Origin of the sequence: uncultured Spongiibacter sp., from assembly GCF_964011655.1 — a bacterium.
Taxonomy (GTDB): domain Bacteria; phylum Pseudomonadota; class Gammaproteobacteria; order Pseudomonadales; family Spongiibacteraceae; genus Spongiibacter; species Spongiibacter marinus.
The window spans coordinates 1-57,323 of the sequence record NZ_CAXGPO010000014.1; the positions used below are offsets into that span (position 1 = coordinate 1).

Here is a 57,323-nt window from a genome sequence, read left to right on the forward strand (position 1 = left end):
CCGTCTCCGTAAGCGAGGTGGCGCATTATAGAGACCCAAACCCCAGAGTCAACACGCCACAACAAACTAATTACAAAAAAATGACAATCGATCAAAACTACAGCAATTAACGCTCAAAACAGCAGCAGGTTGATCAGCTCTTGAGCAGATTAGCGCGCGAGCTGGAAGCGCCGTAGACGCGGCAGGGCCAATACTGCGATAAGCAGGCCATAAATCAGGACCTCTAGATAGCTAGAGCGAACCTGCCAAACAACATGCAGCCACGCCAAGCCCATTACCGGATACATAAGCTGGTGAAGTTGACGCCAACGGCGCCCAAGGCGACGAACCGAATAGTTGTTAGAGGTGACTACCATTGGCAGCATTAGTAGCCAAGCTGCGAAGCCGGCGATGATGTGGGGGCGTTCGCTAAGCTCTTCCAAAACAATGGTCCAGTCCCATGCGAACAGGTAGGTGGCAACAACCAGTATGTGAAGACTGGCATAGAAGCCGGCAAATAAGCCCAACATACGTCGAAACCGGAGCAACCGCGACCACCCCAACCAACTGCGTAGCGCGGAAACTGAAAAAACCACAAGCAGGGCACGGATCGCCCAGTCACCGGTCATCACTATTAACGCTTTAACCGGATCGGGCCCCAAGTCACCAAGGACGGCACCATAAACCACCGCAGCGAGCGGCAGCAGGCATAGCACGAACACCAGGGGCTTACCCCACCCCGTCCCAAGCGGTTGCCGGGCCTTTTCTGTCACATCAGCCATCAAGCCAACCTTCAGTAGTAGCGCCGCAGGTTCATACCTTTGTATAAACTGGCGACCTGCTCTTCGTAGCCATTGAACATCTGCGTGCGAATGCGATTGGGAGACAACAAGCTGCTGGGCAGGCGTCGTTCATAGCGCTGACTCCAACGCGGATGATCCACCTTGGGGTTCACATTGGCATAGAAGCCGTACTCGCGCGGCGCAATGCCCTGCCAGCTGGTTTTGGGCTGACGCTCGGTAAAACGAATTTTTACGATCGACTTGATACTCTTGAACCCGTACTTCCACGGCACAACCAAGCGAATTGGCGCGCCGTTTTGATTTGGCAACTCTCTGCCATACATTCCCACACTCATTAATGTGAGGGGGTGCATGGCCTCATCCATCCGCAAGCCCTCAATATACGGCCAATCGATGGTTGAGAACGCAGAGCGCTGTCCGCGCATTTCAGATGGGCGATACAGGGTTTCAAACTGGATATATTTGGCTTTACTTGTTGGCTGCCACTGTTTGATTAAGTCACTGAGGGGAAAACCAAGCCAGGGAATGACCATTGACCACGCTTCTACACAGCGCAAGCGGTATACCCGCTCCTCTATGTCGACACTCTTTAAAATGTCTTCCAGTGCATACTTGCCCGGTTTATCAACCTCGCCCTCAACGTCGATTGACCACGGGTCGACTGTCAGTGCGCTGGCGTATTTCGCAGGATCAGATTTATCGGTGCCGAACTCATAGAAATTGTTGTACCGGCTGGCATCTGAGAACGGCGTCTGTGCTTCACCTGTATAAAAAGGATTGTCCGCCCGCGCGTCCACCGGCGTGTGCGACAGCGGCGAAGGCGCAGAAAACGCCATCGGCGCCACGGCCATTGCCGCCATGGCTGCAGCCCCCTGCATAAACTCTCTGCGGCGGAGGTAGACCGCCTCCGGGGTAATTTCGCTGCTTGCAATATCATCGGACTTTTTTATCAGCATCGTCGCACTCCTCAACCATAACTAGTGATACGACGCAGCCACAGCGCCAGCGTTACACTTTTGGCGCTTTTACTCGTCGATAAATCGCTTGTACGGGCCCGGACAAGGCATAGAGCAAGACAACCCCCAGCAGTATCCGCGCGGGGTCGACCGAAACCAGGCCGAAGGCCAGCACAACCAATATCATCACTACAAAGGGAACGCGTCCGCGGAAATCGATGCCTTTGAAGCTGTTATAGCGGACGTTCATAATCATCAACATGCCAACGACGGCCATTAACACACCGACAACCGCCGCTAACTCAATGGGCAGCGCCACGCCGATCCAGCCCTCCTCGGCAGAAACCCAGACCACCCCCGCCATAACGGCCGCTGCAGCCGGACTTGCCAGGCCAGTGAAGTAGTTTTTGTCGGCGGTATCAATTTGGGTATTAAAACGCGCTAGCCGCAGCGCCGCACAAGATACATAGACGAAGGCGACTGCCCAGCCGAACTTGCCGAGTTCCGATACGCCCCAGCTAAAAACAACCAGCGCCGGGGCAACACCGAAAGACACCATATCGGCAAGACTGTCGTATTCCGCGCCAAACTTGCTCTGCGCATTCATCAAGCGCGCCACCCGGCCGTCGAGGCCATCGAAAACCATGGCCACGAATATTGCCATCGCAGCCGCTTCAAAGCGGCCATTCATTGCCGAAACAATGGCGAAGAAACCCGAAAACAGCGCCGCGGTGGTAAACAAATTCGGCAGCAAATAAATGCCACGCTTACGCACCGTTTTGCCGTCGACGGAGACTTCCTCCTCATGGTCGTCAATCAGCAGTAGCGCCTCTTTATCAAAGGCCGGCATCGACTTCTTTCCGGTTTGTTCGTCAGCCATAGTGTCCTTATCCGTTCAAACAGCAATTAAGCGTGCATGATAAATTAAATAGTGCTGCGGTACGATGACTGCGCACAGTCCCAAAATGCTTTTACCAGCGGGTCGGCCAGACGCTGTTGCCGCACCACCACGCCGATGTCCATACTCGGCAGCTCAGGCAATATTGTCACCACGCGCACCTTGTCGCGCAAAAAGGACGTATCGAGCACCAAGTCGGGCACGACACCGATTCCCAACCCCAGGCCCACCGTACTGACAATCGCCTCGTGACCACTCACTTGCGCGTAGACATTCGGCCGCAGGCGCTGGCGGCGAAACCACTGCTCGATCAGGCTTCGTGCGACGCCCCGCTCAGGAAGAATAAAAGGTAGTGTATTGAGCAGGGACGCGCTGAACTCCCCACCGTGTCCAGCAATTTGCTCACTGAGGGCGCAGGGAATATTCGGCACCAGCAACTGCAGTGAAGAGCGGCTCAGCGGTAAGTAGTCGAGCCGACTAGGTAATTGCGGCGGGCGAACAGTAATTCCGAGGTCTTCGCCGCCATCAGCGATCCGGTCAACGGCATCAGCTTGATCGCCGGTATGCAGTTTCAGGTCAATGCCGGGGTAGCGCTGACGAAACGTCTCCAAAATCGTACTGAGCACGCTGTAGGCCGCGGTCACCGAACAGAACAGACTGACCTCCCCCTGCAGAGATTCTCCTTGTTGCCGCAGACGCTGAGAAAGCGAGCGCCAACTCAACACCGCCTGCTCAGCGTAGCGCAAGAACTCTCTGCCGGCCGGTGTTAATCTGACACTGCGCCGATCCCGCTCAAACAAAACCACGCCGGCTTCGTCCTCCAAGCGCTGTATCGCCCGGCTGACGGCTGAAACGCTGAGATGCATTGCCTCACTCGTTTTGCCAAAGTGCAGCGACTGGCTCAGGTGAATATAGATCTCCAGTTCTTTGGTTTTCACGACGGCTTCAGTCTCGAAAAATGCAACACAGTTTCCACTATATATCAATTTACGCAATAATAAAGACTTGCTAGAGTGCCTCCCACTAAAAATCCCCTTTACTACACGAGCACATATCAGGAGCCTCACCATGGGTCAGAACTACTTCAACAGCTTGCCGCTGCGCCTGCAGCTCGAAGAGCTGGGTAAATGCCGTTTTATGGATCGCAGCGAGTTTGCAGATGGCTGCAACTACCTGAAAGGTAAGAAAATCGTGATTGTTGGCTGCGGCGCCCAGGGCTTGAACCAGGGCCTGAACCTGCGCGACTCTGGCCTGGACGTTGCTTACGCCCTGCGCGCAAGCGCGATCGAGGAAAAACGCCAAAGTTGGAAAAATGCAACCGAGAACGGTTTTACCGTCGGCACTTACGAAGAGTTGATCCCCACCGCTGACGTGGTGATGAACCTGACCCCAGATAAGCAGCACACCCCTGTGGTCAACGCGGTAATGCCGCTGATGAAAGAAGGCGCTTGCCTCGACTACGCGCACGGCTTCAACCTCGTTGAAGAAGGTATGCAGATCCGCAAAGACATCACCGTTGTTATGTGCTGCCCGAAATGCCCAGGCACCGAGGTTCGCGAAGAGTACAAGCGCGGCTTTGGTGTACCGACGCTCATCGCTGTTCACCGCGAAAACGACCCCAAAGGCGAAGGCATGGCCATTGCCAAAGCGCTGGCATCCGGCACTGGCGGCGACCGCGCTGGCGTATTGGAGTCCTCGCCAATTGCCGAAGTTAAGTCTGACCTGATGGGCGAGCAAACCATCTTGTGCGGCATGCTGCAAACCGGCGCGATCCTGTGCTTCGACAAAATGGTTGCAGAAGGCATTGAGCCCGGCTACGCCTCAAAGCTGATTCAGTACGGCTGGGAAACCGTTACCGAAGGCCTGAAACACGGCGGCATCACCAATATGATGGATCGCCTCAGCAATCCCGCCAAAATCAAAGCGTTCGATTTGGCCGATGAGCTGAAAGACATCATGCGCCCACTGTACGAGAAGCACCAAGACGACATCATCAGCGGTCACTTCTCGAAAACCATGATGGAAGACTGGGCTAACGACGACAAAAACCTGCTGAACTGGCGCGCCGCTACCGCTGAAACCGCGTTTGAAAAGACGCCCTCTGGCGATATGGAAATCAGTGAGCAAGAGTTCTACGACAACGGCATCCTGCTTGTCGCGATGGTTAAAGCCGGTGTTGAGCTGGCCTTCGAGTGCATGGTTGCCGCCGGCATGAAGCCCGAGTCAGCCTACTACGAGTCGCTGCATGAAACGCCGCTGATCGCTAACACTATCGCGCGTCGCAAACTTTATGAGATGAACGTGGTTATTTCTGATACCGCAGAATACGGCTGCTACCTGTTCGACCACGCTTGCCGCCCATTGCTGCAAGACTTTATGAGCAAGGTCTCTACCGATGTTATCGGCAAAGGCCTTAACGTCAAAGACGGCGGTGTTGATAACGCTGAGCTGATCGCGGTTAACGCAGAAATTCGCAACCACCCCGTTGAGGTCGTTGGTCAGAAATTGCGTAGCTACATGACGGCGATGAAGAAAATTGTCTAAACACTTTTAAGGCTTAGACAAAAGGGCGCCTACAGGCGCCCTTTTTTGTTGCATGCTTTGGTAATCGCGTTGATGTCAGCGCGGCGTATTCATCGCCGCTCTCTGATCGCTGGTGCCAACCGCGCTCCCCAAATCGAAATCGCCAACCATATTATTGAGCTCTTCCGCTTGAGCGGCCAACTCCTCGGCAGCACTGGAAGATTCCTCAGAGTCCGCAGCGGCTGATTGCACAACCTTATCCATTGCCGCCATTGCCTTGGTGATTTCATCAATTCCCTTCGCCTGAATCTCACTGGAGCTGAATATTTCATTCACCAGCTCGGTCACCTGCCCAATGGCCGAAATAATGTCTGAAAAACCGCTATTGACCTCACTCGACAGCGCGCCGCCGTCCTCCGCAGATTCGGCGCTTTGCGCAATCAATGACTGCGTTTTATCTGCAGCGGTCTTCGCGCGAAGCGCCAGGTTCCTCACTTCTTCCGCAACCACCGCAAAACTGCGGCCTGCCTCTCCCGCTCGGGCAGCTTCAACCGCCGCATTTAGAGCCAGCAAGTTGGTTTGGAAAGCAATCTCGTTGATATCGCTGATAATATCCTGGGTATCTTGTGTCGCACTTTTAATTCGCGTCATCGCCGCCAGCATTTTCTCCATCGTCTCGCTGCCTCGCTCAGCAAGCCCCTGGGTCTGCGCCGCCCGGTCTTTGGCCAATCGCGTGCTATCCACATTCTTGCGCGTTTCCTCACTGAGACTCTCTAAGGAGCGCCCGGTTTCCTCAAGGGAGGCCGCCTGCTGCGACGCGCCAATGGCCACCGAGTGACTACTCGACGCAATCAAACCTGCGGCAGACGACACCTGTTCCGACGCCACCGACACGTGGCTGAGCGAGCTTCGCAGCTGGGAAACCGCCGAATTCACATAGCCCTTCAGTTCACCAAAGCGCCCCTTAAAGTCGCTCTTCACCCTGCGCGTAAGCTGATTGCTCGCCACGGCTTGCATCACATCTGCCACCTCATTGATCGGCAGCGTAATGGCATCGAGCATAAAGTTAATACTCGACAGCAACTCTAAGTTATCACCCTGAAAGCCATCTAACGTCGCTCGGTCATCAAGATAACCTTGACGGGCGGCGTCGATCAGCCGTGCAACCTCTGACATTGCCTGTTTGCGCTCGGTGATATCCGTCGCATATTTCACAACCTTGAAAACGCGCCCCCGCAGGTCTTTTATCGGCGTATACGAGGCTTGTATCCATATCTCACGGCCGCCCTTCGCCAAGCGCTTGAATTCACCAACACGGGCTTGACCCTGCGCCAGAGAACGCCAGAACTGCGCGTAATCTGCCGATTTGGCGTACTCGCCATCAACAAAAAGCCGATGATGCCGGCCTTTTACTTCCTCCAGCGAATACCCCATCGCCTGAAGAAAATTGTCATTTGCCGACAAGATCGTGCCATCAACTTCAAATTCAATAACTGCCTGACTCGCAGAAATACCCTCGATTTGCCCCTGATAATCGGCATTCACCCGCTTTTGTTGAGTGATGTCACTGGCATATTTCACTATTTTGAATACCTTGCCATCGACATCGCGAATCGGTGTATAGGACGCCTGAATCCAAACATCGTCACCGCGTTTATTGAGCCTGCAAAACTCGCCAAGTTTCGCCTGCCCCTCAGCCAAGTCGAGCCAGAATTGCCGGTACTCCTGACCGGCTCGGAAAGCCGGGTCAACAAATATGCCGTGGTGCTTGCCAACCACCTCGTCAAGGCGATAGCCCATCACCGAAAGAAAGTTGTCATTGGCATCAATTATCGTTCCATCGATATCAAAATGGATAACTGCCTGCACCGAATTAATTGCATCGATCTGACCTTTAAAATCGGCATGCAACATTTTTTGCTCAGTGATATCAGTGGCGTATTTCACCACCTTCACCACATCACCTTGAACATCTCTGATTGGCGTATAGGAGGCTTGAATCCACACGACTCGGCCACCCTTGGCAATGCGTCGATATTCACCTACCTGCGCGTCGCCGCGAGCCAAGGACTGCCAAAACAGTGCATAGTCGCTAGAATTCCGCGTTTCAGGCGAAACGAACATCGAGTGATGCTGGCCTTGTATCTCTTCAAGCTGGTAGCCCATCGTTTGCAGAAACAAGGAGTTGGCATCAAGGATGGTGCCACTGGGGTCAAACTGAATGACTGCCTGGCTGGCATTGATCGCCGTAATCTGCCCCAAATAGTCGAGGTCGAGCGCCTTCTGCCGGGTAATATCGCTCGCGACTTTAATAATGCGCGTAACGTGCCCCTCGTCATTAACCACCGGGTTATACGAGGCCTGAATCCAAAATACTGAACCATGCTTGTCATAGCGGCAAAACTCGCCGCTCTGCGACTGGCCGTCGCGAAGTGACTGCCAGAATGCACGGTATTCCTGCGAGGCAGCATAGTCGGCGCGGACAAATACCCGATGGTGCGAGCCCTTCAGCTCGTCGCTACTGTAACCGGTGACGTCCAAGAAATTCTGATTGGCTCTTAGAATATTGCCGTCGGGGTCAAACTCTATGACGGCCTGAGACTCTTCTATCGCCGCAAGGGTCTGCAGCAACTGATCTCGGCTGGGTGCTGAGGGGGCCATGACAATGCGTCCTGATTATTTATATTGGTGTTTCAGGGAAAGCAGTAGCAATACTTTCTTGACGAGTGTGGTTAAAAATCAAGCGACTGACTATACGTAAAGTCCGCGCGCAAGCCGCCAGCGGATAATTCGAAAATGGCCCCCAATCATCGCCGATATCTGCGATAATTCAGCGTTTTCAACGGCCTCTCAGCAATTATGCAAAACGCGCAAAATTACGATGTTATCGTCCTTGGCGGTGGCGCCTCGGGCCTGCTTTGCGCTTTCACAGCCGCCCAGCGCGGACGCCGTGTATTGGTGCTTGAACGCGCAAACAAGGTCGGCAAAAAAATCCTAATGTCCGGCGGCGGCCGCTGCAATTTCACCAATTACTTCGTCGATGCAAACAACTTCATTTCAGAGAATCGGCACTTCTGTAAGTCGGCCCTAAAGCGCTACGGCGCCTGGGACTTTATCGGCATGGTCGAGCGGTACGGCATCGCCTATGAGGAGCGCAAGCACAGCCAGCTTTTTTGCCTGAACTCTGCCAAAGATATCCTGAGCATGCTTCTTGAGGAATGTTCGCAAGCGGGTGTTGAGATTCGCTGTAAGATCGAGCTGGAGGGCGTTCAAGCGCTAGAGGCGCGCGCGGGCTACCAATTGCACATCCGCCAGGATACCAGCGCTCTTTCTCTGCACTGCCAGTCACTTGTTGTGGCAACGGGCGGGCTTTCCATACCGACCCTAGGTGGCAGTAGCGTCGGTTATCAACTCGCCGAGCAATTTGGCCTTGGCGTGACGCCGCGCAGAGCGGGCCTGGTGCCCTTTATGTTTAGCGACCAGAGCAAAGGTCTGTGCGAACGCTTGGCAGGCCTGGCTGTTGATGTCTCAGCAACGTGTAATGGCCAGACCTTTCGCGAAAATTTGCTTTTCACTCACCGCGGCCTAAGCGGACCGGTGATGCTACAAATCTCCAACTATTGGCACCCCGGTGGCGCCCTTCACATCGACCTGCTGCCTGATATCAACGCCGAGCAATGGCTCATTGAAGCGAAGTCACAGCAGCCTAAATCGCTATTGCGCAGTGTCCTGGGGCAACGCTTGGCGAAAGGCTTGGTGCAGGAATTCCAGACCCTTTGGTGGCCAGAGCACGCCGATACCCCTATGGCTGAGCTCAGTGAGAAATTGCTACGCCGCATCGCCGCACAGCTGAATAACTGGGTCGTCAAACCCTCGGCAACCGAGGGCTACCGGACAGCAGAAGTCACCCTGGGTGGCGTGGATACCGATGGCATCAGTTCCCAAACCATGGAGGCGACGTCACAGCCTGGGTTGTACTTTGTCGGCGAAGTTCTCGATGTCACCGGCTGGCTGGGTGGTTTTAACTTTCAATGGGCCTGGTCTTCGGGTTACGTCGCAGGATTACACGTATAGGGTGTTCGAAGCACGGCGCAATACAGGATAGAATATCGCCCTCTTTACCCAACGCTTGAGGCCCAGCATGGCATCGCTGCAAGAACAGCTACTTAAGGCAGGCATCGCCGACGAAAAGAAAGCCAAAAAAATTAAGCAGGAGCAGCGCAAGGCCAAAAAAGCCAACAAGGGTAAGCCTCAGGTCGATGAGGGCAAGCTCGCCGCGCAACGTGCACTGGCAGAAAAGGCCGAGCGCGACCGCGAGATAAATCGCCAGCGCCAAGCCGAAGTGGAGAAAAAGGCGATTTATGCGCAGATTTTGCAGTTAGTCGACATCAATAAGGTCGATCGCAAACAGGGTGATATCGCCTACCAATTTACCGATGGTAAGAAGATCAAGCGCATTTACGTCACCAATGCTCTACAGGAGCAACTGGTAAAAGGGCTGCTTGCCATCGTCAAGGTCCGAGACAGCTTTGAGCTCGTGCCTGCCGCCATCGCCGATAAAATCAAACAACGCGATGCCAGCGTGATCGTTCTGCACAATGAAAAACCTGCGGACCAGCCCGAGGAAGACGATCCCTACGCCGATTACCAAATCCCTGACGACCTGATGTGGTAATGACAGACGCCACTCTAAGCACTCAGGACAATGCTCGACAGGTATTGCAATCGGTATTCGGTTATTCGGACTTTCGCAACCACCAAGCAGAGATTGTCGAGCAACTGATCGACGGCGGTGATGCGCTGGTGTTAATGCCCACAGGCGGCGGTAAGTCACTGTGCTTTCAAATCCCGGCATTGATCCGCAACGGCACCGCTATCGTCATCTCGCCATTAATTGCGCTCATGCAGGACCAAGTTGATGCCCTGCAGCAAAATGGCATTCGCGCCGCCTGCCTGAACTCTGCACTAGACGGTATGGCCGTACGCGAAGTCGAGCAGCAGTTAACACACGGCGAGCTCGACCTACTTTACATCGCGCCAGAGCGGTTGATGATGCCGCGAATGCAGCGTTTGCTTTCGCAAGTGCACATCGCCTTATTCGCCATCGATGAAGCCCACTGTGTATCCCAATGGGGGCACGACTTCCGCCCCGAGTACATCCAGCTTTCAATCCTTCATCAGTATTTCCCCGACGTGCCGCGCATCGCCTTAACTGCAACGGCCGACGAGCGCACCCAACAGGAAATTATTCAGCGTCTCGGCTTAGAGCAGGCACGCGTCTTCAATAACGGTTTTGACCGCCCGAATATCCGCTACCGCATCGCTGAAAATAACGGCAATGCCCGAGAACAATTGTTGCGCTTTATACGCAATGAACACGACGGCGAGGCCGGCATTGTCTACTGCTTATCACGAAAACGTGTCGACGACACCGCAAAGTGGCTCAGCGAGAAGGGGCTTAGGGCGCTGCCCTATCATGCGGGTCTCTCCAACGAGACTCGCCAACAAAACCAAAGCCGATTTTTACGCGAAGACGGCATAATTATCGTGGCCACCATCGCGTTTGGCATGGGTATCGACAAACCCGACGTGAGGTTTGTTGCCCACCTTAACCTGCCAAAAAGCATCGAGGCCTATTACCAGGAAACCGGCCGCGCCGGGCGCGATGGCTTACCCTCTGACGCCTGGATGCTCTATGGCCTGCAGGATGTCATCACGCTGCGTCAAATGCAGGAAAGCTCCGACGCCGATGACAGCTACAAACGCATAGAGCGGCACAAATTAGATGCCATGCTTGGGCTTTGCGAACAGGAAAGCTGTCGGCGGCAGGCCCTGCTGCACTATTTTGGCGACAGGCTGGACAAGCCCTGCGGCAATTGCGACAACTGTCTATCGCCACCGGAAACATGGGATGCCACCGTCGCTGCGCAGAAGGCACTATCTTGCGCCTACCGAACCGGCCAGCGCTTTGGTGTCAATTATCTGGTAGACGTTTTGCAAGGTAAGGCCAATAGCCGCATTCAGCAATTCGGGCACGACAAACTCACGGTTTTCGGTATTGGCAAGGAACTGAATACTAGCCAATGGCGGGGCCTGTTTCGCCAGCTTATCGCCAGGCGCCTGCTGAGCGTAGACCTGGATGGCCATGGCAGCGTGCAGCTCAGCCAAAGTGCCAGACCGATTCTGCGCGGCGAGCAAACCTTAACCTTGCGCAAGCTGGCGAAGGTGAGCGCCGGTAAAACACGCTCCAGCAATTTCGCCAATACCGCCCACAGCCAACTGTGGGAAGCTCTGCGCGCTCACCGCAAACAACTGGCCGACGAGCAAGGCGTTCCCGCCTACGTGATCTTTCACGATGCGACACTGGCTGAAATGGCGGAGAGGCAGCCGCAAAACCGCGAGCAACTCGCACTTATTTCCGGGATTGGCGAACGCAAGCTCGACGCCTACGGAGACAGTTTTCTCGAGGTTATTCACGAGAATATTGGCAGCCAACCTCAATCCGGTGACAGCAATGCAGAGACTGTGTTGCTGCTCTGTCAGGGTATGACCCCGCTGGAAATTGCCCACCGCAGAGAGCTTACCGTCGCGACCGTATACCGCCACCTGGCAAAGGCAATCCGCGAGGGCGAATTGGAGCTCGCTGACGTGGTCGCCCTCGACGAGGCCGAGCTGCAGGAAATTCGCTTTGCCTTCGAACACAGCGAAGACAAGCGCCTTAAGCCGATCTACGAGGCTCTTGGCGGCGAATACGACTACGGTATTTTGGAGTGTGTACGCGCCGCCAGTTAAGCCAACTGCCAACAAGATCCAGCATTGCCTATACTGCGTATTACACAGTTTTGCAATTTGTATCACAGAGAGGATCTGACCTTGGTTTCCTGGCTTAGCCAACACACCCTTCCCCGCCGGCTCCTCTCCATTTTGCTTATTACGACGTTCGCCGCGCTGATGCTCGCCACCGCCGTTATTTGGGTGCCGCTCTTTTGGCTACTTGGATGGGGCTTTCCCGCAAGCCGGTCGGGCCTGCGTTGCCTTACATTTATCAGCCTGTTCCTCTTCTGCGAGGTCGCGGGCATTCTCGCCAGCACTTGGCTGTGGTTGCGCTACGCCATAACCGCTAACACCCAGTCCGAGGGCTACTTACGCGCCAACAGCGCGCTGCAATACTGGTGGGCAGACACCTTGCGACGCGGCGCAGAACGCCTGTTTCGCCTGCGTTTTGAAATCACCGGCCAAGAGGCCCTGGAAGGTAACGCCGCGATACTGCTGCCACGGCACACAAGTATTGGCGACACGGTATTGCCCATGTCTTTTTATGCCATACCGAAGGCTTTTCGCGTGCGCTATGTTTTAAAACGCGAGCTGCTCATGGATCCCTGCCTGGATATCGTGGGTAACCGCCTACCCAACGTGTTCCTAAACCGCGTAGCCGAGGACATGGGGCCAGAACTCAGCGCTCTGAGCACCCTGGCCGCCACCGCCTCCGAGCAAGAGACGCTGATTATTTATATGGAAGGAACGCGGTTTTCGACGGCCAAGCGCCAGCGGCTGCTTGAGTCCTTTCAAAAAAAGAACGATCAGAAAGCCCTGCGAAATGCCGAGCAGTGGACCCATCTCTTGCCTATTCGGCCTGCCGGCGCACTGGCACTGATGGCCGGCGCCCCGGACAAAGACCTCGTGTTTTTTGCACATAGCGGCTTCGAGAAGTCATCCAGCTTCGCCAGTTTGTTCAACGGCGGCTGGATGGATACCACCGTTAAACTCAAGTTTTGGCGCATACCCGCAAGTAGCATTCCTGCCGACGACGCTGGCCGACGCGAGCTACTGATAAACCAATGGCATAGAATGCAAGATGAAGTCGATGCTATGCATCGCGGTGTGGGCTAGTCTGCTCGGCAGCAATATTTTCGATAAGCCCCATCACTAAACGCACCGCAGCGCGCACCACGGTCCCTTTTGCAATGGCATAGTCGCTGCGCAACCAGTGGGTTGCCGCCTGCCGCATGGCGCCAACCAGCGACATACCCAGCATCAGCGCTTCCTCATCGTCGAGCTGCCACTGAGGGTAGACGTAACGTGCCAGCTCCAGAATCAAGTCTGAAAAAGACATTATGTAACCGTGGTACAACTGCTCAACTTCAGGGCTGATTCCCTCTAACTCCACCATACATACGCGCGCGACGCGGGGATCTTCCAGCGCGGTGAAGTAGGCGTCCAGCATTCGCTCAACAAGCTGCCTTACCGACATGCCAGGCGGCGCATCCATCACACTGTCGTAAATGCGCTGGCGTATCTGCCCCATATGAAGCTCGTACACTTCGGTTAATAGCGTCTGTAAATTGTCAAAACTTTCGTAAAAGTAGCGATCGGTTAATTTTGCTTGGCGGCATAATTTGCGCACCGTCGCAGCGCGAAAACCCTCTGTGCCAAAGATTTCTAATCCTGCCTCAAGGAATTGCTGCCGCCGAGCAGCCCGCCTCTCCTCCGCCTTTACACCGCCGTATACCCGGCCACTGGTCGCATTTTCAGCGACGGTTTTCACACTGTCATTTGCCATGACAGCAATTTGACATCACGCGTCGTCAAAAGTAAAGTGAAGACACTTGTCATCAGATATAGCCAAATGGGCTGCTCACAGATAGGAAAAACAACGATGAGTGAACAACAGCAGGCAAGCCGCCATCAGGTTGTGATTATTGGCAGTGGCTTCGGGGGGCAGTGCGCGGCAATAAACCTGAAGAAAAATGGTATCGATGACTACGTCATCCTCGAACGACGCGACTTTATGGGCGGTACCTGGTGCCAGAATACCTACCCCGGCGCCGCGGTAGATGTGCAATCAGCGCTCTACTCCATCGCATCAGAGCCCTATGACTGGTCACAAATGTTTGCCGACGGTGACGAGCTACAACGCTATACCAATCACGTCATCGACAAACACCGTCTCAGAGAGAAAACACGCACTGGCTGCAATGTCAGCAGTATTCGCTGGCAGGAAGCGTCGCAACAGTGGCAGGTGAGTTGTGAGGACGGCCGCCGCTTTCTCGCGCAATTTATCATTAATGCCTCTGGCCCGCTAAGCACCCCGGTTATTCCGGCTTTCAAAGGTCGCGAGCGCTTCGAGGGGCACAGCTTCCACACTAATAATTGGGATCACAATTACGACTACCGCGGTAAAAAGGTGGCGATTATTGGCAGTGGCGCCAGTGCAGCACAAGTGATTCCCGCTATCGCAGAAGACGTTGCGCAATTGCATGTCTTTCAACGCAGTCCCCACTGGGTGATTCCACGCCCAGACTATCGATTCAAACCTTGGCAACGCGCGATTCTGCGGCGCCGCTGGGCGTACAAGCTACTTCGCCAAGCCGTTTATTGGGCACTGGAGAGCCGCGTTATTGGCTTTAAATACTCCGAAGCCATGCTGAATATTCTCGCCAAACGCCGCGCCCTCAAGCACATTAACAAACAGATTGCCGACCCTGAGCTGCGCGCTAAAGTAACGCCGGACTACACCATCGGCTGCAAACGTATCATCTTGTCAGATACCCTCTACCCCGCCTACTGCCGCGATAACGTCACGCTTCACAGCAGCGAAGACGGCATTGCCGAGATCACCGAGCGCGGCATTCGCACGCAGCAGGGCCAAGACCTGGATCTGGACTTGATCGTCTACTCCACCGGCTACGATGCCACTGACGGTGTTATCTCATACTCCGTTGAAGGCCGCGGCGGCCAAACCTTGCAATCGGCATGGGCGGAGTTCCCACGGGCGTACCTGGGCACCAGTATGCCCGGCTTCCCGAATTTATTTGTGGTGACAGGGCCGAATACCGGCATCGGCCACACCTCGGCCATCGTGATCATCGAGGCGCAGATGGACTACATCATGAACAGCATTCGCGCGGTTCAACGCAGCAATAGTAAGACTATTGAGGTCAATCGCGACGCAGAGAAACGCTACACCGAGCACATCCACAGCGAAATGGAGCGCACCGTGTGGAAGTCCGGCGGCTGCAACAGCTGGTATCAGAGCAAAAGTGGCCATGTCATCGCCATGTTCCCGGGCTTCAGTTTCACCTATCGACGCTGGACACGGAATTTCCGCCCCAACGACCACCAACTTTCCTAGGCAAAATAATGAAAAACCTGATTAACAAAGTTGTTGTAATCACGGGGGCCGGCTCGGGTATGGGTCGCGCCTACGCCCATACCTTCTCCGCTCAAGGTTGCAAACTCGCGCTGTGTGACCTCGGCAGCGACGGCCTGACCGAGACCGTGGCGCAGCTAGACACCAACTCGGCAGATGTCTTTCATCAGAGCGTAGACGTCAGCGACCCTGCCGCCATGACGGATTTTGCCGACGCGGTGAAACGTCAATTGGGGCCGGCACATATTGTTATCAATAACGCCGGCATCGAAGGCAGCGCCAAACCAACCTGGGCAACAGATCTTAGTGACTATCGCCGCGTAATGGATGTGAACTACTTCGGCGTTATCCACGGCTGCCAGGCCTTTCTCCCCCACCTACGGGCCAATAATGAGGGTGCCATTGTCAATATTTCCAGCATCTTCGGTTTGGTGGGCACCCCGAATCACAGCGACTACTGCGGCAGTAAATTTGCGGTGCGCGGCTATACCGAAGCACTGATGGCCGAACTGCATACCAGTCCCATTCAAGTCCATCTCGTGCACCCGGGCGGCATCGACACAAATATTGCGCGCCAGGATCGCAGCCGCGCTTTCTCCGACCACTTCCTCAGTACCAAACCGGAGGCAATTGCTGCCAAACTCATCACCTGTATTCGCCGCAATCAGCCGCGCCTGGTGTACGGCAACGGGTCGGGCAAAACCTGGTTGGGTGCGCGCTTCGTCCCACTTAAGTGGCTAAGCAGTATCATATGGCGCGAAATGCGCCCGGTCATCGACCTAAGCGAATACCCCAAACAACCTTAACCCGCCATAATAATTCCAACACAATAAAGGAACGCGCTCGTGAAAAAGTTTCTGCTGATTGCATTTGTCACCCTGATTACCGGTGGACTGTGGAGTTATCACAGCTACCCCGCTTTAGGACACCTCCTGTACACCGCCAGCATGGCAGGCGAGGCATCGATCTATGGCTTCAAAGAGCGCCGTGTCGATATCGGCGAATTGGAGATGAGCTTGTATCAAGGCGGCAACCCAGAGCAGCCCACATTGCTGATGCTGCATGGCTACAGCGCCGACAAAAATGTCTGGCTACGCTTTGCCAAACACTTCGTCGACGACTACCACATTATTATCCCGGATATGGCCGGTCACGGTGACACCGCATTTGTCAGTGGCGGCGACTACAGTATCACCGCGCAATCCCGGCGCCTCCAAGGCCTGTTGGATGCGCTGAACATCGACCAGGTGCATATCATCGGCAACTCCATGGGTGGTTTCATCAGCGCCGACTTTTCACTCAGCTACCCAGAGCGGGTATTAACGACCGGGCTCGTAGACCCAGCGGGAGTGAATTCGCCTGAGCCCAGCACAATGCAAAAATTACTCGCCGAAGGGCGCAACCCCTTCCTCGTTGAAAAACGCGATCAGTTCCGTGAGTTCTACGCGATGACGATGGCCAAGCCGCCGTGGATGCCCGGCGTCGTGCTGGATGCAATGGCTGAAGACTACCAGCAGCGTCGCACTGAACTCGCTGAAATCTTCAACGACTTTCACAGTACCGCTTTGCTAGAACCACGATTGGCCAATCTGCGCTCGCCTGCTTTATTACTGTGGGGCAGTGAAGACCAACTTATCCATGTGAGTAGTGTCGACACCTGGCGCGCGGCGATTCCTACGCTGGAAATCACCGTGTGGGAAGGCATCGGCCATATGCCCATGCTGGAAATTCCCGCAGAGAGTGCCGCGCGCTACCAACAGTTTTTGACCAAATACTCGGAGTCAGCCCAATGAAAAACCTAGCCGGCAAGGTTGTCGCGCTTACAGGTGCTGGCTCGGGAATAGGCCGGGCCCTCGCCCTGCAACTGGCGGAAAAGAGATGCCACTTGGCGCTGGCCGATATCGATGAAACCGGGCTTGAGGAAACGGTCCGCCTTATTCCCGCCAGCGACCTAAAAGTCACTCAGCAGGTGCTGGATGTCAGCGATAAAGCAGCGGTATTCAACTGGGCCGACACGGTGCAGCGCGATCACGGTCAAGTGAATATCGTCATCAACAATGCGGGCGTTGCATTGTCGGGCACCGTAGCGGGCTTAAGCCTGGAAGAATACGAGTGGATTATGGATATTAATTTCTGGGGAACGGTCTACGGCAGCAAGGCCTTCCTCCCCCTGCTGGAGCAGTCCGGAAGCGGGCATATCGTTAATATATCAAGCGTGTTTGGCTTAACCGCACAACCACTAATGAGCGGCTATAACGCCAGTAAGTACGCGGTGCGGGGCTTTACCGAGTCACTGCGGCAGGACCTGGAGCTGACGGATTCCAGCGTTAGCGCCACCTGCGTCCACCCCGGTGGGATTAAAACCAACATCGCAAAGCGCTCAAAGGTGAACGCCAGCGTGGCCGCGGCCACCGGCAACAGCGCCAATGACGCCGTAAATCAGTTTGAAAAGCTATTCTTCAATACGCCAGAGAGTGCCGCAAAGGTGATTATCAAAGGCGTGGAGAAAAATCGCCGCCGCGTACTGATCGGCCCGGACGCCCGGGTTTTTGACTTTTTAGCGCGCGCCTTCCCGGCGGGCTATCAACGCCTGTTCACCTTTGCGGTGAAATCACGCCGCCAAGCTCATTGATGACGGCGCGGAGGTTGGCAGTGCCCCTGCCAGCCTCCAAACAGCGCGCTGCCTCAGTTACCGAAGAGTTTATTAAAAGCCTTATCTAACGCCTTATCGACAACGTTATCAGTTTGTTTGTCGACTTCCTCTTCCGTTCTATCCTTTGCTCGTTCTTGCTGGCGTTCAGCCTTTTGTTGAAAGATGCTGCCAAAACTAAAGCCGGCACTGCCCTGCGCGTTCTGCTCATCACTTTCCACTTCAGCACCTGCTGAAATCGCTGCACCAAAGTTGCCTAAGTTAGGCATCTGCATCGGCTCAGCAGGCAACGCAAAACGCCGCTTATCGATTTTCTTGCCCGACAAAGCGACAACTTTCATGTCATTGCCGACACGAAGATACCCGTAGCCGCGCTTTCGCAACTGCTCGAACATCTCATCGGCTTGATCAGAATTTGATCCACTGGCTTTAATCATGCTGCGCATGAAGCCCATCATGGCATCGCGCATTTCCCTGGCGGCGGCATCCTTTGATAGCACCATTTCCACCTGATGCCGGCCCTCTTCATCAGTGTAATCGGCGATCCACACCTCACCTTTCACACCTGCCACCGTTTCTTTTCGGCCCGTATTTCGCAAGCTGTGAACGCCCGTCGCGCTCGGGCCTACATCGGGCATCATTCCCCCGAACATTTTCATCGCCGCGGAGGCGTCAATAACGGTCTCCTCACCCTCGGCACCACTGACAACATAGAGCGTGCCGTTTCTGTGTAACATGTAGCCGTCGCGGTCTGTCTGCATACGCAGGTACTCTTCACCGCGAAACTCCAGAGTGTTTCGCTCCCCATCTGATTCGATAGTTGCCGTACCGGCGGTCACATTCGCGCCCACCACAACGAATGACATAGCGAGACAATAGCGGAGGGTTTTATTGATTGGTGTGTTCATTGTTATCGTCCTTGAGAGTGCGTTCCATATCCTATGGCAGCGCAGGAAGACAGCGCTGGCTCACGATGTAGAATGTATCAGGAGAAGGAGCGATTCACTAGCGCCAACCTCCCCCTGCTGTGAACCTTAGTCAGACAGGTAGTATTCTACCGTCGACACAACCCGCAAACGCTTTATATGCGGATTGTTGCGATCGCGGTCGCTGATCGAGAACTGGCCTTGGCTCGCGCGTTTGATTTTGCCCAGAACGCTCTGTGAGTCTGCAGCAAACTTTAGTGCAACCTCTCTGGCTTTCGTCGTGGCTTCCTCGATCATCACCGGTTTGACTTCATTCAAGCGCGTAAACAGATACTCGGTCTGCGACTGGTAATCACCGCCCGTTAACACAATCCCCTGCTTACCTAGCTGCGAAACCTGGCCCATCAGCTGGCGAACGGCGTCCACCTTCGTGGAATATACCGTTACCGACTGGCTCGCGGTGTAGCGAAACTCCGCGCGTCCGCCGCCACCGTATTGTTGTGCCGATTTATCGATAATGACGGGTGCCGCTCGCGTGATCTCCTGCGCGGTAATGCCATTTTCAAGCAGAAAGCTGCTAACCGCTGCCGCATTCGCTTCAAGCTGATCATAGAGCGCGCCGAGCTGATTGCTGGCCAAGGTATATTGAATGGGCCAGATGACAATATCAGCTTTATACTCACGTTCAGACAAGCCTTTCACACGCACGCTGCGCTCATACTGTTTAAAGTCATGAACGGCACCGGCAAGCAACACCCCCAGCGAGGCCAGACCGACTATCAGGCTGACGCCCAGTATGGCGGCACTGCTTCGGGAAAAGAGATTCATCGTATTGTCCTCGTTAGGGGCGGCATAGTGATAGCTAACAGACCCTCATCGCGGGAATAAATTCCAGTCGTACTAGCGATGAAGCTCGCCTGCCCGCTCGGGCTGATAAATCACTTCTTCTATTCGCACCTGCAATACACCACCAGAGGGCTTTGGCCACTCGATAGTATCGCCCTGAGAAAGCCCCAGCAGAGCGCTTCCTACCGGCGCCAAAATCGAGATTTTATCACCCTGACGATCAGCATCCCTTGGGTATACTAAGGTCATACAGAACTCGCGGTCAGTCGAAACTTCTTTAAAGCGCACCGTCGAGTTCATACTCACTACGGAGGGCGGCATGTCGCTTGGCGAGACAATTTCTGCGCGCCCCAGCTCGACCTCCAACTCCTCGCAGCCCGGCGCATTGGCCGCCGCCGGCGAGTCCAGCAAAGCCTCAAGACGCTCCGCGTCCAAGGATGAAATAGTAATATTTGGCCTGATATCCATGATGTCTCTCTTTGTTACGTCCAGCCTTTCCACCTATGCGACATAGCGAACACCCTCGCGCGGTGAGCGTGTCTGTGGAGGAAATTGAAATGAGGTTAAAACAGCCAGCCGAGGGGATCCGGGTATGGCTCGCGTGCGTCCAGAGCTTTGAGCCCTTTGATACAGCGCACTACCAGCCATATTAGACAAAAAAATAAAATAAGCCAGCCCACCAGTACCAAGGACAATACGGTGCCCAGCGTGACGTAAAGCGCGCCAATCCAAAATGTGCGTATTTGAAATTGATAGTGACTTCGCAACCAGGGGGCGCAGTCATCTCGATTGATGTAGGCAATTACAACCGCAACGATGGCGGTGATACCAAATACCAGACTGACCAGATACAGCACATAGACGACCTTGGCCATATTTTCCGCCGACGATGAAGGCATCGCAGCTTGCGTCATATCATCCACTCCTTGTTGATAGATGCGCTTAACACAATCGCTATCTGCTGACCTTAGATCACGATCAAGGGCGTATCAACGCCCCAGTGTCAAAACCCGCTTGCTCAGCCTTGAGCAAAAAGGACTGCCAAACGTCTTCGCTAACCTCCGGCTCCCTCGCCAGCAACCACAAATAGTCGTGGTCTGGCCCAGAAACAAAGGCGTGCTGGTAGTTTTCGTCCAAGCCAAACACGACATAAGACGCATAAAAAGGACCAAAAAATGACACTTTCAAATGCGCAACCGACGTATCTCCAACGAAATAGGCGCGACCCTCTGCTTCTTTCCACTCGCCAGCCTCCGCGTCAAAGCCTCGGTTAATCACGCGTACCCCGCCGTCGTCTCGGCGTTCGTACTGCGCGGTAACGCTGCTTAAACCGCGCTCAAAGCGATGATCCAGCCGAGCAATTTCATGCCACTGCCCGAGATAGCGATCGAGTACAAAGTTATTCACCGGCGGCGCCCCGGCAGGATATGAGGTACAGCCGCACAGAAAACAGATCAGTAGACACAATGACACGCTACGCATGGCTGGCACTCCTCAATTATCCAGTGATCACCCAAACAAAAACGGGAGCCAAAGCTCCCGTCACAACGCCTAATCTGGGAACAGCTTACCAGTAAAAGCTAAAGAATAAATACAGCGCCAAGAATACCGACAGCCAACTTACCATGGTGCCCGTAGACAAGTTGCGCGACATCACTCCGCCCGGTCCGTGGCTCTGGGCCACTTTTTCTATAACGGCATGAACGGCCTTCATAGCCACAGCACGCACTGCCGAGTCGAGTCGCCACATCCACGCTAACAGTTTCTTCACGACGGCCGGCAACAGACGTCTGTATACCCAGTCGAAATCCAGGTTCGTTGAGCGAATCTCTTCCGGGTACCAGCCTTTGCGAATTAACACGCAAAACGCCAGCGCGGCAAACATCAGTAGCTGCAACTGCGTGATGATGTGGTAGCTGGTATAGGGCTTGTAATCCACCGGGAAAGGCAGAATTGCGTATAAGGGTTCGGGCCAAACACCAATAGCAATACACAGGAAGGCCGTTACCCCCATTGCCAGCAGCATGTTCCAGGGTGCTTCTTTCACGCGGTGCCCGGCGTCGTGATAAAAGAAGGAGAAGAACGGAACCTTTATGCCCGAGTGATCCAATACCCCGGCCGAGGCAAACAGCAGCACCGTCCAGACCAACCACTGGTGCTCGGCAGCTGCCGCGGTAAGAATCATTGACTTGGTAACAAAGCCAGAGAACAGCGGGAACGCTGAAATTGACATACCACCAATAATACAAAACAGCGTGGTCCACGGCATGGATTTATACAAACCGCCCAGCTCACTGGCCTTAACCGTACCAACTCTCAGCAGCACAGCCCCCATCGACATAAACAACAATGCCTTGTAAAGGATGTGCGCAAAGGCGTGGGCCGCGGCGCCATTCAACGCCAGCTCGGTGCCCAAACCGACGCCAACAACCATAAAGCCAAGCTGGTTATTCAGGCTGTAGGAGAGTACCCGCCGCAGATCGTTTTCAATTACCGCGAAGAAGATCGGGAACGCCGTCATCACCGCGCCAATGGTGATTAATATATCCTCGCCGGCAAAACCCCGCGCCAGAGCGTAAACCGCCAACTTGGTGGTGAACGCCGACAGTACCACTGTCCCCGTTGCGGTAGCCTCTGGATAGGCGTCTTGCAACCAATTGTGCAAAAGTGGAAACGCACATTTGATGCCGAAGGCCAGGAAAATAATCCAGCCACCGGGGCTGTCTAAGCCGAGGTGATCAAAGGCCAACGAGCCTGTCGCTTGATAGTGAACAATCGCGCCGGCCATTAATAACAAACCGGAAATCACCTGAATAACCAGGTAGCGCAGGCCCACGGTATACGCGCGTGCCGTGCGGTTTGCCCAGATCAACAGCACAGAGGAAATGGCTGTTAACTCCCAGTACAAGAACAAGGTCAGTAAGTCGCCCGCCAACACGGCGCCAATCGCGGCGCCGGCATATACCAGCGCTGCAGATTGCTGCATGCGATCTTTCACATGCCAGGCATACAGCCCCGCCAGTATCGCAGCAATATGAAAGATCACCGCCCATACGAAACTGAGGCCGTCCACGCGCAGCGTTGTCAGTGTTAGGCCGTATAAGGAAACAATCCCCTGCTCACCATTGGGCAACTGGCAAAGCATTAGCAAACCCAATGCCGGGGTTACCACCGCCAGGGGGCCCAGCAATTTTTTGGGAAGGCGAATCGCCAGCAGCCCTGCCAACATCATCAACAGGGCGGGATTCATCAGCCAATCATTCGCCATAATAATCCTCGCTACGTTTCAACACACGACGCAGCGCCTTTGCAGAGAAAACGATCGTGCAATACGCCAAAAATCCGAAGCCCGCGTAAAAGCCGAAAGATCCATCAAAGCCAAAATAAGGGTGCTTTTCGTAAAAAAATTCAGCGACGAGTAAAACGCCACAAATCAGATAGACCAGGTAGACCAACTTGTCGACATTGGCCGGCTGCTCCAGCCATGCTTTTTTATCCGATGTCTTCATGTCAGGCTAATTCCTTGCAGAAACTGCATAATGGGCCCTGCGGTAAAAAACAGCACAATACAACTGAGCGCCGTTACGCACAGCGCCAATAGTGATGGCCACGGCGCTTCCCCACCATGGTGATCGCTTTCACTAGCAGGAGCCGCGCGCAGAAAGGCCCGCGCCGGTAATTCCAAAAGGTAAACAATATTCAACAGCGAACTCAGCGCTAACACTGCCAATACAAATAACTGATCGCTATCAACAGCCCCCAACATCAGCGTCCATTTGCTCCAAGTGCCACCCGTGGGTGGCAAGCCAATAATCGACAAGGCCGCGATGGTGAACGCCGCAAAGGTGTAAGGCATTTTTCGACCTAAGCCGTCCAGCTCACTCACCAACGTTTTATGCGCGGCAACATAAATTGCCCCTGCACAGAAAAACAGGGTGATTTTGCCCGCCGCATGCATGGCAATGTGCAAAGCACTTCCCAACACGCCATTGGCGCTAGCAAGGAAGGCGCCCAGGGTAATATAACCAAGCTGACTGATGGTGGAATATGCCAATCGCGCCTTGATATTGTCCTGGCGCATGGCCACTAGCGACGCCAGCAGAATAGAGGCACATGCCAGATAGATCAGCCACTGCGTGACCGGTAGCGACTGCACCGCATCAATACCAAAGATAAATACCACGACCTTCAGCACGGTGAAGACCCCCGCCTTCACCACCGCCACAGCGTGAAGCAACGCTGAAACTGGCGTCGGCGCCACCATTGCACTCGGCAACCACCGGTGAAACGGCATCAATGCGGCCTTGCCGACACCAAAGCCAAATAACACTAACAACACCGACAGCAAAACAACGGATGTCCCTTCCTCGAAAACGCCTCCCGCTGTGAAGCTCAGTGTGCCGCTTTGCATCCACGTAATGATCATCGCCGGCAGGAAAAACGCGATGGACGTACTCAACAAGATGCCCAGATAGACACGGCCGCCGTGCTTCGCTTTATCCGTGCCTGCATGGGTAACAAGTGGGTAGGTGCAAAGCGACAGTACTTCGTAAAATACAAATAACGTAAACAGGTTTTCGGCAAGGGCGACACCCATCACCGCGGCGATCGCCACAGCAAAACAGGCATAGAATCGTGTTTGATTCTGTTCGTTATGACCGCGCATATAACCGATGGCGTACACCACTGTCACAAACCACAGCGAACTCGCGATTAGCGCAAACATCATCCCGAGGGGCTCAACATGGAAGGCGATCGTCAAGCCTGGCAAGAGCTCCCACCATTGCACGGCCAGCACGGTGCCCGCCTGCAACTGCTGAAAGAGGTTCACTGACAGCCAGGTCAACGCCGCGGCAGCAATGAGTGATACCGCTTCACGCAGGTTTTGCTTATTGCCAAACAATAAAATACCCGGCACGGCCAATACAGGCGTAAGAATCGTTAGACTGATCAACAGCTCTGTGGTCATTGTCATTTGCCCCACCCCAACAGTGCTTGGGCCGCATCAGCCGTCACAGATACGGGTAGCGCCGTATCGATACCGAAATAAATATTGGCGACCACCAGCAACCAGAGCGGCAGCAATACACTGACGGGAGCTTCTGAAACCTGACTCGATGCCGGCGGGTCGCGGAAGTACATCACCTCCACAACGCGCCAAATGTACATAACGGCAAGTAAAGAGCCGACCAGTATCAGTGCCGCAACCGGCCACATGCCCATTTCCAGTGTCGCGATAACCAAATACCACTTGCTAATAAACCCGACGGTCAGCGGCACGCCGATGAGGCTCAAACCACCGAGGACAAATGCCATTGCAGTCAGCGGCATACGCTGAGACAAGCCAGCCAAGTCATCCAGACGTGTGCTGCCCATACGCAGCGCCACGGCTGCCAGGCTCATAAACAACGCGCCTTTCATCAGTGCGTGGTTAAATAAATGCAACAGGGTTGCCTGCAAGCCCGCCGCACTGCCGAGCCCCAAACCGATAATCATGTAACCGATCTGAGCGACACTTGAATAGGCGATCGCGCGCTTAATGTCGATCTGCAGGATTGCCACCAGCGACGCGCTGAACACCGCAATCAAGCCCAGGGCAATAAATAGCTGATGAAGGGGTATATCCATGGCGCCGAAGTCAGCACCAAATACCGTAAAGCTAAAGCGAATTAGCAAGTACACCGCAACTTTCGTCGCTGTCGCCGCGAGAAATGCGGTAACGGCCGACGGGGCATAGGCATACGCATTGGGCAACCACAGGTGCAGCGGAAACAGCGCCAACTTCAAACACACGCCAACAATCACAAAGGCATAGGCAGCGAAAACCGTGCGAGTGTCTGCAACAACAGGCAGGCGCTGGGCGAGGTCCTGCATATTGAGGGTGCCGGTCATCATGTACATGAGGCCAATACCAATCAGGATAAAGGTGGCGCCGATGGTGCCAACAATCAGGTATTGGTAACTGGCCCACAGCGCTTTGCGGTCACGGCCTAAGGAGATTAGCGTGTAGGTCGACAGCGACGACACTTCCAGGAAGACGAAAACATTGAATGCATCGCCTGTTGCGAGAATGCCGAGTAAGCCGGCGAGGCATAACAACCACGACACGTAGAAAAGTGTCTGTTTATTCGGCTCGACCTCTGCCGCCACGCTCTGACGGGTTCCCGCCAACACTACCGTGCTTAACGACGAGACGATCAGCAGTAAAAAGGCATTGAGCAGGTCTATGCGGTATTCGATCCCCCAGGGCGCTTCCCAGCCGCCGAGAAAATAGCTAATAGGCCCCTCTAACCAAACCTGTTGCAGCAACAGCATGCTAATGAGCATGGCGGCAGCACTGGTAGCAAAGCTAAACCCCCACGCCAGCGCCGGGCGACCAAGAATTAAGCACGACGGCGCCGCAAGAAGCGGTAAAATAACCTGCAGTATGGGAAGGTGACTCAACACTGATTCTGTTCCTGAATATCTTTTTCTTCCGCACTGCCGTATGCCTCGCGCAGGCGAATAATCAGCGCCAGCCCTAGTGCAGTGGTCGCAATGCCCACAACAATCGCAGTCAGAATTAATACGTGGGGCAGCGGGTTGGAGTAGACCGAAATCGCGTCATCCAAAATGGGAGCACTGCCGCCCGATACCTTGCCCGCGCTGATATACAAAATGAACACCGAGGTCTGGAAGATGTTCAAACCCACCAGCTTTTTGACCAGATTGCCCTGGGCGATCACGATATAAAAACCAATCATCATCAACACCATCACAACCCAGTAGTTGTAATGGGTAAGCAGCATGTCAGTCATCTTGATGCCCCCTGTCGACCAAGCGCCCGGCAAAGGAGAAGTAAATCAGCACCATTACCGCCGCAACGGTAATGCCAACGCCCAGTTCGATAACGATGATGCCGTAGTGTTGGCCGTGGAGTGGATCCTTGGCCAGCACATCGTAGTCAAGAAAGTTGCCACCGTTAACCATGGAGACAACACCGACGGCGCCATACAACAGCACACCGACCGCCGCCATCACCCTTACCCAGGCTTGATCAATCACCTGGCGAGCGGAATCCAGCCCGAACAACATGGTGTAAACAATTATCGCCGCGGCAAAGATCACCCCTGCCTGAAAGCCGCCACCGGGACCATAGTCGCCGTGGAACTGGACATACAGAGCGAAAAGCAGAATAGGCGCGATCAGCACCTTGCTGACGATACGCAGAATTTTATGTTGACTGGCCTTCAGTAAGTGACTGGAAAGCGGTTTGGTCGCCCTGTCGCCAACCATCAGCAATGACAGCACACCGACGCCGGCGGTAAAAATCACCGTGACCTCACCAAACGTATCGAAGCCGCGATAGGTCGCCAGCACCGACGTCACAATGTTGGGAATACCGACTTCTTGTCCCGATTGCTCGATGTAGCGCGGCGCAACATGCTGCTGTGCCGGCGCATCCGGCGCACCAAACGCGGGCATATCCATGGTAGCCACTAACAACAATGCACCAGTGATGCTCACCAACACCAGGGCAGACAGCGACCAGCGATGGGGAAGCTTTTCGTAACGTCCGACAATCGCCATGGTTGTAAACATAAGCAGCGGCGAAATTCCGGCACCCACGGCCGCCTCAGTAAACGCCACATCCACGGCATCCATTGTCACAAAGAAATTGGCGGACAGCAGTCCGTAGATCGACGACAACATCACCACAGACAGCAGGTCGCGATTCACCGCTATACCAATCGCGGTGGCAATCAGCATACTCAGCAAACTGATATCGATAAAAAGTTCTATGGCGAAATCCTCCGGGCCTCTATCACATTCACCGCTGCAGCGACTTTCCGGTTAACGGCTTTACGCCTGCCTTCCACGCCGCCTTGCCCAAAGCATGACTGGATGTTGGGCCGGTAATCAGCAAAAACGCCAGTATCATCATCAATTTGAGAAGTACCAGGCTAAAGCCAGCGAGCAACATCAGCGCCAGCAGTATCAGGCATGCACCGAGGGTGTCAGTAATCCCAGCTGCATGCATACGGCTGTACACATCGGGAAAACGTAACACGCCAATACCGCCAGATAATAATAAGAAGCTGCCAGCGGCGAGCAGGACGGCGCTCAATAACTCATAGGTTTCCATCACGCGTCCTCCTCTTGGCTACTGCGATTTTCATCTTCCAGGTACTCAATAAGCCTGAGCATACCGATCACGCCAATAAAGTTAATCAGCGCGTATACCATCGCAATATCTAAAAATTCTGGCCGACCAAATAGAAAGCCAATCACCGCTATCAATAGGACGGTTTTGGTTCCGAACATATTCGCTGCAAGAATGCGATCAAATACGGTGGGGCCTACAAACGCTCGGGACAGCGCCAAGGCCATAACCAGTAGCAACGTCACTGTGGTAACTGTCAGCATCACTCTTCCAACCCGCAAACTCGTCGGCTCATCTCACCGCTTTTCAGCTCAGCCATGCCGTCACTACTGAGGGAGTGCACCAAAATATAATCGTCTTCAACCACCACAGAGAGCGTACCCGGCGTCAAATTAATGGAGTTCGCGTAAATCACCCGGCCGATATCCGTCTTCTGAGGGGCCGGTACTCGCTCGAATTGCGGGCTGATTGACGACGGTCCCCGCCAGGCACGTATCACCACGTCGATATTGCTGGCGACGATTTTTTTGAACAACCAGAAGTAGTAAGCAGGAAGTTTTGTGGTGAGATGCAGCGGCTGTGACTCGTGATCGACAACATCCATACGATGAGTGATCCACAGCACGAGGGCGATGGACACAACCCCAAAGCTCAGTAACAGCGCATCATAATGGCCGGAATTCCCCAGCCAAATAGCGGCCAACACCAGAGTTACACTGGCAGTATGTCGCATAAGTCTCCTAACAGCACAGCGAGTCGTTGCCTTGCGAAAACCTGAGGTGCATCGCCCCACGAACTCCGACAACGGATTGTTATTTTATTGACCTAGATCATACCAAAAGCGCGAAAAATCGTTGTTTTTGGTCGCCAGGGCCCTTGGATTGTAAAAAAGGTTCTCTCACAGAGTCCAGAAAAATCGGTTCTAATTGCCCACCGCCCACTCAAGCCTCGGTCGCCGTCAGGTTTTTCGACGCCGTTTTCACTTCCTCGCGCCGCTGCTGTGCCCTCACTGAAGGCTGCCCCTGCAGCGCATAGTGGTTTAATCCCGGCATATGAACCTGGCGAATGTAGTGCTGCCAATCAATCACTCCGGCATCCACGGGAAACAACTCCTGATCGACAGCGCCCATCGACTTCGATAAAGAGAGCAACTTGTCGCCGTGAAAGCAGTAATTGGGCTGAGCATAGAAAGAGAATATTTTGGAGAGCTCGACGGCAGTGTCGATATTTCGCCGCGCCCTGAGCTTGCCGCGCCGCCCGAGGCGACGCAGTATCGCGCCAACGATCGTCAGCGCCACCTGAACGCACATTGCGACGCTACTGAACACGCGCTTATCGACTGCCGTAAATCGCCGGCGGGGCGGCGCGTTAAACAGCTTGTCGTAGTCACCGTGATGACTGCTGGCCTCTGCCACCAAGTGGTCAATAAAGTCTCCCAGCATTAGTGGGTTACGGCCACCGCTACAACATTGATAGATGCGATGCTGGCCCGGTTCGAGCAGCTGCTCGGCTGTCGAGAGCAATACCGCATTGGCCACGAGATCGGCCGGGATAATATCGATCACACCGGCCCGCTTACCGGGAAAGAACGCAACCTTGCCGCGCGCATATGCCATCAACACCGCGTCGGCGACCTTGACCCCCTCAATCCACCCTGGGCTTGGCTCGCGCAGTGTGCTCTCGATGATCGACGGACGAACAACCGTCAGCGAATAGCCTCGCATCACCTTGTACAAATATTGTTCACCCAGCCACTTGGTGAAGGTGTAGGTATCGTTCCAGCCCGCAGCTTGCGCTTCCTTCGCGCCATGCTCTATGAGCTTGGCCTTTAGCGCCCGCCCCTCGTATTGCCGGCGCAACGCCTCAACAAGGCGTTGCAAGCGCTCGATCAAGGCCGAGGTTTCGTAGAATCTACCCGGCCCCTCAGGTAACGCCAGCCCAACAGGCCCCTCGGAGGTCTCGTGGATATCACCCGCTCGGTAGCCGTTTACATAACAAGTGGACACGTGAATAAGAGGTATATTCCCCCCCAACTCACAGAGTTTGGCGACGTTTTCCAGGGAGAACGTATTGATTTCCAGCGCTCGATCCAACTCTTCACGAAAATTTACACTCGCTGCGGAATTGATCACCACATCGAGCTTGTCGGCCAGCGCCGCAAAGTCTGCACGCGTCAGACCAAACCGCGGTGCAGTAATTTCCCCCGTCACACAGTGAACGCGACTTGCAATCAGCGCCTCAAAGCCTTCTTGCCCCAGTTCATGTCGCAAGGTGCCAAAAATGGAGGAGCGGATCACTTCTTCCCGAAAGCGATCAGTGGCATCACGAAAATGGCGATTGCCCCGCATCAGCAAGTAAATACCGCCCACACCCGGCGTCGTGCGCAGAATCTTCTCCAACAACACCTTGCCCAGGAACCCCGTCGTACCGGTAATCAGCACCTGCTTACCCGTCAGGGCCGCTATCGTCGACGACTTATCTCGATTCAGATCCCGCATCCTCATTGCCCCCTATCGCGAATTTCACCGCCACATTGATCGGCCTATAACGCTAGCAAGCGCAGTTGACGACCACATGACACCTCGCCGGCATTCCCTCAGCCGCTTTGCAGGTAATTCACCTGCAGGAAACACGCCAGTTATCGTATCTCTCAACGAACCCTGTAGAAGAGGCATCGGTTTTTTCGATCGGATTCAACAACAAACACGACCCATACTGAATCGCTCCGGCCTTACACTGATCCTGAACACTGAGATACGGAGAGAACGATGGGTTTACTCATAGACGGGAAGTGGCACGACCGCTGGTACGATACGGATAACAATCAAGGGGAATTCAAGCGCGAACAATCACAGTTTCGCGGCCAAATTGGTAGCGATGAATTCCCGGCAGAAGCCGACCGCTATCACCTGTATGTATCGCTAGCCTGCCCGTGGGCACACCGAGCGCTGATTTTTCGCCGCTTAAAAAAGCTTGAATCGCTGATCTCTGTTTCCGTGGTAAGCCCAATCATGCTTGAACACGGCTGGACCTTTGATGTTGACCAGGGCAGCAGCGGCGATCCGCTGCACAACGCAAAGTACTTGCACGAACTGTATACCCGAAACCAACACGACTACAGCGGACGCGTTACCGTGCCGGTGTTATGGGATAAAAAACAACAGCGCATCGTAAATAACGAGTCCGCCGATATTATTCGGCAATTCAATGGCGCCTTTGCAGACCTCGCTGAAAAAACGCCGGACTACTACCCTGAATCGCTGCAAGCCGATATAGATGCCATCAACGACGAGATCTACAACAAGGTAAATAATGGCGTGTATCGCTGTGGCTTTGCGACCACGCAACAGGCCTATGAAGACGCCTACGACGCGCTTTTTTCAGCCCTGGACACGATTGAAAACCAGCTCGGCACGCAGCGTTTTCTGTGCGGCGATACCATCAGCGAAGCAGACTGGCGGCTTTTCACCACCCTTATTCGCTTTGATGCCGTTTATCATGGGCATTTCAAGTGCAACCGTCAGCGCCTTGAGGACTACCCTCACCTGTCAAACTACCTTCGCCACCTATACCAATGGCCTGGCGTGGCCGATACAGTGGATTTTTCTCATATCAAACGGCACTATTACGTCAGCCACCCGATGATCAATCCCACGCAGGTCGTACCTGTCGGCCCAGACATCGACTACAGTCGCCCACACAATCGCAACGAATAGCGCTTTACCGAAAATGCTGGAAATTTCTAACGCCGTCCGCTTACCTGATAACGAAATTGAACTGAGTGCGATTCGCGCTCAGGGTGCGGGCGGCCAAAATGTCAACAAGGTGTCTTCGGCCATACACCTCCGCTTTGATATTCGCGCGTCGTCACTGCCTGAGTTTTATAAAACAGAACTTCTGGCCCTGAAAGATCAGCGCATCAGCAAAGACGGTATTGTGGTGATTAAAGCTCAGCAATTTCGCACTCAGGAGCAAAATCGAGAAGATGCCCTGCAACGCCTTCAGGCACTGATCCGCAGCGTCGCCGTCACCCGCAAAGCACGTCGCCCCACCAAGCCCAGCAAAAGCGCCAAAGCAAAAAGGATGGACAGCAAAACCAAACGGGGAAACATCAAAGCCCTTCGCAAGAAAGTGTTTGATTAGTCCCTCTCCCACGCGCCCCTCGGATATACCGTATACCGCCCTCGACCGAAGCACCTGACACTATCATTAATAGCGTCAGTACGGCCCAAGGCGATAGCGAAATCCAAGGAGAGCACGATGCGTTTGGCAGAAGATATTAAAAATTACATGGAAACGCTGGTGGAAGAAGAGATTGCCCTGCGTGGACTGGCCGAAAAACATGACAACGACTATCTGCAAGACCTTTTTTGTCTGACGCTAAACGCACTGCCGCCAAAGTATGTTCGTTATGCTATCGATATACTTATGTACATGAGCAACGAAGAGCGTGCAGCCCTGCAAAAACAGGTTACCCGAGCATTGAATGATGCAACGATTGTGATGGGAAGCAACCGTCGAAAAGAGTCCCGGTCGGAATAATATCAGGCAACACTAATGCCCCTTCACCACCGCCAGCTCCTTGCTGGCTTTAGAGGCGTGGTAAAGCTCAGAGAGCCTAGGCGCAATTTTCTTCAGCGGTAGCAATTCCTGTACAGCACCCAATTGATATGCCGCGCCCGGCATCCCCCATACCACCGAACTGGCTTCGTCCTGAGCAAGCGTCAGGGCGCCCGCCTCACGCATCGCCAGCATGCCAGCGGCGCCATCTTTTCCCATGCCGGTGAGCAATACACACATTGCATTTTTGCCCATCTCACGGGCCACTGACTCAAACAACACATCGGCAGAGGGCCGATGACGATTGACCGGCTCAGTCTCATCAACCACGCAATAATAGCGCGCACCGTCGCGTCGCAACCGTAAGTGCTTGCCCCCTGGCGCAATATATACGTGACCATGCAGCACCCGCATACCGTCTTCCGCTTCACATACCGTCATCTCGCTGCAGCCATCCATACGTTTGGCGAAAGCCGAGCTAAACATACCGGGTATATGCTGAACGATGACCGTGCCAGGTGTGTCGGCAGGTAGCCCTTGCAGGACCTCGCGAATCGCCTCGGTTCCCCCCGTGGAAGCGCCAATCGCCAAAATCTTATCGGTAGTACCAAAGTTCAAGGCCGTTTTCTTCGCCTTTTTACTCGCTACCTTTTTGTGCTCCACCTCGCTCGCTAAGCGGCTCACATTGGCGACACTCGCCGCCTTAACCTTCTCAATTAAGTCGTCGGCATAGGCCTTGATCCCCTCTGCAACATCGACCTCGGGCTTCGCGACAAAATCCACCGCGCCAAGCTCCAAGGCCTCAAGAGTAACTGCCGCACCTGCCTGAGTTAAGGATGAAACCATCACCACAGGCATCGGCCGCAGGCGCATAATATTGCGCAAAAACTGTAAGCCATCCATGCGCGGCATTTCTACATCGAGGGTGATCACATCTGGGGATAGCCGCTTAATTTTTTCTCTGGCGATAAACGGGTCTGAGGCCACGCCGACCACCTCAATACCCGGGTCTGCAGACAGAATTTCCGTCAGTAAATGCCGAATCAACGCTGAATCATCAACCACCAATACCTTAATACGCTGCTCCGGCATAAACACCTCTAACCAATGAACGCCTTATCCCCTTCCCTGAGTGACTCTCAATACACTCAGAATTCCTCCCACTCGTCGCCGCCGGATACGCGCTTACCACTTACGCCGTGATAGTTTGCATTGCTTCCCGCTGCTTCGGGCTTCGCTCTGGAGGGGCTACGCAGCGGTGCCACCGTCTTGCTTGCAGGCGCTACGCCATGGCCCATGGGCGCCTCGGCCTGGTCACCAATTTTGAAGTAGTTCATCCGATCACTGAGGCCAGAAGAGAGGGTATCCATTGACTGACTCGCCGCCGCAGCCTGCTCTACCAGTGCCGCATTCTCCTGGGTCACTTTATCCATCTCTGATACCGCTTTATTCACTTGCTCAATGCCAGCTGCCTGCTCCTGACTGGCCAGCGCGATTTCAGAAATAATGTCCGATACTTTTTTCACGCTTTGAACAATTTCTTCAAGCGTTGAGCCAGACTCGTCGATCAATCTTGAGCCTTCCTCGACCTTCTCGACGCTGTCTTTAATCAGGGTTTTAATCTCTTTGGCGGCCTCCGCACTGCGTTGCGCCAAATTACGTACCTCTGATGCCACCACAGCGAAACCACGCCCCTGCTCTCCGGCACGTGCGGCCTCAACGGCGGCATTAAGCGCAAGCAAGTTAGTCTGAAAGGCTATCTCATCGATCACCCCGATAATGTCGGAAATACGTTTCGAAGAAGAATTAATCTCGCGCATTGCATCGACCGCGCGGCCAACCACATCGCCGCCTTTCTCGGCTTGGCCCCGTGCGCCGGAAGCCAGGTTATTTGCCTGTGAGGCATTCTCAGCGTTCTGCTTAACCGTCGCAGTAAATTGCTCAACGCTGGATGCCGTTTCTTCCAGCGACGCGGCCTGAGCCTCCGTGCGGTTCGATAAGTCGAGGTTCCCTTGCGCGATCTCAGACGCGGAGCTGCGAATACCCATCGCGGCCTCTCGAATCTGCACCACCATGTCCTTCAGGTTACCCACAGAGGTGTTGACCGCATCCTGCATCGACGCGAACTGGCCTTGATACTGGCCGGCCATCACTTCCATCAAATCACCTTCGGCAAGCGCCTCCATAACCCGAGAGCTTTCTCTAAGCGGCTCAGCAATGGTGTCCATAAGGCTGTTCAAACCCGCACCGAGACGCTGCAGGAATCCGGTCGTCCCCTCCAGATCGATCCGTGCTTCAAGCTGGCCAGCAATGGCGCTATCTACCAGCTCTTTAATTTGCTGTTCGGCATTATTCTGATCATCGACAATGGCATCCATTAGCCCGTTAACAGACTTCCCGAGCCGCTGCATAAAGCCAGAATAATTCTCCGCGTCCAAGCGTTGATCAAGTTGCCCCTCCGCCGCCGCGGAAATCAGGCTGGCAATCTGCCGCTCGGCGTCCTTCTGCTCCGTAATATCCTTCCACTCGACCATATTCCCCATATAGTCGCCGTTTGCATCCAAAATTGCCGTGGCGTTCACTTCAAACTCCAGGTCAGCAATTTTAATTTCTGCCTTCGCCGGCAGCGCGGCCACATTGGCAAGCAAGCCGCGCTGATGCGCGGGTTTTTTGTGAAATTGGTCAATGGACTGGCCGACAAGATTATCTGCAGAGAAGCCCGGGAAATGCTCGCGCAATATTGCTTCGCGGTTTTTCAGCATTTCAACAACCGCCGGATTCGCATAGGTAATATTCAGATCAGCGTCGCACATCATAAAGTTAGCATCAGCGCCGTTCACCGCAGACTGTAACGCCGCCACCTGCGTTTCGCGTGCGCGCTGCTCGGTAACATCGAGCCACTCCAAGGTGTTGCCAATGTAGTTACCCTTGGCGTCAATTTGGGCCGTCACATTAATATTGAAAGTCAGGTGCCCTACGTGAATATCGGCCGAATGCGGCAGGTTGGCTGGGTCGGCGAGCATTTTACGCTGATGAGCGGGATTCTTGTGGAAGATATCAATGCAAGTGCCAACGATATTGTCGACATCAAAGCCTGGGTATATCGCCGCCAAAGCCTCTCGGTGACTACCCAATAGGGTCTGCGTAGATTCGTTGACATAGGTGACGTTAAAATCACGGTCAATCATCATAATCGCTGTCATCGCCGAGCCAACAGCTGTCTGCAGACGTGCAACCTCCGTCTCCTTAGCTCGAACGTCTGTCACGTCGAGCCACTCTAAGGTATTACCAATGTAATTACCTTTGCCATCTATCTGCGCCGTTACGTTGATATTGAAGGTGAGGTCGCCCACATGGATATCGGCCGAGTGCGGCAGGTTGGCGGGGTCTGCCAGTAAGCGCCGCTGGTGTTGGGGGTCCTTGTGAAAAATATCGATGCAAGTGCCGACGATATTTTGCACGTCAAAGCCCGGATATACCGATGCCAACGCAGCGCCGTGCTTCTGCAGTAATGCTTCAGTTGCCGTATTCACATAGGTTACCGTCAAATCACGATCGACCATCATGATAGCGGTCATGGCACTATCTACCGCTGTTTGTAGCCGCGCAACCTTATCCTCATGAGCGCGTTGAGCAGTGACATCTAACCACTCAAGCGTATTACCAATATAATTACCGCTATCGTCAATTTGAGCAGTCACGTTGATATTGAAAATAAGTTCGCCAACATGAATATCGGCCGAATGTGGCAGGTTGGCTGGGTTAGCGAGCAAGGTGCGCTGATGGGCGGGATCCTTGTGGAAAATATCGATGCAGGTACCCACAATATTATTGGCATCAAAGCCTGGGTAGGTGGCCGCCAACGCATCTGCGTGCTTAGCAAGTAACTTTTGTGTGGATTCATTCACATAGGTGACCACGAGGTCGCGGTCGACCATCATGATGGCGGTCATGGCCCCACCGACGGCCGTTCGCCAACGCGCCAGCTCTTGAACTTGTTGTTGGTCGGCTTTGCTGCGACGGGGGGTTTTCGCAGTACCGGTAGTACGGCGGGCTGTTGCGGATTTTGTATTCTGCGCTGCCATGTGACTTCTCCTGAACCTATCTATGCTGCCCTATCTCAACCCTTTGGTCATGAGAGACGGCTAATTATCTAGTCGTTGGTATATTGTTCTTCCGATCAGTGCGTACTTGTCGGTCACTGCCGCAAGATTTTCAGAGTGGCCAATGATCAACACGTCACCAGGTTGTTGTAGTTTTGCAATTTTGCTGAATATTTTTCTTTGCGTGTCTTTATCAAAATAGATAATGACATTACGAAAAAAAATCAGATCGAAACCCTTCTTAAACGGGAACTCATCTAAAAGATTCAGTTGGCGAAACACCATATTGGTGCGCACCTCATCGCGAATCTTCACTAATCCGTTACGCGCGCCTTTCCCGCGTAGAAAAAAACGTGACCGCAGACGCTCATCAACACCTTCTACACGCGCTGCGTCATAGACGCCCTGTTCTGCTTTGCGCAATACCGACGTATCGATATCGGTGCACAGAATCTTTATATCCCAGGCATCCGGGTTAGCAATGCTGTCCAACACCGTCATCGCGATACTGTATGGCTCTTCACCGCTACTGCATCCCGCGGACCAAATACGACAATACCTCGACGCCATCTCGCGTTCGGCAATAAAGTTTTTAAGAAACTCGAAATGATGTGGCTCTCGGAAAAAGCTGGTGAAGTTCGTCGTGATGGCGTTAATAAAATCGGTGACTTCCGATTCCTCATTTTTCTCAAAGTACTCGATGTATTCCGAAAAATTTTGAAGATTCAATTTGCGGATACGCTTGGCAAAGCGACTGTATACGAGCTGGCGCTTTTCTTCCCCTAAGGTAATCCCTGTACGCGCGTACACGATCTCTTTCAGCTTATTGAAGTCGCGATCTTTGAATTGATATTCAAATTTCACGTCAGACAGATCTTCCGCAGCACTCACAGCAACGCCCCTTGATTAGGCACTGAAACTTCAATTTGAGTACATCACAGCGATTGCCTCACAGACCATAAGTAATGGCACCTACCGCGATTACGATAAACGTCAGTGAGGAATACAAGTCTTCAGAGAAATCACCACCGCGCCACCAACAGCCATTAAGGCAGCACAGGCGATTTGTCCGGCGAGTGTTGGCACCGCAAAGACAACCGAGCATCCCCCAACCGCAAGCATTGACAAAACGGCGATCCATTTTGTTCGACAGTTTACGCAGCGCTGACGCTCCCAGCGTTTTATCGTCGGACCGAAAAGACGGCTTGCCAACAAGCGTTGATGACAGCGCTCAGAACTCTTTGAAAAACATGCTGCGGTAAGCAACAAGAAGGGAGTGGTCGGGAGCAGTGGCAAAAACACGCCAGCCAATGCCAGCAACAGGAATAATAGTCCCGCAGACAAATAGAACATCCGTGCGACGCCAGTCGCTTCTACCGCTCTCATCGCTACGAGACGACGAAATACAACTTGCCATTACCATAGCGTGGAATCGGCACAGTAAAACCGATCACCGCTGAGCCCTCTAGGGTGCCAACGGCATCTGCCAATGCAGCGCCTTCGACTAGCTCTGCCAGCTTTATATGGGTGGATTGATCATTCATCAGCAATCGCGAACAAATGTTTGCCACTTCGTAGAAGTTAGCCCGTACACCTTCGGAGAGATCCTCGTCCTTAGCCATGTCCTCAGCGCCACCTTTGGGAATCATAGAAAGTGCGGCCCCCGAAAATGCGGCGAATGAATAATCGGCAACGAGCATAGCAACCAGTGCACCCTCATCATCGACATAGCTCGCGCCTATCGCAGATGATGGCAAAGACGCATCACCGTCGCCGACCTCTAAGTCATCGACGCCGAAAAGCATGGCGAGCATACTCGCTACCGAACCGGCTTTGGGTTTTAACAGTGATGCCATGGGATTTACCTTCTACATGATTGCACTTAGTACTTTTTGAAAGGAGTCCACAGAGAACGGTTTTGAAATCAAAAACTTCGCGCCACCGGCTGTGGCCTTGGCACGCATTTCCGATGTGGCTTCGGTTGTTATAAACCCAAATTTGGTTTTCAGCCCTTCCTCGTTCATGGCTTCTAAAAGCTCTATGCCGGTCATATTTGGCATGTTCCAATCTGCGAGGACTAAATCAGGCAACTGGCCTTTCACCATTTCCAAGGCGATGGCGCCATCTTCAGCCTGAGAAACGTCATTGCCGTCGAAGCCTGCTTGACGCAATGTTCTGATAATCATATTTCTCATCGCCGCACTGTCGTCGACCACAAGTATGTTCATGCTTAGCCACCTTTTTTCATCGAAATTGCGCAATACTTCTATGCTGATAATTTGAGCACACACATTGCGAAACTCCCAATTAGTGAACATACCTATTGTTGAAAAGGCGCTGCGAATGAGACTGTTTGTAAAATAACTTGTCCGGGATTACGCCAATGGAAAGTGCAAAATCACTGGTAACAAATGCGAGCTCTCTGGTGTCTTTTCCCAGCATCGCCATTGAAGTTGGAAAAGTGATTAATAGCGAAGATGGATCCGTTCGAGACGTCGCAAAACTCATTGAATCAGACCCTGCTTTAACCGCGAAGTTACTTCGAGTGGCAAACAGTGCTGCCTTCCCCAGTGTCTCAGAGGTCGACACCGTCCCTAAAGCCATTACCCGCATTGGTTCGCGCACGATCAATCAAGTACTCACAGGAATCGAGGTGGCACGCTGCTTCGAAGGCGTCGAAAACGCCGCCTTTTCGATTGACGAATTTTGGCGCCACAGTATTTATACCGCGCTTATCGCCCAGAATATTGCCAACATCTGCCGGAAGGTTGAGCCCGGCGTGGCGTTTACCGCAGGCCTGCTACACGATATTGGCGATCTTATTTTATATAACGCGACAAAAGAGCGTGGCGAACAATGTTTCTCACAGTCGCTGCTCGACAACGACGGTCTGGAAACTTATAAAACTGAGCAAGATTTTTTTGGCTTTGACCACAGCGACGTCGGCTACGAATTAGCCAGTCAGTGGTCACTGCCGACGTCGATCCAAGAGAGTATTCTTGCTCACCACACACCGAATAAACTGGAGGATATTCCAGACCTAGTATATGTGGTGCATATCGCAAATAGCCTCGCTGTATTATGTGAGCTAGACAGCGACGATTTTTCTGAGGCGGCGCCGATTCTGGACACGGCGTGGCAGACTTTAGGTCTGGACCCAAGTCAGGCGACAGAGATTATCGGCGACATCAAAGCCAGCGCTGAAGACATTCTCCAGGCATTTTCCGCTTAAATATTCAGGTCCACCAAACGTCGCTTCTCCGCCCAGCGATAGGCGAAACATCCTTCAGCAGGTGAAATTCAAACGGTATTAACCGGCCCTAGTCAAAGAGTTCAATATCACCGTACTCCGGCTGCTCAACCAATGTTTTACCGTAATCGGTTTCTTCTCTGGCAATTTGCTGTGCATGTAGAGAGCGCAATCTCTTCACTAGCACCTGACCCGTAGTAGGGAAATAATTCACCTTCCTGGAAAAGCTCTCACCCAAGTCAGCGGCAGCTATCGGATAGCCTTCCACACTGAGGAACTCTCGAACAAATTTGATATTTTTTGCACCAATATCAGTGAGTCCTCGCATTATTTTGCCGCCGCCGAACAGCTTGATCTCCAAGCGCCTTTTATCGCCGCCACGACGGATAATGTCGTTGATTAAATGCTCCATTGCGTAAATACCGTAGCGCGCCGCCACGCCATCTGCAGCGACGTCACCACCAGGCAGCATAAAGTGATTTAAACCACCCACCCCAATCTCCGGATCGCGAATGCACGCTGCGATACACGACCCCAGCACGGTTGAAATCATTTGATCACTGCGGTCTGTCACGTAGTATTGGCCAGGCAGAACGCGAACCGCATACACGTTGTGTACGCTGTCCCAGTGACAGGATACGCCTGGATAGTGTTCGGAGATTTCACTTCGATTGCGATTTGGCATATTCAAGCAAACGCGCTCCGCCCGTTGTCATGGCTCTACTATTTGTCTGGTGCGCCGCCAGCCTCATTACATACCTGGCCATGCACCTCATGTTCTACCGGACAGCTGTAGCTGCTGGCTAATGTTGCAAGCTCAGAATGGTCGCTATCCAATGTCTTCATTCGCTCAGCGCTGTCTGCAATATGCCCAAGACGCTGAGCACTGCCATCAAACATCTGTAAGCGCTCTGTAATGGTATTTAATGCGCTGCGAACCGCCTCAACGGCCTCGGGCTCACTACCGCCATCGCGCTCCATCCGATCCAATGCTGAAGTAATCTCCATGAACAGAAGAATAATGTCACAGGCTTCCTCTTCCAGCTCCGATGCGACCGCGCGTAATTGAGCAGCATATACAGACAGTACTCGCCGGTCCTCTTCCGACCTCGGTAACATACCGTGATTTACCTCTCGACTGAGTACCACCATTAAAGCCTCTTTCGCGGGTTCCCACTTGCGGGGTCATGCGGCCAACAACGAGGCGAACCCTGCACGACGTATCACGGTATCGATGTCGTCAGGAAAGCCTTGATAGCTAACCTCCCGACCGGTTTTCTGTTGACTCTGGCGAAACAGCGCCAATAACTGCAGACCGGCACTATCGACCTGCTCAACGGCCGACGCATCAATGCTGATATCGCCGTCTGCCGCGGCAGCAAATTCTGCCAAAACCTGATAGAGAGAACCGGCACTGGCAATAACAAGTTCACTGGGAAGTGACTTACCACCGGACTCACTGTCTTCGCTGCCGAGCAGAACAACAAAACCGTCGTCTTCGGTGTTCGGAGTGGCCGTTCCTTGTTCTGGTTCTGGGCTGTTTACATCGGCGCCCGAACCCTGTTCAGGCTCATCACCCAATAGAATAATAAATTCTTCATCTGCCATCGCGTTTTCTCACGCTGTTTTCGCCATAGGCGTCGGCGCGTCGTGGTTGAGTTCATTGCCGGAGAAAAGCTTGTCGATATTTAGAAGAATGAGCATCTTTTCATCGACGGTAGATAAGCCTTTTACATAGTCACTACTCACGCCGCTCGCCCCGACTTCAGGCAAGGCCTGTATATTGGCATCATCTAAGCGATACACCTCCGACACCCCATCCACCACCATGCCAATGGTTCTGGGCTTGTCAGCGCTCTCGACTTTGACAACAATAATCACCGTGGTCGGACCGTGGGGTATGGTCTCCATATTAAAACGCTTTCGCAGGTCGATAATTGGAACGATAGCGCCCCGCAAATTCATGACACCAAGCACAAAGTCAGGCGAATTCGGAATTGGCGTCACGGTGTCCCAACCCTGAATACCTTGCACACGCAATATTTCGACGCCGTATTCTTCACCATTCAGAACAAAGGTCAGATACTGATTGGCATCGCCGGCGCTCAACTGATCGTCAGGGCTGTTACTATATTCACTTGTCATTCGATTTCCCCTACTTTTTAAGCGGCGTTAGAGTCATTGGCTTTGGCATCGCCTGCGTCGCGTACCAGGCCCGGTACGTCGATAATCATGGCAACGTTGCCGTCCCCCAAAATTGTTGCGCCCGCTAGGCCGGTGACCGGCATGTAGTTTTCCTCAAGACTTTTAATGACGACCTGCTGCTGATCTAACAGCTCGTCGACAAATAGCCCCAAGCGCTTTCCATCACTTTCCACGACGACCATCAACTCGCCATCGCTTTCGAGGTACGTTTTTCTTGGTGCGGAGCAATTTAAATTAAAGCGCTCACGCAATCTCACTACGGGGATGTAATCCTCCCGCAGCCGATAGACAACAGAGCCCCCAGCCAAACGCTTTATCTGGTTTGGCGGCACAAGCACCGTTTCGACAATGGACCTTAGTGAGAAGATGTAGACATCATCGCCCACACGCACGAGCTGACCATCGAGAATAGCCAGTGTGAGGGGCAGGCGAATTTTCAGACAGGAGCCTTTTCCTTGCTCGGAGTGAATATCAATCCGGCCACCCAGGTCGGCGATGTTTCTTCGCACGACATCCATACCCACACCGCGGCCAGATAAATCGCTCACGGCCTCGGCTGTCGAAAAGCCTGGCTGGAAGATTAGGTGATGAATTTGCTCTTCACTGAGTTGCTCGGTTTCGCTCACCACACCACGCTCTATGGCGATTTGGTGAATTCTTTTGGCATTCAGGCCCGCGCCGTCATCTTCAACTTCAATAACGATACTGCCGCCTTCGTGGTACGCGCTCAGTTTAAGCGTGCCCACTTCCGGCTTACCTGCCGCGAGGCGCTGCTCGGGCATCTCTATGCCGTGATCTAAGGAATTTCGCACCAGGTGTACTAACGGGTCGCTCATCTTTTCGAGAACGGTTTTATCCAGCTCAGTGTCTTCTCCGGATAATACGAGCTCTACTTTCTTGCCCAGCTTACTACTGATATCCCGAACCAAGCGCTTAAAGCGACTAAAGCTGCTGCTAATTGGCAGCATGCGTATTTGCATCGCACTCTCTTGCAGCTCCCGAGTGTGACGTTCCAACACCATAAGCCCATCGCGCAGACCGGAGTTCGCACCTCTCTCACCACCATCCTCGCCAAACCGCGCCAGCATGGATTGGGTGATAACCAGCTCACCAACGAGATTCAACAGAGCATCAATTTTATCGATATTAACGCGAATCGACCCCGAGTCCCGGCTAGCGGCGGCGGGCGCGGCTGTCGGCTTCGCGGCGTTAGATTCACTTTTTGGCGGCTCAAGTTGGGCGACGGTATTGGCGCTTTCAACAGCACCCGTATCGGCTGTTGCATCAGCTTGCGGGTTCCGGCAGTGTATTTTTAAATCACACTGCTCTTTCACCCATTCAAACGCTGCCTCAATCGCCTCTGCGTCTACGTCGGCTTCCAATTCCAGAACCCAGCCGCAGTAACAATTTTCCGGGTCGACGGAATCAAACTCGACATCCTCAGCCAATTCAGCGACGACATTTAGCTTCCCCAGTGACTCCAGCTCTCTAAAAATGCGAATAGGCTCATTGCCGGTTTTGAATATATTCGCATCCGGTCTGAACTCGATGTCCCAGGTTTTCACGCCCGGCTTTTGCGCCATTGCCTCATCAGTGCCAGCAACAGGCTCCGCCGCTGAAGTGACCGGCGCACTGCCCAACAGGGCATTTATTTTCTCCTGGCACTCCGTCACGGAATTCAGATCGAGCTCAGCGTCGTCCTTAAGCGCAGCGAGCATACCGCGCACGCAATCAACGGCGCCGAGTAACACTTCGATAAGGTCTTCACTCACCGCCCGCTGATTACTGCGCAGCTGGTCTAAAAGTGTTTCAACACCGTGAGTAAATTCTGAAATTGCTGTGAAGCCAAACGTTGCAGCACCACCTTTTATCGAATGTGCCGCTCGGAAAATCGTATTGATAAGCTCTGGGTCAGCATTCCCAGGCTCCAACCCCAGAAGCCCGGACTCCATTACATCGATACCTTCCTCGCTTTCTTCGAAGAAGATGTCGTGGATTTCCTTCATATCCATATCAATGGACATATCTCAACTCCTAGCCGAGCACGCGATCAATAACCTTTATCAGCGACTCAGGGTTAAACGGCTTCACTATCCAGCCTGTTGCACCGGCCTGTTTGCCACGCAGCTTCATATCAGACGCCGACTCGGTCGTCAGGATTAAAATGGGGGTAAACCGACAGGTATCCAGCTTGCGAAGATTTTCGGTAAGCGTAATACCATCCATTATCGGCATGTGGACGTCGGTAATGACCACGTCGTAGGCATTGGCTTCCGCCAGCTCCAATCCTTCTTGACCATCGCTTGCCGATTCCACACTATGGCCGGCCTTACTCAACGTGGCAGACACCAGCTTCCGAATAGATGGTGAATCGTCTACCGCTAAAATGTTCGCCATAGCCCCGCTCCGACTTTCTCGCTGCACTGCTGATTTTTAGAGTCCCCAACGCTATTCAGTACATAGACTTCACGAAAGCCTAAGTATTCGTAATTGTACTAATCTGAGCGGGAACTCACGCAGGCAGAGCGCGGACACACGCCATGATTTGCCGGCATCACGGCTCGACAAAGCCCCAACTTCGTTATGCGAATATCAGCTAGGTACAAACTCGAATCCCCTCTCTGATAAACATCTCAGATACTCTAATTCACATTGAACGCCACAAGGGATTCGCCGCTATGGAACGCAAGCAACCATCGGGACTCGCTATCTTCGCAAATGTCTTACTTCTGTGCGTGAGTGCGGCTGTCGCGCCGACTGAAATTAGCATCATGAGCGGCATCGCTATGCTAGCGATCTTGCTTCTCAGCGCTGCGGCCTTAAGTGGTTGGCACCGACATAGCTAATGTCATTACGCAAGCAATTAACGCTGATCTTATGCGGCTTCGCACTCCTGCCGCTGCTGTTCTTTGGTGCAGTGGACTATTCCATGTCCGTCGCTCACCTAAAGGCCGCGGCTATGCGGGAGCTAACAGCGTTAAGTGACATCCAGCGAGAACGCCTACTCAATCAAGTTAATCAACACAAACAACAAATGCTAATGATTGCCCAGGCACCCGCTGTGACGCAGGCGGCCTACGCGGTGTGGCAGGGCGATGCCGACAACAACAGTTTGGGCTCAGCGCTGGAAGAGGCGCTTTCCCTAGCGCCAAACGTGACCGAGGCGCATATCTATGGCCCCGCTAATACACTGCAGAGTCGCGTGTTTGGTGCGGGATATCATGCCCAAACACCAACCGACGACCGCCGATATTCTGAGATCTCTTTATCCCACGACACCAATGGGCAGGCGCTGCTCGTCGATGAAGCCCCTATCTACCACAGCGGAAAATTTGTCGGCCGGATTCGTCTGTACACAAATGCTGAGCCACTACTACACATATTTACCGACTACAGCGGCATGGGTGAAACCGGCGAATCAATACTGATCCAACCCGACCAGGACCTTCGAGTCAAAGCGCTACACAAACGCCGATATAACGACAGTGGCGACTTGACCTACAACCCCTTTCGCGCGCCCTTTAATAGCAACCATAAAGAGGCTTACGACGTCTTTGATTATCGCGGCGAAGCGGTGCTCTTAGTGGGACAATTCCTTCCCGAGTTGAACTGGGGAATTATTGTTAAGCGCGATATCAGCGAGATACTCGGTCCTGCCAAAGCTATGCTATCGCGCCTCAACATATTCATTATTGCGATTGCCGGGCTCAGTATAATTATTGCCCTGCGTGCAGCAGCGATCATTCATCGCCCTGTGGCGAAGCTAACGCAAACCGCAGAGCGCATTCGCACAGGCGATCTGCGCAAGCGGGCCGATGAGAGCGGCCACAATGAAATGGCGGTATTGGGTCGCGCGATTAACGGCATGCTCGACCAACTTATCGACGACAATACCCAGCTCGAGAAAGCTGTCGCGCAGCGCACCTTCGAGGCAGAGTCAGCAAGAGAGCGAGCCGAGGAAAATAGCCGACTACAAAGCGAGTTCCTGGCCAATATGAGCCATGAAGTTCGCACACCACTGAATGGCATTATGGGTATCGCGAGCATACTCAAACGGTCGGTCAGTGACGACCGAACACAAGAGTACCTCGACATCATCGAAAACTCTGGGCAAAACCTGCTTGTCATTATCGACGACATATTAGAGTTGTCGCGCGCAAACACCGGGCAACTCTGCCTTCACAACGACGACTTTGTCGCCCGTGATGCCTTTTCCACGGTACTGAAATCATCTGCTGAAGCGGCCAGGGAGAAAGGGCTCGTATTTACGGTGGCGTTTTCCAACAATGTGCCACGCACCTTACACGGCGACGCCACACGACTTACGCAAGTGCTAAAGCAGTTACTTAGCAATGCGTTGAAGTTTACCCAGTCAGGTAGCATCGAGGTTAACATTCGCTGGTCGGCAACATCCGCTTCTCGCGGTCAGCTTTGCCTGTCGGTTACCGATACCGGCATCGGTATCCCGCCATCAAAACAGCAAGATGTCTTCAAGCCCTTTGTTCAGGCTGACGGTGGCAGCACTCGCCGCTACGGGGGCAACGGCTTAGGATTGAGTATCGCCTCCCACATCGTCGCCCTCATGGACGGCCGTATTGACGTCACCAGCGCGGAGAACCGCGGCACGACATTCACCGTAACTACCGACTTACTCGTTGCTGAGTCAGCACCACTGGCAAGCCCGACCACGGATCACGTTAGTGGCAAACATGGCGACGCCAGCACAGCAAACATAGTGTCCAGCTCGCCAGCGAGTGGGAACGTACATCAACTACAGCCGCTGGCCCAGCGAGCGGCGCCAACCAGAATGAGACCTGCAACGGCGAAACTCTCATCCCAAGCGGCTACACTGGCGTTTATGGATGACTGCGCATCGTTGGCAGAACCGGCGGTAGAGGACGATAGACACATGATACTGGATGAACAACGCCTGCGTGATATTACCCGCAACAAGCCTGCACTCATCACCAGCATTTCTCAGCTCTTTATCGATGAGCTTCCAGATATGTTGCAAAGCGTCGATGACGCCTACACCAAAGGCGAACGCGACGAGCTCGCTCAGGCCGTACACAGGCTGAAAAGCGCGCTGGGGAATTTCGCAACGCAGGAGTACTATCGTGACATTAGCGGGCTGGAGGCAATGGCCAAAGAGTCTGGCGAACCACTATCCCTATGGCGCGAAAAATGGGATACAGTCACCCTAAAACTACAATTACTGGAAAATGAGTTAAAGGATATAGCGGGCCTCTAGCCGATGGATATATTACTGGTCGACGACGACCCAATCACTCGCCTCGCACTTTGCGCCGCAGTAGAAGACTGGGGCTTTACGCCCGTTGTCGCGAAAAGTGGTGAACAAGCGCTCGAGATCCTGAATGAAGACAGCCCGCCTCACCTTCTTATCATCGACTGGTCGATGCCGGGAATGAGTGGCCCTGAACTTTGCGAAAATATACGCCTGCGAGATGACGGCCAGTTCTTCTACATTCTCATGCTCACCGGCAAAGAGGGCAACGAGGCGGTTATCGAAGCGATGGAATCCGGCGCCGACGACTTCTTGAGCAAACCCTTTGATCACCGCGTGCTTAAGGTTCGGCTCGCCGCAGGCAGCCGCATCGTTCGCCTGGAGCAAACGCTCAATCAACTGGCTTCTCGCGACTCCTTAACCCAGTGCTGGAATCGTCGGATGATCGATGAGCTACTCGACTCAGCGATCGCAGAAGCCCGCCGCAAAACCTCAAATCTGTCGCTGATGGTGCTGGATATCGACCATTTTAAGAAAGTAAACGACACCCACGGCCACGCCGCCGGCGATGTTGCCCTTAAGCATATGGTGAATATTCTCAATACAAATCTGCGTGAGTACGACCAGGTCGGGCGCTATGGCGGAGAGGAATTTGTGGTGATCTTGCCCTCGACCGACAAAGATTCCGCCTGGGGCGTTGCCGAGCGTATAAGGGCCTCTTTGCAATATCACCCAGCACAGGTTGATGCCGAGCTCGATATATCAATGACAGTAAGCATTGGTATTACCGAGTTCCGGCACGACGGCAGCGACAGCCGCATAAGCCTGTTTGAAAGGGCCGACCGGGCTCTGTATACCGCTAAGCACTCGGGCCGAAACCGCGTCGTCTATGGTGATTAGGCGGTAAACTTTCTTTGGCATCGTGCTCGTTTTAATATAGGCGAATTAAAAACACCATAACAAATCTCACTCGCCACGAGTCGCGTATGAAGCGGTAATACCAACACAATGGAAACGATCATGCCTAGCCCCAGCCTCACATTGAGCCATGGCTCTGATATTCGGCCTCCGCGTCTCTCGAACACCCTCGGAGAATTCGGTCGCGCCGCCAAGGAATGTAGCTTGCTAGTTTCCCGCCACCGGCAGCTCGCAAAATTACCCAGAGGCGACGGCCACCCCGTTATTGCCCTCCCCGGCTACGGTGGTGACGATGGCAGTATGTCAGCATTGCGTTACTGGCTGCGGCGCTGGAACTACCAGGCCGAACCATGGAAACTTGGCCGCAATATTCCCGCCGGGCGTATCTCACAAATGGAGCACATGCACGAGTTTCAAGAGCATATGCTCAGCCGCATCCAGCAGCGTGTAGATGATTTATACGAGCTGTGCGACAGGCAGCCCATCAGTCTAATCGGCTGGAGCCTGGGGGGCATTTACGCCAACGCCATGGCGCAGCGTGAGCCGGAGAAAATCCGCCGCGTGATTAGCCTGGGCACCCCCTACGGTGACCCGAAAGGAACCGCCGCCTGGAACGTTCTCAAGTTACTCAATCGCAGCACAACGCCCGACCACGAGCAAAACACGGATCAGTGGGTAGAGTTGAATGCAGGGCCACGCACCGTGCCGACAACAGTGATCTACAGTCCCTGCGACGGGATTGTGTCGCCCTCTATCGCCCGACTTGAGGGGCCAAATATCGACAATATCGAGGTCGATTCCAGCCACCTCGCCTTTGCCTGGAATCCCGCTGTTATGGAGAAAGTTGCCGAGGTTCTCGCTCGCCCCCTCCCCTGAGCGCATCATCGCCGCCACGATGCGGCGATTTCCTCCCACATCGTAGCGGCGCGCTCCCCCAGCGCGGTGTGCCAACAGCCCCTAGTACAAATGGGCTGTTGCGTGCAGTAGTCGAATATGCTTTAACTGCACACTGCAACATAACAATAATCAGCACCAATGGAGCACTACGTGAAGAACACAACCCCTATTGCAGCAGGGCTGTGCCTGCTCGCCAGCTCAATCGCCCAGTTAAGCTACGCCCAAGAGAAAAATACGCCTCGCGGCCTGGAAGAGGTGATTGTGACCGCTCAGAAAAAAGCGGAATCCCTACAGGATACGCCCATTTCGCTCACTGCCTTCGGCGAAGAGCGCCTAGAAATTGACGGCATCAACAACTTGAACGATATCGGCTCCAAGGTCCCCAGCCTGACGATTGAGCCATTTCCGATCAACAATGCAACACTGCGAATCTTTATCCGCGGTATCGGCCTGTCTGACGTTCAGGTAACGCAGGATCCGCCGATCGGGATTTATGTGGACGGCGTTTATATCGCACGCTCCACAGGCACCGCGCTCGACGTTGCTGAATTACAGCGTATAGAAGTACTCCGCGGCCCCCAGGGCACACTATACGGCCGCAACACCACTGGTGGCGCCATCAACCTAGTGACTAAGCGCCCAACGACTGAGGCCTTCGAATTCAAAGAAAAACTCACATTCGGCAACCGCAACCAGTTCACCTCTAAAACCACCGCGAACATTCCTATCAGCGATACCTTGGCGGCCAAGGTCGCCTATCTGACAACGGAAATGGACGGTTTCATCGAAAACACCGGCCCCGGCGGTGATTTTGGCGACCGAGAAGTCGAAGGCTATCGCATCGACTTTCGCTGGGATATCAGTGACACCATGACCTTGGATTACGCCTACGACAAATCCGAGTATGAATACATAAACTACATGTATCAGTCGATTCGCCCCGGCGAACAAAATAAAGGGCAAGCGGAGCCCGTTAGAGAGTTTTCGGTAAGCCAAGCTAAGCACAGTGAAGACCGCTTCGACTCTATGGAAACGTTCCGCCCGATGGAGACGTCAGAAACCGAAATCGAAGGCCACTCCCTCATCCTGACCAAAGATTTTGAAAATGTTCAGGTGAAGTACATCGCGGCCTATCGTGAATTGTATGACGCGTCGTATGCCGACTTAGGCGGCGGAATAGGCTCAGGCCGCTACCGCACCGACTCACATGAATACTGCGGACCCGCAGTCGAGGCACAAACTGGCGAGGAATGCCTGCCTCTCGTCGTGCCGAAAATCTCTCAAGAACAAACCTCTCACGAGCTGCAGTTTGCAGGGAGCCTGTTTAAAGATTCGGTTGACTACATCGTGGGCGCGTACTACTTCGAAGAAGAAGCCACGGAAAACAACGCTCCGCTCCACCACCAGTTCAGCTCGGAAATCAGTGATAACGTTATTCCTATCCCCGTTTTGGGACAAATTCTGGGAAGCACGCTACTCACGGCTGGCGACGTTAAGATCGTTAATATGTTGTCGCAGCGCTACGACATCGAGAACACCGCCAAAGCGGTATTCGGTCAGTTTACCTGGACACCTGGCATTCTCGATGAACGCCTACACCTGACCTTTGGCGCTCGCTATTCCAAAGACTCCCGCGAAGCACTGAAGAATCAGACAGATAAAACCTACCTAGAGATAGGCACGTTAAACCAAGCAATAGATATGCAGAACTTGGGTCCATTGCAGCCTGTTTTGGGTGCAGGTGGCTTCTTATTACCGGGCGATCGCGCCTTCGATAATATCTACGCATCGAAGGATTTCACCGATAGCTCCTTCAGCTTTATTGCCGAATTTGACCTGACCGAGGACATCAACCTCTACGGTAAATTTATCCAGGCCTATAAATCAGGCGGCTTCAACACGCGCGACCCACAGCGCGGCTCCACAGGCACACCCTCAGGCCCAACCACACCAGAGGGCCGCGGTGACGACACAGATCAGCCCGCGCCAGATGGCGTCGTCTACGGCTACGGCTTTGCTGACGGCTTCGACGAGGAACACGTGGATTCTATTGAAGCAGGGATCAAGAGCGAGCTTCTGGATCGCCGACTGCGTATTAATGCCAACCTGTTTTACAGCGAGTACACCGACATTCAGCTCAACTTTATTCTCGCTGGCACTATTGCCGACACCAAAGTGGCGAATGCGGGTGAAGCGGAAATGCGCGGCCTCGAAGCAGACATCACCTTCATGGCGACAGATAACTTGATGCTGATGCTGAACTACGCTTATCTCGATGCAGAAGTGACCAAGGCCGTGGACAAGGCCGGTAATGATGTTACCGATACCTTCGTGTTCTATTCCGCGCCCGAGCACAGTTACACGGCGTCTGCGGACTGGACGATCGGCTCTTGGGATTGGGGCGTGCTGTCGGCCAACGTGAGCTATAACTTCATGGACGACCGCAACGGCGGTGTGCGCGAAGCCAATGCCGTCAACACCTTCATTGGTAGCTACGGCCTGTGGAACGGTCGCCTAAGTCTCAGCCAAGTGCCGGTAAGTCGATTTGGTACATTAAATATCGGCCTGTGGGGTAAAAACCTCGGCGATGAGGAGTACGAAATCACGGCTATCGACAACCTGCCACACAGTGACCGGGCCGTTATCTGGGGAGAACCTCGTACCTACGGTATCGACGTGATCTACGAGTTCTAACCGCCCTCACACCGAGTGTGATAATACCAAGCAATAAAAAAAGGCAGCCCAAGGGCTGCCTTTTTTCTACGCAATCCCTTCTAGATTTTGATAAAGGGTTGCACCAATTTAGCGATCCACCCCCGGAACTCCAGTGGCGCATCCATCCCTGCCAAACAGATGCAGTCCTGGTCTGCATCGGCGATCGGTTGGTGCTCAACCGAACCGTCCAAATCAGCAAAGTCTCCGGCGTTGAACTTACCGAGACTGTCGCTATAACCACCGCGCAGTATCAGTGTCAGTTCGTGGCCGCGGTGGGTGTGAACGGGCATTTGCTTGCCAGCCGCAATTCTCAATAACTTGGCATCCCCTTCCCCGCACTTCAGATCCACTTGTTTCATACCGGGCACGATACTTTTCCACGGCAGAGAATCGAAGTCGTCTTGGTCCACCAGATTGCGCAGCAAGCGAGGTAACTCGCTTCGCGACGCCGCCGCAGGTGAACTTTCAGGCGCCGCGGCTGTGCTTGCTTCGCCGCCCGGGTTCGCATCCAGCAACGCCATCATGGATTCGCGTCGGCCGTCTGAGAGCGGCTTCTCCTGCAACTGCGACATCAAGCTACCGCCAACGGCGTCAGCCTGCGCTACTCGTTTCCGGCATGCGCTGCAGTATTGCAAATGGCAACCCACAACCAGCGCCATGGCGGCTGGTAACGAGCCGGCCGCGTAGCTCAAAATTGTTTCATCGTTTGGATGATGTTCGATGTGCCCCATCATTCATTATCTCCAAAGTGCTGGCGAAACGCTCGTATCGCCAGCCGTAAACTAGATTTCACACTGCCTAGAGGCATCCCGGTCTCTAGCGCTATCTCACTGTGGCTTTTGCCCTCGTAATACGACTTGTACACCACTTGAGCCTGGTTGTTTGGCAACTGCTCAATGACTCTCAAAAGTCGGTCGCCGTCTGCATTAATACTCGGCTCGGGTTCGTAGGTCTCTGTCAAATTCTCGTCAGATTCATACGCTATCCCACGTTGTTTACGCAAACGATCTATCCACAGATTTCGCGCCACGCGAAAAAGCCACGTGCTTACCGCGGCTTTTTCGCGCTTATACAAATGCGCTTTATTCCACAAAGCGAGCAGTGCATCCTGCGTCAAATCTTCCGCTAGTGAGGCTTCCACGCCTTGGCCCAGCAAATAGGCATTCACCCTGGGTGAAAAGTGATCAAAAAGCAGCATAAAGCTCTTTTTGTCCCTCTCACCGGCAACGCGCTCCATGCAATCCGCCCAGAATGCCCCTGTGCGCTCTTGTTGTGTGGCTTCTTTTGCCATGTATTAACCTCTTGAGGCCTCGTTTACGTTGGAGGACTGATTACGGATCATCCCTGATGTTGCCCATAAAATAGCGGCTATCAGCACAAATTGCAGCGGTATGCGCAACCATAGAACCGTGTCAGGTAGCTCGCCGCCGGGGCCTGCAACGCCCGCCATAGCTTGGTAGATATTGGCGGGCAGAACAGCGATGCAATACAGCGCCATAATCTGGCCAACTCGCTGGCGCCAGCTAGGCAAAAATATCAGTGGCGCAATCAGCAGTTCGAACACACCGGTTAACCAAACAATCCAAACTGGGTATGGCAGAAACGGCGGCACGATAGCAGCAAAGTCCTGGGCGAACAAAAAATGTGCAACCCCGCCCGCTAGAAAGAATAAACAGATCAAGCCACGAATTACTGCCTTCACCCTAATCTCCATTTTTGCAAAGGTGTACCCTAGCACCGCGCTGGCAGATTCTACACAGATGCTATCGGCATTTATCAACAATAGTCTAAATACAGGCGCTTGTGACCGCGTCCACCGCTCGTTAACATGGACGTATTCGCTGTGGAGAAGTAGTAATGACCTATAAGAGCATGCCGGAGCTCATCGGCAACACCCCTTTAATACAGCTGAAGGGAGTATCAGAACTCACCGGCTGCACTATTCTTGGCAAAGCGGAGTTTCTTAACCCCGGAGGCTCCGTCAAAGACCGCACAGCACTCGGCATTATTCGCGAAGCAGAACGCGACGGCTCACTGCGCCCCGGCGGCACAATTGTAGAGGGCACCGCTGGCAATACGGGTATTGGTTTGACACTGATCGCCAATGCTCTGGGTTATAAAAGTGTTGTTGTAATGCCGCAAAGTCAAAGCCGCGAAAAGATTGAATTACTCGATCTCTATGGTGCAGATTTGCGGCTCGTTCAAGCCACAAGCTACAGCGACCCCAATCACTATATTCATACTGCCCGCCGCCTCGCTGAAAGCCTCAATGACAGCGAAGCCAACGGGGCCATTTGGGCGCGCCAGTTCGATAATACGGCCAATGCAAAAATTCACCAGGAAACCACCGGCGAGGAAATTTGGCGTCAGACCGACGGGCAAGTTGACGGCTTTATCTGCGCCGTGGGCACTGGCGGAACACTGGCCGGCGTCAGTCGCGCACTCAAAGCCCACAACAAGGACATACACATCGGTCTTGCCGACCCACAAGGCTCTGCACTCTACAACTACTACACCCACGGCGAGCTGCAGGGCGAAGGCCGTTCAATCGCCGAAGGCATTGGCATTAGTTTAATCACCGACAATTTACGCTTGGCGGAAGTCGACAGTGCCCACCAGATCGCGGACGCGGAAGCGCTGCCCTACATCTTTGATTTGCTCCGCAATGAAGGCCTGTGTCTTGGCGGCTCATCGGCAATTAATATCGCGGGCGCCGTTGCACTGGCCCGCAAGTTGGGTCCCGGCCATACGATTGTCACGATTCTTTGCGACTATGGCGACCGTTACAAAAGTAAGCTCTACAACCCGGTATTTTTGGAAAATATGGGCCTGCCCGCTCCAGATTGGCCGGTGAACTGAGTCCTGCAATAACAATACAACACGGAGAGCACATCGCCATGGCCGTAGGCACGATGGTATTTCTAGCAGTTACGGTATTTACCGTACTCTACTTGGTTCTTATGTATAACGGCTTGGTGAATCTCAAGCACAACGTTGCCAAGCACCTCGCCAACATCGATGTGCTGCTCAAACAGCGCCACGACGAACTCCCCAAGCTCGTCGAGACCTGTAAACAGTATATGCAGTTCGAGCAGGACACCCTGCAAAAGGTTATCCTGGCTCGCCAACAAGTCGCTGACGCACAAGCTCAACACGACATAAAAAGCCTCGGGCAAGCGGAAAATGGCTTGCGCAGCAGCCTCGGGCAACTCTTCGCTCTCGCGGAAAATTACCCAGAGCTCAAAGCAGATGGGGTATTTCAAAATCTCCACACCCGCATTTCTGCGCTCGAGAATGCCATTGCGGACCGGCGCGAGGTCTACAACGAAGCCGTCAACAATAACAACGTGCGTATAGAACAGTTCCCGGACGTGCTGATTGCCCGAGCATTTAACTTCAAGGCCTTCGACTTGTTACAGTTCGAAAAAGCAGAATTGAAGGATGTGAATATCAGCACCTTGTTCAACAGCTAGCGCAATATGGAAGGGCTTTTCCATATTGCCTTATTGGGCGTAATAAGTATTGTTGCCGCCGTCGCCAGCTTTTCTCGGCTCGGACGCGCGCGCCTCATTGAGGACACCCCAACATCCAAGATCCGCTCAGCCTCTCAGGGCTATGTGGAGCTAATCGGCAGCGGCGAACGCCCGGAGCAAACCACGCCGTTGCTTAGTAAGCTATCGGCCAGCCCCTGCATTTGGTTTCGCTATCGCATAGAACGCTATGAGCGCAGTGGCAAAAACAGCCGCTGGCGTAAAATAGAAGGCTTCAGCAGCGAGCAGCCTTTTTTGCTCAACGACGGCAGTGGTCGCTGCTACATCTTCCCCGACAAAGCAGATATATCCAGCCACCGCAAACGCAGCTGGTATGGCAGTAGCCGCTACCCGATTTCGGAGCAGAAGCACTCGCTGTTTGGCCGGCGTTACCGCTATACCGAAGAGCTTCTCTGCGAGGGCGACCTGCTCTACGCGCTGGGCCTTTTTGAAACCCGCCACCCGCCGAGCGACGCTCAGCGCAATCAATCGCGAATGGCGGAGATTCTAAAGGACTGGAAACAGGACTACGACAAACTCGTGCAGCGCTTTGACCGCGATAACAATGGCGAGATAGACCCGGCTGAGTGGGAGCTGGCGCGCAGGGAGGCCCTTCGCATGGCAGAGCGAGAAGCGCGTAAAAGCTCGCCGAGCCAAGCAGTGAATACGCTCCGTCACTCGCCCAATCGACAACAACCGTTTATCATCGCCACCTCAGAACCCGAATCCCTGAGTCGACGCTACCGCTGGCAGGCGCTAGCATGGTTAATAGTGAGTGTGGGCTGCGCCGCTGGCGTGGCCTGGCTTTTGCTTCAGGAAAACCTGTCGACGATAGGCGCAGTATAGGACCAGCACCATGACAACGCGGCGCAATACCCGTGAGCGCATTTTACAAGTGGCAGAGGAACTGTTTGCACAGCAGGGCTTCGCCGCGACTTCTATCAGTGAAATCGCCGTGCAGGTTGGTATCAGCAGCCCCGGGATCTACAAACACTTCAGCAACAAACTCGCCATTTACGAGGAAGTTTGCGAACGCCTGATGGCCCCCCTGGTGGAAAAAACCAGCAAACTCCACACGGCTGCCAACTTCCTGGAGATCCGCGAGCAAATTCACACCATCATGAGTGACCTGAGCGCTCGCCCCAATATTGCTCGCCTGGTGCAACACGCCACACTGGCGCAAGATGAAACGCTGACTCTGCTCAGCGAGCGCTGGTACCGGAAAATATTCGCCTTTATCAGCGACGGCGCGAACAACCCCAATATCGAGTGGATACACGCCCCCACTGCGATGGCCTTCCACTGTATGATTTTGGGCTACGTGACACTGGCCCCATTACATCAATCCATCTTTGGCATAGACCCAATGGAGCCAAAACAGTTAGAGGCGCAATTGCAGCTGCAGCACGATATGGTCGACGGCTTCAATTTACTGCTGCCCGAGCAGCAATAAACCCATTACCTGGCTAATATTTCCGCCGCCTCTCGCATGGCAGCGCCGTGTTTCTCCTCGAGCGCAGCCATATGCTTGCGATAGTTCTCACGCTCGGTACGACCCAATGATTTCCAGGCATCGTGAGTGGGGATATCTGCCAGTTCTGCCGCCATTTCAACAAACACCCCGGCTTGTTGCCGAACCCCAGCATCGATAGCCGGCTGATCAACCAGCACTGCGACCCGCAAGCACAGCTCACTGCCCCCCACCTGCCCGTCGAGGAAACACTTTGCCAACACGCGAATACTCTCGCGCGCCCCCAAGGCGTGCTCGTTGCTCGCTGGCTGAAATTCTACCACTGCGTCGTCTGCGGCCTGCACTGCAGCGCGCTGGGCCTTGGATAGCGCGCGCAACCGCATCAGCAGTATCGCGGCGTAACTGGCCAATACCAAAATGATCACCGCGCCTGCCACAAGCCACACTGTGTAGCCTTCCATAATTCCCCCAAGCCGTTTCGTAAAGGCGAGCATTTTACCCGCTATCAGCGGAGAACGCCCTGCCTTATAATGGCGCCCCCAAAAACGGAGGCTT

At 53.7% G+C, this 57,323-nt stretch carries 57 protein-coding genes; 21 read left to right on the forward strand and 36 right to left on the reverse strand.

Annotation, left to right across the window (positions count from 1 at the left end):
* Nucleotides 1-149: 149 nt before the first annotated feature.
* From ABNS66_RS08560 to ilvY, 4 genes are read right to left on the reverse strand one after another with little or no spacing between them, the layout of a single operon-like run.
* Nucleotides 150-761, reverse strand: a complete 612-nt coding sequence (locus ABNS66_RS08560) for a protein-methionine-sulfoxide reductase heme-binding subunit MsrQ (RefSeq protein ID WP_286839925.1) — start codon at nt 759-761, stop codon at nt 150-152.
* A gap of 11 nt (nt 762-772) precedes the next feature.
* Nucleotides 773-1,738, reverse strand: coding sequence for a protein-methionine-sulfoxide reductase catalytic subunit MsrP (gene msrP, locus ABNS66_RS08565; RefSeq protein WP_286694554.1), 966 nt, complete (start codon nt 1,736-1,738; stop codon nt 773-775).
* A 52-nt stretch (nt 1,739-1,790) separates the two neighbouring features.
* Nucleotides 1,791-2,618 (reverse strand): CDP-diacylglycerol--serine O-phosphatidyltransferase, encoded by an 828-nt coding sequence (gene pssA / locus ABNS66_RS08570; protein WP_286839924.1) that lies wholly within the window; start codon nt 2,616-2,618, stop codon nt 1,791-1,793.
* A 44-nt stretch (nt 2,619-2,662) separates the two neighbouring features.
* Entirely contained in the window at nt 2,663-3,574 is a 912-nt protein-coding gene (ilvY, locus tag ABNS66_RS08575; protein ID WP_286839922.1) for an HTH-type transcriptional activator IlvY, read from the reverse strand.
* Nucleotides 3,575-3,704: 130 nt separating this feature from the next.
* On the opposite strand from ilvY, the gene ilvC reads away from it, so the two are divergent.
* A complete protein-coding gene (gene ilvC / locus ABNS66_RS08580) occupies nt 3,705-5,180 on the forward strand; it encodes a ketol-acid reductoisomerase (RefSeq protein WP_286694552.1) in 1,476 nt (491 codons plus the stop codon).
* Between the two features lie 75 nt (nt 5,181-5,255).
* On the opposite strand, the gene ABNS66_RS08585 is transcribed toward ilvC, so the two are convergent.
* The gene (locus tag ABNS66_RS08585) at nt 5,256-7,820 is read right to left on the reverse strand and encodes a PAS domain S-box protein (protein ID WP_286839920.1); all 2,565 of its coding nucleotides are present in this window, start codon (nt 7,818-7,820) and stop codon (nt 5,256-5,258) included.
* A gap of 198 nt (nt 7,821-8,018) precedes the next feature.
* On the opposite strand from ABNS66_RS08585, the gene ABNS66_RS08590 reads away from it, so the two are divergent.
* From ABNS66_RS08590 to ABNS66_RS08605, 4 genes are all read left to right on the forward strand, one after another.
* The gene (locus tag ABNS66_RS08590) at nt 8,019-9,233 is read left to right on the forward strand and encodes an NAD(P)/FAD-dependent oxidoreductase (RefSeq protein ID WP_286839918.1); all 1,215 of its coding nucleotides are present in this window, start codon (nt 8,019-8,021) and stop codon (nt 9,231-9,233) included.
* A 67-nt stretch (nt 9,234-9,300) separates the two neighbouring features.
* Nucleotides 9,301-9,834 (forward strand): DUF2058 domain-containing protein, encoded by a 534-nt coding sequence (locus ABNS66_RS08595; protein WP_286839916.1) that lies wholly within the window; start codon nt 9,301-9,303, stop codon nt 9,832-9,834.
* Complete coding sequence (gene recQ / locus ABNS66_RS08600) at nt 9,834-11,951, forward strand: DNA helicase RecQ (protein WP_286839913.1); 2,118 nt, start codon at nt 9,834-9,836, stop codon at nt 11,949-11,951. Before ABNS66_RS08595 ends, recQ begins: the two co-directional genes overlap by 1 nt.
* A gap of 81 nt (nt 11,952-12,032) precedes the next feature.
* The gene (locus ABNS66_RS08605; protein WP_286839910.1) at nt 12,033-13,049 is read left to right on the forward strand and encodes a 1-acyl-sn-glycerol-3-phosphate acyltransferase; all 1,017 of its coding nucleotides are present in this window, start codon (nt 12,033-12,035) and stop codon (nt 13,047-13,049) included.
* Here the strand turns inward: ABNS66_RS08605 and ABNS66_RS08610 are convergent.
* On the reverse strand, nt 13,027-13,719 hold the full coding sequence (locus ABNS66_RS08610) for a TetR family transcriptional regulator (protein ID WP_204995339.1): 693 nt from the start codon (nt 13,717-13,719) through the stop codon (nt 13,027-13,029). The two genes, ABNS66_RS08605 and ABNS66_RS08610, sit on opposite strands and share 23 nt — an antisense overlap.
* A gap of 96 nt (nt 13,720-13,815) precedes the next feature.
* On the opposite strand from ABNS66_RS08610, the gene ABNS66_RS08615 reads away from it, so the two are divergent.
* The 4 genes from ABNS66_RS08615 to ABNS66_RS08630 are packed head-to-tail and all read left to right on the forward strand — an operon-like array spanning nt 13,816 to nt 17,941.
* Entirely contained in the window at nt 13,816-15,291 is a 1,476-nt protein-coding gene (locus tag ABNS66_RS08615; RefSeq protein ID WP_204995338.1) for an NAD(P)/FAD-dependent oxidoreductase, read from the forward strand.
* 8 nt (nt 15,292-15,299) lie between these two features.
* Nucleotides 15,300-16,115 carry an SDR family oxidoreductase gene (locus tag ABNS66_RS08620; protein ID WP_286839907.1) on the forward strand — a complete coding sequence of 272 codons (816 nt, stop codon included), beginning with the start codon at nt 15,300-15,302 and terminating at the stop codon, nt 16,113-16,115.
* A 39-nt stretch (nt 16,116-16,154) separates the two neighbouring features.
* On the forward strand, nt 16,155-17,102 hold the full coding sequence (locus tag ABNS66_RS08625; protein ID WP_286839905.1) for an alpha/beta hydrolase: 948 nt from the start codon (nt 16,155-16,157) through the stop codon (nt 17,100-17,102).
* Nucleotides 17,099-17,941 (forward strand): SDR family NAD(P)-dependent oxidoreductase, encoded by an 843-nt coding sequence (locus ABNS66_RS08630; protein ID WP_286839903.1) that lies wholly within the window; start codon nt 17,099-17,101, stop codon nt 17,939-17,941. Before ABNS66_RS08625 ends, ABNS66_RS08630 begins: the two co-directional genes overlap by 4 nt.
* A gap of 53 nt (nt 17,942-17,994) precedes the next feature.
* Here the strand turns inward: ABNS66_RS08630 and ABNS66_RS08635 are convergent, their stop codons facing one another.
* The 15 genes from ABNS66_RS08635 to ABNS66_RS08705 form a co-directional block, all read right to left on the reverse strand.
* Nucleotides 17,995-18,867, reverse strand: coding sequence for a hypothetical protein (locus ABNS66_RS08635; RefSeq protein WP_286839901.1), 873 nt, complete (start codon nt 18,865-18,867; stop codon nt 17,995-17,997).
* Nucleotides 18,868-18,993: 126 nt separating this feature from the next.
* Nucleotides 18,994-19,713 carry an SIMPL domain-containing protein gene (locus ABNS66_RS08640; protein WP_286839898.1) on the reverse strand — a complete coding sequence of 240 codons (720 nt, stop codon included), beginning with the start codon at nt 19,711-19,713 and terminating at the stop codon, nt 18,994-18,996.
* A 72-nt stretch (nt 19,714-19,785) separates the two neighbouring features.
* Nucleotides 19,786-20,199, reverse strand: coding sequence for a nucleoside diphosphate kinase regulator (rnk, locus tag ABNS66_RS08645; protein WP_286839896.1), 414 nt, complete (start codon nt 20,197-20,199; stop codon nt 19,786-19,788).
* A 95-nt stretch (nt 20,200-20,294) separates the two neighbouring features.
* On the reverse strand, nt 20,295-20,645 hold the full coding sequence (locus tag ABNS66_RS08650; RefSeq protein WP_027874730.1) for a membrane protein: 351 nt from the start codon (nt 20,643-20,645) through the stop codon (nt 20,295-20,297).
* 64 nt (nt 20,646-20,709) lie between these two features.
* On the reverse strand, nt 20,710-21,213 hold the full coding sequence (locus ABNS66_RS08655; protein WP_286839893.1) for a lipocalin family protein: 504 nt from the start codon (nt 21,211-21,213) through the stop codon (nt 20,710-20,712).
* 85 nt (nt 21,214-21,298) lie between these two features.
* The gene (locus ABNS66_RS08660; protein WP_286839891.1) at nt 21,299-22,999 is read right to left on the reverse strand and encodes a Na(+)/H(+) antiporter subunit D; all 1,701 of its coding nucleotides are present in this window, start codon (nt 22,997-22,999) and stop codon (nt 21,299-21,301) included.
* Nucleotides 22,989-23,240: a hypothetical protein gene (locus ABNS66_RS08665; protein ID WP_027874727.1), complete on the reverse strand. Its 252-nt coding sequence runs from the start codon at nt 23,238-23,240 to the stop codon at nt 22,989-22,991. Before ABNS66_RS08665 ends, ABNS66_RS08660 begins: the two co-directional genes overlap by 11 nt.
* Entirely contained in the window at nt 23,237-24,706 is a 1,470-nt protein-coding gene (locus ABNS66_RS08670) for a proton-conducting transporter membrane subunit (RefSeq protein WP_286839887.1), read from the reverse strand. Before ABNS66_RS08670 ends, ABNS66_RS08665 begins: the two co-directional genes overlap by 4 nt.
* A complete protein-coding gene (locus tag ABNS66_RS08675) occupies nt 24,703-26,178 on the reverse strand; it encodes a monovalent cation/H+ antiporter subunit D family protein (RefSeq protein WP_286839885.1) in 1,476 nt (491 codons plus the stop codon). Before ABNS66_RS08675 ends, ABNS66_RS08670 begins: the two co-directional genes overlap by 4 nt.
* Nucleotides 26,172-26,528: a cation:proton antiporter subunit C gene (locus ABNS66_RS08680; protein WP_036256799.1), complete on the reverse strand. Its 357-nt coding sequence runs from the start codon at nt 26,526-26,528 to the stop codon at nt 26,172-26,174. Before ABNS66_RS08680 ends, ABNS66_RS08675 begins: the two co-directional genes overlap by 7 nt.
* On the reverse strand, nt 26,521-27,513 hold the full coding sequence (locus ABNS66_RS08685; protein ID WP_204995366.1) for a Na(+)/H(+) antiporter subunit B: 993 nt from the start codon (nt 27,511-27,513) through the stop codon (nt 26,521-26,523). Before ABNS66_RS08685 ends, ABNS66_RS08680 begins: the two co-directional genes overlap by 8 nt.
* Nucleotides 27,514-27,541: 28 nt before the next feature.
* Complete coding sequence (mnhG, locus tag ABNS66_RS08690) at nt 27,542-27,856, reverse strand: monovalent cation/H(+) antiporter subunit G (RefSeq protein WP_204995365.1); 315 nt, start codon at nt 27,854-27,856, stop codon at nt 27,542-27,544.
* Nucleotides 27,856-28,137 carry a monovalent cation/H+ antiporter complex subunit F gene (locus ABNS66_RS08695; protein WP_286839883.1) on the reverse strand — a complete coding sequence of 94 codons (282 nt, stop codon included), beginning with the start codon at nt 28,135-28,137 and terminating at the stop codon, nt 27,856-27,858. Before ABNS66_RS08695 ends, mnhG begins: the two co-directional genes overlap by 1 nt.
* On the reverse strand, nt 28,137-28,607 hold the full coding sequence (locus ABNS66_RS08700; protein ID WP_204995328.1) for a Na+/H+ antiporter subunit E: 471 nt from the start codon (nt 28,605-28,607) through the stop codon (nt 28,137-28,139). The genes ABNS66_RS08695 and ABNS66_RS08700 overlap by 1 nt, the downstream gene beginning before the upstream one ends.
* 208 nt (nt 28,608-28,815) lie before the next feature.
* Nucleotides 28,816-30,372 carry a fatty acyl-CoA reductase gene (locus ABNS66_RS08705; protein ID WP_286839880.1) on the reverse strand — a complete coding sequence of 519 codons (1,557 nt, stop codon included), beginning with the start codon at nt 30,370-30,372 and terminating at the stop codon, nt 28,816-28,818.
* A gap of 270 nt (nt 30,373-30,642) precedes the next feature.
* On the opposite strand from ABNS66_RS08705, the gene ABNS66_RS08710 reads away from it, so the two are divergent.
* The 3 genes from ABNS66_RS08710 (at nt 30,643) to ABNS66_RS08720 (ending at nt 32,416) form a co-directional block, all read left to right on the forward strand.
* Nucleotides 30,643-31,590, forward strand: coding sequence for a glutathione S-transferase family protein (locus tag ABNS66_RS08710; protein ID WP_286839877.1), 948 nt, complete (start codon nt 30,643-30,645; stop codon nt 31,588-31,590).
* Nucleotides 31,591-31,603: 13 nt separating this feature from the next.
* Nucleotides 31,604-32,017: an alternative ribosome rescue aminoacyl-tRNA hydrolase ArfB gene (gene arfB, locus ABNS66_RS08715; RefSeq protein ID WP_027874717.1), complete on the forward strand. Its 414-nt coding sequence runs from the start codon at nt 31,604-31,606 to the stop codon at nt 32,015-32,017.
* 117 nt (nt 32,018-32,134) lie between these two features.
* On the forward strand, nt 32,135-32,416 hold the full coding sequence (locus tag ABNS66_RS08720) for a late competence development ComFB family protein (protein WP_204995324.1): 282 nt from the start codon (nt 32,135-32,137) through the stop codon (nt 32,414-32,416).
* Nucleotides 32,417-32,428: 12 nt separating this feature from the next.
* Here the strand turns inward: ABNS66_RS08720 and ABNS66_RS08725 are convergent, their stop codons facing one another.
* The 5 genes from ABNS66_RS08725 to ABNS66_RS08745 all read right to left on the reverse strand — a co-directional run bounded on the left by ABNS66_RS08725 (nt 32,429) and on the right by ABNS66_RS08745 (nt 38,765).
* Entirely contained in the window at nt 32,429-33,526 is a 1,098-nt protein-coding gene (locus ABNS66_RS08725; RefSeq protein ID WP_286839874.1) for a chemotaxis response regulator protein-glutamate methylesterase, read from the reverse strand.
* Nucleotides 33,527-33,582: 56 nt separating this feature from the next.
* The gene (locus tag ABNS66_RS08730; protein WP_286839871.1) at nt 33,583-36,519 is read right to left on the reverse strand and encodes a methyl-accepting chemotaxis protein; all 2,937 of its coding nucleotides are present in this window, start codon (nt 36,517-36,519) and stop codon (nt 33,583-33,585) included.
* 60 nt (nt 36,520-36,579) lie between these two features.
* The gene (locus tag ABNS66_RS08735) at nt 36,580-37,428 is read right to left on the reverse strand and encodes a protein-glutamate O-methyltransferase CheR (protein ID WP_204995321.1); all 849 of its coding nucleotides are present in this window, start codon (nt 37,426-37,428) and stop codon (nt 36,580-36,582) included.
* Nucleotides 37,429-37,925: 497 nt separating this feature from the next.
* On the reverse strand, nt 37,926-38,393 hold the full coding sequence (locus tag ABNS66_RS08740) for a hypothetical protein (protein ID WP_204995319.1): 468 nt from the start codon (nt 38,391-38,393) through the stop codon (nt 37,926-37,928).
* A gap of 12 nt (nt 38,394-38,405) precedes the next feature.
* Entirely contained in the window at nt 38,406-38,765 is a 360-nt protein-coding gene (locus ABNS66_RS08745; protein WP_204995318.1) for a response regulator, read from the reverse strand.
* Between the two features lie 155 nt (nt 38,766-38,920).
* Here ABNS66_RS08745 and ABNS66_RS08750 point away from each other — a divergent pair, with 155 nt between their 5' ends.
* Nucleotides 38,921-39,769 carry an HDOD domain-containing protein gene (locus tag ABNS66_RS08750; RefSeq protein WP_204995317.1) on the forward strand — a complete coding sequence of 283 codons (849 nt, stop codon included), beginning with the start codon at nt 38,921-38,923 and terminating at the stop codon, nt 39,767-39,769.
* Nucleotides 39,770-39,857: 88 nt separating this feature from the next.
* Here the strand turns inward: ABNS66_RS08750 and cheD are convergent, their stop codons facing one another.
* The 6 genes from cheD to ABNS66_RS08780 are packed head-to-tail and all read right to left on the reverse strand — an operon-like array spanning nt 39,858 to nt 44,389.
* Nucleotides 39,858-40,472, reverse strand: a complete 615-nt coding sequence (gene cheD / locus ABNS66_RS08755) for a chemoreceptor glutamine deamidase CheD (protein ID WP_239547620.1) — start codon at nt 40,470-40,472, stop codon at nt 39,858-39,860.
* 38 nt (nt 40,473-40,510) lie between these two features.
* Nucleotides 40,511-40,939 carry a hypothetical protein gene (locus ABNS66_RS08760; RefSeq protein ID WP_204995315.1) on the reverse strand — a complete coding sequence of 143 codons (429 nt, stop codon included), beginning with the start codon at nt 40,937-40,939 and terminating at the stop codon, nt 40,511-40,513.
* Nucleotides 40,940-40,972: 33 nt separating this feature from the next.
* On the reverse strand, nt 40,973-41,395 hold the full coding sequence (locus tag ABNS66_RS08765) for an STAS domain-containing protein (RefSeq protein WP_286839864.1): 423 nt from the start codon (nt 41,393-41,395) through the stop codon (nt 40,973-40,975).
* A gap of 9 nt (nt 41,396-41,404) precedes the next feature.
* The gene (locus ABNS66_RS08770; protein ID WP_204995313.1) at nt 41,405-41,932 is read right to left on the reverse strand and encodes a chemotaxis protein CheW; all 528 of its coding nucleotides are present in this window, start codon (nt 41,930-41,932) and stop codon (nt 41,405-41,407) included.
* Between the two features lie 17 nt (nt 41,933-41,949).
* The gene (locus ABNS66_RS08775) at nt 41,950-44,016 is read right to left on the reverse strand and encodes a chemotaxis protein CheA (protein ID WP_286839862.1); all 2,067 of its coding nucleotides are present in this window, start codon (nt 44,014-44,016) and stop codon (nt 41,950-41,952) included.
* 10 nt (nt 44,017-44,026) lie between these two features.
* Nucleotides 44,027-44,389 (reverse strand): response regulator, encoded by a 363-nt coding sequence (locus ABNS66_RS08780; protein ID WP_204995311.1) that lies wholly within the window; start codon nt 44,387-44,389, stop codon nt 44,027-44,029.
* 448 nt (nt 44,390-44,837) lie between these two features.
* Here ABNS66_RS08780 and ABNS66_RS08785 point away from each other — a divergent pair, with 448 nt between their 5' ends.
* From ABNS66_RS08785 to ABNS66_RS08800, 4 genes are all read left to right on the forward strand, one after another.
* The gene (locus tag ABNS66_RS08785; protein ID WP_286839859.1) at nt 44,838-47,243 is read left to right on the forward strand and encodes a hybrid sensor histidine kinase/response regulator; all 2,406 of its coding nucleotides are present in this window, start codon (nt 44,838-44,840) and stop codon (nt 47,241-47,243) included.
* Between the two features lie 3 nt (nt 47,244-47,246).
* Nucleotides 47,247-48,137 (forward strand): diguanylate cyclase, encoded by an 891-nt coding sequence (locus tag ABNS66_RS08790; RefSeq protein ID WP_286694526.1) that lies wholly within the window; start codon nt 47,247-47,249, stop codon nt 48,135-48,137.
* 120 nt (nt 48,138-48,257) lie between these two features.
* Entirely contained in the window at nt 48,258-49,031 is a 774-nt protein-coding gene (locus ABNS66_RS08795; protein ID WP_286839855.1) for an alpha/beta fold hydrolase, read from the forward strand.
* A gap of 171 nt (nt 49,032-49,202) precedes the next feature.
* On the forward strand, nt 49,203-51,746 hold the full coding sequence (locus tag ABNS66_RS08800) for a TonB-dependent receptor (RefSeq protein WP_204995307.1): 2,544 nt from the start codon (nt 49,203-49,205) through the stop codon (nt 51,744-51,746).
* An 80-nt stretch (nt 51,747-51,826) separates the two neighbouring features.
* Here ABNS66_RS08800 and ABNS66_RS08805 read toward each other — a convergent pair whose 3' ends face one another.
* The 3 genes from ABNS66_RS08805 to ABNS66_RS08815 are packed head-to-tail and all read right to left on the reverse strand — an operon-like array spanning nt 51,827 to nt 53,469.
* On the reverse strand, nt 51,827-52,501 hold the full coding sequence (locus ABNS66_RS08805) for a ChrR family anti-sigma-E factor (RefSeq protein ID WP_348655302.1): 675 nt from the start codon (nt 52,499-52,501) through the stop codon (nt 51,827-51,829).
* Entirely contained in the window at nt 52,498-53,004 is a 507-nt protein-coding gene (locus ABNS66_RS08810) for a sigma-70 family RNA polymerase sigma factor (RefSeq protein WP_286838021.1), read from the reverse strand. Before ABNS66_RS08810 ends, ABNS66_RS08805 begins: the two co-directional genes overlap by 4 nt.
* A gap of 57 nt (nt 53,005-53,061) precedes the next feature.
* Nucleotides 53,062-53,469 carry a hypothetical protein gene (locus tag ABNS66_RS08815; protein ID WP_286838023.1) on the reverse strand — a complete coding sequence of 136 codons (408 nt, stop codon included), beginning with the start codon at nt 53,467-53,469 and terminating at the stop codon, nt 53,062-53,064.
* Between the two features lie 155 nt (nt 53,470-53,624).
* Here ABNS66_RS08815 and ABNS66_RS08820 point away from each other — a divergent pair, with 155 nt between their 5' ends.
* From ABNS66_RS08820 to ABNS66_RS08835, 4 genes are read left to right on the forward strand one after another with little or no spacing between them, the layout of a single operon-like run.
* Nucleotides 53,625-54,626, forward strand: coding sequence for a cysteine synthase A (locus ABNS66_RS08820; RefSeq protein ID WP_204995304.1), 1,002 nt, complete (start codon nt 53,625-53,627; stop codon nt 54,624-54,626).
* Between the two features lie 38 nt (nt 54,627-54,664).
* Nucleotides 54,665-55,240 (forward strand): LemA family protein, encoded by a 576-nt coding sequence (locus tag ABNS66_RS08825; RefSeq protein ID WP_286838025.1) that lies wholly within the window; start codon nt 54,665-54,667, stop codon nt 55,238-55,240.
* 6 nt (nt 55,241-55,246) lie between these two features.
* Complete coding sequence (locus tag ABNS66_RS08830) at nt 55,247-56,143, forward strand: GIDE domain-containing protein (RefSeq protein ID WP_286838027.1); 897 nt, start codon at nt 55,247-55,249, stop codon at nt 56,141-56,143.
* A 10-nt stretch (nt 56,144-56,153) separates the two neighbouring features.
* Entirely contained in the window at nt 56,154-56,750 is a 597-nt protein-coding gene (locus tag ABNS66_RS08835; RefSeq protein ID WP_051171304.1) for a TetR/AcrR family transcriptional regulator, read from the forward strand.
* 5 nt (nt 56,751-56,755) lie between these two features.
* On the opposite strand, the gene ABNS66_RS08840 is transcribed toward ABNS66_RS08835, so the two are convergent.
* On the reverse strand, nt 56,756-57,229 hold the full coding sequence (locus tag ABNS66_RS08840; RefSeq protein ID WP_286838029.1) for a DUF2489 domain-containing protein: 474 nt from the start codon (nt 57,227-57,229) through the stop codon (nt 56,756-56,758).
* Between the last annotated feature and the right edge of the window lie 94 nt (nt 57,230-57,323).

Coding starts and splice junctions, on each gene's coding strand:
- ABNS66_RS08560 (WP_286839925.1), bottom strand. CDS start 761: ATGGCTGATGTGACAGAAAAGGCCCGGCAACCGCTTGGGACGGGGTGG.
- msrP (WP_286694554.1), bottom strand. CDS start 1,738: ATGCTGATAAAAAAGTCCGATGATATTGCAAGCAGCGAAATTACCCCG.
- pssA (WP_286839924.1), bottom strand. CDS start 2,618: ATGGCTGACGAACAAACCGGAAAGAAGTCGATGCCGGCCTTTGATAAA.
- ilvC (WP_286694552.1), top strand. CDS start 3,705: ATGGGTCAGAACTACTTCAACAGCTTGCCGCTGCGCCTGCAGCTCGAA.
- ABNS66_RS08585 (WP_286839920.1), bottom strand. CDS start 7,820: ATGGCCCCCTCAGCACCCAGCCGAGATCAGTTGCTGCAGACCCTTGCG.
- ABNS66_RS08590 (WP_286839918.1), top strand. CDS start 8,019: ATGCAAAACGCGCAAAATTACGATGTTATCGTCCTTGGCGGTGGCGCC.
- ABNS66_RS08595 (WP_286839916.1), top strand. CDS start 9,301: ATGGCATCGCTGCAAGAACAGCTACTTAAGGCAGGCATCGCCGACGAA.
- recQ (WP_286839913.1), top strand. CDS start 9,834: ATGACAGACGCCACTCTAAGCACTCAGGACAATGCTCGACAGGTATTG.
- ABNS66_RS08610 (WP_204995339.1), bottom strand. CDS start 13,719: ATGGCAAATGACAGTGTGAAAACCGTCGCTGAAAATGCGACCAGTGGC.
- ABNS66_RS08615 (WP_204995338.1), top strand. CDS start 13,816: ATGAGTGAACAACAGCAGGCAAGCCGCCATCAGGTTGTGATTATTGGC.
- ABNS66_RS08620 (WP_286839907.1), top strand. CDS start 15,300: ATGAAAAACCTGATTAACAAAGTTGTTGTAATCACGGGGGCCGGCTCG.
- ABNS66_RS08630 (WP_286839903.1), top strand. CDS start 17,099: ATGAAAAACCTAGCCGGCAAGGTTGTCGCGCTTACAGGTGCTGGCTCG.
- ABNS66_RS08635 (WP_286839901.1), bottom strand. CDS start 18,867: ATGAACACACCAATCAATAAAACCCTCCGCTATTGTCTCGCTATGTCA.
- ABNS66_RS08640 (WP_286839898.1), bottom strand. CDS start 19,713: ATGAATCTCTTTTCCCGAAGCAGTGCCGCCATACTGGGCGTCAGCCTG.
- rnk (WP_286839896.1), bottom strand. CDS start 20,199: ATGGATATCAGGCCAAATATTACTATTTCATCCTTGGACGCGGAGCGT.
- ABNS66_RS08650 (WP_027874730.1), bottom strand. CDS start 20,645: ATGACGCAAGCTGCGATGCCTTCATCGTCGGCGGAAAATATGGCCAAG.
- ABNS66_RS08655 (WP_286839893.1), bottom strand. CDS start 21,213: ATGCGTAGCGTGTCATTGTGTCTACTGATCTGTTTTCTGTGCGGCTGT.
- ABNS66_RS08660 (WP_286839891.1), bottom strand. CDS start 22,999: ATGGCGAATGATTGGCTGATGAATCCCGCCCTGTTGATGATGTTGGCA.
- ABNS66_RS08665 (WP_027874727.1), bottom strand. CDS start 23,240: ATGAAGACATCGGATAAAAAAGCATGGCTGGAGCAGCCGGCCAATGTC.
- ABNS66_RS08670 (WP_286839887.1), bottom strand. CDS start 24,706: ATGACAATGACCACAGAGCTGTTGATCAGTCTAACGATTCTTACGCCT.
- ABNS66_RS08680 (WP_036256799.1), bottom strand. CDS start 26,528: ATGACTGACATGCTGCTTACCCATTACAACTACTGGGTTGTGATGGTG.
- mnhG (WP_204995365.1), bottom strand. CDS start 27,856: ATGGAAACCTATGAGTTATTGAGCGCCGTCCTGCTCGCCGCTGGCAGC.
- ABNS66_RS08695 (WP_286839883.1), bottom strand. CDS start 28,137: ATGCTGACAGTTACCACAGTGACGTTGCTACTGGTTATGGCCTTGGCG.
- ABNS66_RS08700 (WP_204995328.1), bottom strand. CDS start 28,607: ATGCGACATACTGCCAGTGTAACTCTGGTGTTGGCCGCTATTTGGCTG.
- ABNS66_RS08705 (WP_286839880.1), bottom strand. CDS start 30,372: ATGCGGGATCTGAATCGAGATAAGTCGTCGACGATAGCGGCCCTGACG.
- ABNS66_RS08710 (WP_286839877.1), top strand. CDS start 30,643: ATGGGTTTACTCATAGACGGGAAGTGGCACGACCGCTGGTACGATACG.
- arfB (WP_027874717.1), top strand. CDS start 31,604: ATGCTGGAAATTTCTAACGCCGTCCGCTTACCTGATAACGAAATTGAA.
- ABNS66_RS08720 (WP_204995324.1), top strand. CDS start 32,135: ATGCGTTTGGCAGAAGATATTAAAAATTACATGGAAACGCTGGTGGAA.
- ABNS66_RS08725 (WP_286839874.1), bottom strand. CDS start 33,526: ATGCCGGAGCAGCGTATTAAGGTATTGGTGGTTGATGATTCAGCGTTG.
- ABNS66_RS08730 (WP_286839871.1), bottom strand. CDS start 36,519: ATGGCAGCGCAGAATACAAAATCCGCAACAGCCCGCCGTACTACCGGT.
- ABNS66_RS08740 (WP_204995319.1), bottom strand. CDS start 38,393: ATGGCATCACTGTTAAAACCCAAAGCCGGTTCGGTAGCGAGTATGCTC.
- ABNS66_RS08745 (WP_204995318.1), bottom strand. CDS start 38,765: ATGAACATACTTGTGGTCGACGACAGTGCGGCGATGAGAAATATGATT.
- ABNS66_RS08750 (WP_204995317.1), top strand. CDS start 38,921: ATGGAAAGTGCAAAATCACTGGTAACAAATGCGAGCTCTCTGGTGTCT.
- cheD (WP_239547620.1), bottom strand. CDS start 40,472: ATGCCAAATCGCAATCGAAGTGAAATCTCCGAACACTATCCAGGCGTA.
- ABNS66_RS08760 (WP_204995315.1), bottom strand. CDS start 40,939: ATGGTGGTACTCAGTCGAGAGGTAAATCACGGTATGTTACCGAGGTCG.
- ABNS66_RS08765 (WP_286839864.1), bottom strand. CDS start 41,395: ATGGCAGATGAAGAATTTATTATTCTATTGGGTGATGAGCCTGAACAG.
- ABNS66_RS08770 (WP_204995313.1), bottom strand. CDS start 41,932: ATGACAAGTGAATATAGTAACAGCCCTGACGATCAGTTGAGCGCCGGC.
- ABNS66_RS08775 (WP_286839862.1), bottom strand. CDS start 44,016: ATGTCCATTGATATGGATATGAAGGAAATCCACGACATCTTCTTCGAA.
- ABNS66_RS08780 (WP_204995311.1), bottom strand. CDS start 44,389: ATGGCGAACATTTTAGCGGTAGACGATTCACCATCTATTCGGAAGCTG.
- ABNS66_RS08785 (WP_286839859.1), top strand. CDS start 44,838: ATGTCATTACGCAAGCAATTAACGCTGATCTTATGCGGCTTCGCACTC.
- ABNS66_RS08790 (WP_286694526.1), top strand. CDS start 47,247: ATGGATATATTACTGGTCGACGACGACCCAATCACTCGCCTCGCACTT.
- ABNS66_RS08795 (WP_286839855.1), top strand. CDS start 48,258: ATGCCTAGCCCCAGCCTCACATTGAGCCATGGCTCTGATATTCGGCCT.
- ABNS66_RS08805 (WP_348655302.1), bottom strand. CDS start 52,501: ATGATGGGGCACATCGAACATCATCCAAACGATGAAACAATTTTGAGC.
- ABNS66_RS08810 (WP_286838021.1), bottom strand. CDS start 53,004: ATGGAGCGCGTTGCCGGTGAGAGGGACAAAAAGAGCTTTATGCTGCTT.
- ABNS66_RS08820 (WP_204995304.1), top strand. CDS start 53,625: ATGACCTATAAGAGCATGCCGGAGCTCATCGGCAACACCCCTTTAATA.
- ABNS66_RS08825 (WP_286838025.1), top strand. CDS start 54,665: ATGGCCGTAGGCACGATGGTATTTCTAGCAGTTACGGTATTTACCGTA.
- ABNS66_RS08830 (WP_286838027.1), top strand. CDS start 55,247: ATGGAAGGGCTTTTCCATATTGCCTTATTGGGCGTAATAAGTATTGTT.
- ABNS66_RS08835 (WP_051171304.1), top strand. CDS start 56,154: ATGACAACGCGGCGCAATACCCGTGAGCGCATTTTACAAGTGGCAGAG.
- ABNS66_RS08840 (WP_286838029.1), bottom strand. CDS start 57,229: ATGGAAGGCTACACAGTGTGGCTTGTGGCAGGCGCGGTGATCATTTTG.